Genomic DNA, 56,199 nt, shown 5'->3' on the forward strand with positions numbered 1-56,199 from the left:
GGGCTGCATCAACCACGCCCTGCTCACGGTCGAGGCCATCGCCGCCCGCGGCCTCCCCCTCGCCGGCTGGGTTGCCAACCAGGTGGCCCCGGCCATGCTGCGCTTCGACGAAAATCTCGCCGCCCTCACGGCACGCCTGCCGGCGCCGCTGCTGGGCGTCACGCCCTTCCAGGCAGATGGCGACGCGGCCGGGGCGGCTGGCGGGCTGCGCCTGCCGGGCTGAACCCCGACCCGCCCGCTGTCAGCCCGCCGCCGGCCTGGGCAGGCTCAGCGTCGCGCGCAGGCCACCCGCCGGGCGATTCTCCAGGCGGATCGTTCCGCCATGGGCGAGGACGATTTGCCGGACGATCGCCAGCCCCAGGCCAACGCCGCCGGTCTCGCGACTCCTCGACGACTCGCTGCGGTAGAAAGGTTCCAGCACCTTCTCCAGCATGTCCCCGGGCAGCCCGGGGCCCTCGTCATCGACGACGATGGTCACCCGGGCCGGCTCATCGACCAAGGCCACGGACGCCTTCCCGCCGTATTTCAGGGCATTCTCGATGAGGTTGCCGATGGCCCGCCGCAGGGCCTGGGGGCGCCCGCTCAGCCTGACGCAGGCCGGCGCCTGAAGCGGGATCTCCCGCCCCAGCTCGGCCCAGTCGTCCACCAGGCTCTCCAGCATGGCCACCATGTCGATCGGATGGACCGGCTCGTCGGCCGTGCGCCCGCGCAGGAACTCCAGCGCCGAGGTCAACATCTGCTGCATGTCGTCGAGGTCGCGCAGGTAGCGTTCGCGCAGGCCGGCGTCGGCCAGCATTTCACTGCGCAGGCGCAGGCGGGTGACGGGCGTCTTGAGGTCGTGGGACACCGCAGCCAGAAATCGCTCCCGCTCCTCGATGTGCTGCCGGATGCGCCGCTGCATCGAGTTGAAGGCCCGGGCCGCCTCCTGCACTTCGCTCGGCCCATCCTCGGGCAGGGGCGGCTGCTTGAGGTCGTCACCGAGCCGGTTGGCCGCCGTGGCCAGCCGGGTCAGCGGCTTGACGGTGATGCGTGCGACGTACCAGATCAGCACGCTCACCACCGTCAGCATCACCGCCAGATTGAGGAACAGGTGGAACGGCCAGTCGAAGATCTCCTTCGGCGCGCCGCCCTCGACGCGCAACCAGCCCCCCGAGCCGAGCCCGACGCACACGTCGAAGGCGAAGCCCCCCACGTGGGGCAAGGCGACCGGCCGGACCTCGACCTCCGGGCCCAGGCTTGCGGCCAGCCGATCGAGGAACGCCTGCCCCGCCGCGGGCACCGCGTCGAGCGGCGGCCCGCAGTCCGCGACCGCGACCCGCAGGCGCCCGGTGCCGAGGCGTTCCGCAAGGCGCGGCCTGTCCTCGATGGGGGTGCTGTCGATGGCCCGGTGGATGGCCGCCACACGCTGCGCGAACTCCTGGCTGATCGCCGCCCCGAGGGTGCGCTGGCGCTCGGTCATGTGCATCGCCACGCCGATCAGCTGCGCCACCAGGAGCCCGCCCGTCATCAGCAGCGCCAGGCGTCCGAACAGGGTGCGGGGCAGCAGGCTCAACGCTCGACATCCACCAGGGCGGCCAGCACGTAGCCTTCGCCACGCACCGTCTTGATGAGCGCCGGCTCCCGGCTGTCGTCCATCAGCCGCCGGCGCAGGCGGCCGACCAGCACGTCGATGCTGCGGTCGAACAGGATCGCCTCGCGCTTGTTGGCCAGCTCGAGCAGCTGGTCGCGGGGCAGGACGCGCTGGGGATGCTCGAGGAACACCCGCAGCAGGCGGTACTCGGCCCCCGACAAGGGGACGACCAGCCCGTCCGGCGCGGTGGCGTTGCGGGTGGCCACGTCCAGGCGCCAGCCCGCAAAGCGGAACCCCCGCGCATCGCCGATCTCCATGTTGGCCGGCAGCGACTGGGCCCGTCGCAGGATGGTCTTGATGCGCGCCAGCAGCTCCCGCGGGCTGAAGGGCTTGGCCAGGTAGTCGTCGGCGCCCATCTCGAGGCCGATGATGCGGTCCACCTCGTCGCCCCTGGCCGTCAGCATCAGCACCGGCAGGTTGCTGGAGCGGGCCCGCAAGTCGCGGCACAGGGACAGCCCGTCCTCGCCGGGCAGCATCAGGTCGAGGATGACGAGATCGATGCAGTGGGTTTCCAGGACGCGGCGCATCGCCTTGCCGTCGCCGACGGCGCTGACCCGGAACCCGGCCTGGCTGAGGTATTCCGACAACAGGTTGCGGATCTCCCGGTCGTCATCGACGACGAGCAGATGTTCGGTGGGCGCGCTCATGGGGCGATCATAAACCGGCAGGCGGCGGCCGATAGGCCCCATGCACGGGTGCGCGGCGGACTCACGGGATCTCCCTTCCCTCGCCGGCCTCTTCTTCGGTGCGCCCGTCGCGGATCTGGTAGATCCGCCTGAAAGTGGGGATGATCTTCTCGTCGTGGGTCACCACCACGATGGCGGCCCCGTAGCGGCCGGCCATGTCGTTGAGGATGCGCATCACGGCCAGGGCCCGGGTCGAGTCGAGGGGCGCGGTCGGCTCGTCCGCCAGGATCACCGGCGGCTGGTTGACCAGCGACCGGGCGATGGCCACGCGCTGCTGCTCGCCCCCCGACAACATCGACACCCGGACGCCCATCCGGTGCCCCACGTCGAGGGCCTCGATCAGCCGGCGGGCCCGCTCCCGCGCCTCCCCGTCCGGCACCCCCGCCAGCATCGGCAGCAGGGCGACATTGTCGACCACGTCCAGAAACGGGATCAGGTAAGGCGCCTGGAAGATGAAGCCGATCCGGTCGCGGCGGAGCGCCCGCAGGTCGTCGATCTGCCAGCCGCCGGCCGTCCCGTCGAAGATGCGCTCGCCGCCCAGCTCGATCTGCCCTCCAGTGGGCTCGATCACCGCGCCCAGGCACTTGAGCAGGGTGCTCTTGCCCGAGCCGCTGGGGCCGACCAGGCCGACCACCTCGCCGCGCCGGATGCACATGTCCACGCCGCGCAGGGCCGGCACCGCCGTCGGCCCGCTGCCGTAGGTCTTGGTCAGTCCGCTGAGGCGGATCGCCACGTCGTGACTGGATGCCGCAGGGTGCATGCTCAGCCTCCGATGGCGTCAGCGGGATCGACGCGCAGGGCGGCGCGGATCGCCAGCACGCTGGCCAGCGCGCACACCACGAGGGTCAGGGCCAGCCCCCGCACCGCGTCACCGGTCTCCAGCAGCACATGGCGCGGAAAGAACGGCGCCCACAGGGTGGCGGCCGACTTGCCGACGACGAAGCCGATCACCCCAAGCGCCAGCGCCTGCTGCAGGATCATCGCGGCGATGCTGCGGTCGCGGGCGCCGATCAACTTGAGCACGGCGATCTCCCGCTGCTTGTTGAGGGTCATGGTGTAGATGATGAAGGCCACGATGGCCGCGCTGACGATCGCCAGGATCACCAGAAACATGCCGATCTGGCGGGCCGAGGTGGCGATCAGCTTGGCCACCAGGATCTCCTCCATGTCGGCGCGGGTCCACGCGGTGAGGTGCTTCCAGCGGCCGATGTCGGCCTTCACTTCGGCAGCCGGATAGCCGGGTGCCACGCGCACCAGCACCGCATTCACGTTGCGGCTGACGGTCTGGCTGGCCAGCAGCGCATCGAGCAGGCCCGGCACCCCGGGCCGGTTGAGCTCCGGGTTGGCGCGCGTCCGGGCCCGCTCGGCGAGCAGGCTGTCGTTGTCCTTGAGAAACTGTACCTCCTGGGCGTCCTTCAGCGGAATGAACAGCATCGGGTCGCCGGACGACGAGGTGGCACGCCGCACCAGCCCGACCACGGTGTAGTCGTGACGCCGGATGCGCACCGTCTCGCCGAGCTGCAGGCCGGCCTTCTCGTCGGCGACCGCCTCGTAGTGGCTGCGGATCAGCGGGCGCCCGGCGACGATCCGGGCCGGCTCCCCCAGCGCCCCCGGCTCGACGCCGGCCAGCATCACCCGCAGGTCCTGCCCCGCGGCCTGCACCTGCATGGTCAGATAGGCCACGTTGGCCACCTCGGCTACGCCGGGCAGGGCCGCCAGGGTGCGATAGACGTCGTCGCGGATCGACGACGGCTCCGCCCACGGCCCCAGGGTGTCCTTCTGGACCACCCACAGGTCGGCCCCCGAGGCGTCGATGACGGCGTTGCCGTCGGCCACCATCCCCCGGTACACGCCAGCCATGGTCAGGGTCACGCCGATCAGCAGGCCCAGGCCGATCCCGGTGAACAGGAAGCGCCCCAGGTGATGGCCGATGTCGCGGGAGGCCAGGTTGATCATGCGGGCGCTCCGCCGGCGCGATCCGCCCGCACCCGGTCGCCATCGGAAAGGGGCTTCGGCGTGCGGACGATCACCGTGTCGCCCGCCTCCAGGCCGTCGGACACCTCGACGCCCTGCTCGGTCCGCAGGCCGACGCGCAGCGGCCGGAAGCGCGCCCGCCCCTCTGCCACCACGAACACGCCGACCTGCCCCATCTGGCGGACCAGCGCGGCCGGCGGCACCGCCAGCACGGCCGGGCGCGCCGGCAGCTGCAGCGTCACCTCCGCCATTTCGTTGAGGGTCAGACCGGCCGGCGGCGCATCGAAGGCCACCATCGCCACCCGCTCCTCGGTCACCGCGTCCGACATCTGCTCGACCCGCGCGACCTTGCCGGCAAAGTGTTCCCCCGGGCGGCTGCGCAGGGTGATGGCGGCGCCCAGGCCCGGCGCCAGCCCGGCCGAACGCCCCTGGTCGATGCGCACGCGCAGCCACAGCGCGTCGGCTTCGGTCATCCGCAGCACGGCCTGCCCGGCGAGCACCGTGCTGCCGGCCTCGAAGTCGCGGGACACGATCCGCCCCCCGACCGGCGCGATCAGGCGGGTATTGGCCAGCTGCCGCTCCAGCGCGCGGGTTTCGGACAGCAGCCGCTCCCCGTCGGCGCGGGCCGCGGCAACGCCGGCCCGGCTGCCCTGCAGGCCGGCCTCGGCCGCCCGCGACTCGTGCCCCCGGGCGCGCTCGGCCTCGGCGCTCACGAAGCCGCTCTGCCGCAAGGCCTGGTAGCGCCGGGCGTTGGCGGCCGCCGTCGCGAGGCGGCTCTCGGCCTCGCGGCCCTGGGCCTCGGCCGCCGCCAGCCCGGCGCGGGCGCGGGCCAGCCCATGGCGGCTGGCGGTAAGCCGCTCCTCCAGGTCGACCGGGTCCATCTCGGCGAGCAACTGCCCGGCGCGCACGGTATCCCCCTGCTCGACATGCACCCGGACCACCCGGCCCGCCGCGGTGGGGCCGACCAGGACGGTGCGCCTCGACTCGACGACCCCGATCCCGAACAGGGTCGGGTGCAGCGCCTGCCGCGCGATCACCACGGTGCGCACCTCCGGCACCGGGGCCAGGGGGCTGCTGCGCAAGGCCAGCAGGCCGGCACCGAGCACCACCAAGGCCACCACCACCTTGCGCAGCCGCGCCGACAGGACAGGCCGCTTCATCTCAGTCTCCGGCCGGGCCGAACCCGATCGGCGGGACGACCGGCGGCGGCGGGGTGTGGCGGAAATCGTGCATCATGGGCTACCCGAGAGATCGATCACGCGATTGTCGGCACGTCCCCCTCATCTGTCGCCCACAACCCGGTAACGTACTGTGTCAGCCGGCCACTTGTCATCGAAGCTCACCAAATCGCGCCCGGCGCCTGAAAGACGCCACACAATGCACCAGGCTGGTGCCGCCAGGCTTTCGCCTGCATCAACACAAGCCTTTGAATCGAGAATGTTTTTGGTCTTGCGTCAGATCAAGCCGTGAACCCCGAAAATCCCCCATCGTGTGACAATTTGACGCAGGCTGCGTGATGGGGCCGGCCTGAGCCTGGCCCGCGGGTTTTGCCATCAAAATCACCGGGCATCACTCAAGATGTCGATTTCAATCCCGTTCATGCTGAGATTGGGACACGTCCCGTCAGGTGCCCGTTCGCCATGGATTCCATTGATCTACCATGAAGCACCGTCCGAGAAACTCACCGTCGAATGGCGACACCTCCGATACCGGACGCTCCGCCCTCTGGCGCACTGCGTCGCACGGGGCCCGCGGGCTGATGCGGGCCATCGGGCTGGCGTTGCCCGGAGGGTGCGGACGCACGCGGCCTGACCCCCGCGTCCACGGCCACCGGCGCGCCTCCGGCGGGTTCCAGCCGGTACGCCTCATTCGCGCCCTGCTGGCCGCCGCCGTGCTGCTTGCCGGCGGGCCGCCGCTGGCCGGCGCCGGCGCTACGTCGCCCGGGCAGGTCGCAACACAGCCCGATGCAGCGCCCCAACACCAGAAGCTCCGGAGCGTGCTCATCCTGTCTGGGGTACAGCCGGGCCTGCCGGTGCCGGATGCCATGGTCGCCAACGCGGTGGCCGCCCTTAAAAACAAGGGCATCAGCGTCAACAACATCTACGCCGAGCACCTCGACATCGCCCGGCATGGCGACCCCGCCAGCCGTTCCGCGCTGGCGGCCATGCTGCGCCAGAAGCTGTCCGGGGTCGACATCGGCCTGGTGATCGTCCCCAACATCGCCTCCCCGGCGGTGATGGATTTTCTGGCCCGCGAAGGCCACGACATCCTGCCAGCCGACACGCCGGTGATGACGATCCTGCCCGAGAAATCGAACAGCACCTGGGCACGGGAGCGGCCACACCTCATGAACGTGCCCGCACGGCCCGACGTGGCCGGCACGCTGCGCCATGGGCTCGACCTGTTTCCACGAACCCGTCACCTGCTGGTGGTGACCGACACCGGCAGCGGCAGGAATCGCCCGTGGCCCAGGCCGCGGAGGCCCTCAAGGGCCTGGGGCGGCATCTCGACGTCGAACACACCGCCGCGCTGACCTACACCGAGCTGCTGCAGCGGGTGTCATCCCTGCCCCCCGACAGCCTCATCCTGCTGAGCACCTTTTATCAGGACCGCACCGGCCGCAGCTTCATCCCCGCCGAAGTGGCCGCCGAAGTGGCCCGGCGCGCCAACGCGCCGGTGCTGGTGTTGTATGAAGCACATGTCCAGCACGGCCTGCTGGGCGGGTCGGTGCTGATCCCCAACCGGATCGGGCAGCGCATCGGCGAGATCGGTTTCGAGGTGCTGAGCGACGCGCGCCGCTTTGGCGCGGGGGCCGACGCGCCGATCATCCCGCCGCAGCCGATGTTCGACTGGATGGCGCTGCAACGCTGGGGCGCCGACCCCGACCGGCTGCCCGCCGAAACGATCTTCCTCAACCGCCCCCGCACGCTCTGGAACGACTACCGTCCGACCGTCATCGCGGGCGCGTCGGCGCTGTTCACGCTGGCGGCCCTGTCCATCGCCCTGGCCGCCCAGCTTCGCCGCCGCCGCCTCGCCGAGCGGCTGGCCACCGACATGAGCCGGCAGGCCTTCGAGGCCGGCGAACGGCTCAACACCATCCTCGACACCGTAGAGGCCTACATCTACATCAAGGGCACCGACCACCGCTACCAGTACGCCAACCGCAAGACCTGCGAACTGTTCGGCCGCCCGCTCGACGGAATCGTCGGCCACGAGGATCGCGAGTTCTTCGGCGACACCATCGCCCCCAAGGTGCATGCGGACGATGAACGGGTGCTCCGGAACGGCGAGCGGGTCGTCACCGAGGAATGCCGCCCGGGGCCGGACGGCCGCCCCGCCTACGACCTTTCCATCAAGATCCCGCTGCGCGATGCCGACGGCCGCATCTACGCCCTGTGCGGCATCTCCACCGACATCACCACCCTCAAGCAGGCCCAGCTGGAGCTCGAACGCTACCAGCAGCACCTGCAGCAGATGGTCGATGAGCGCACCGCCGAGCTGGAGGCCGCCACCGCCGCGCTGCGGGCCGCCAGCACCGAGCAGCAGGCCATCTTCGATGCCGCCACCGCCGGCCTGCTGGCGGTGAAGGAGCGGGTGATCCTGCGCTGCAACCGCACCCTCGAGCAGATGTTCGGCTACGGCCCCGGCGAGCTCACCGGCCAGAGCGTACGCATCTTCTATCCCGACGACGCCAGCTTTGCCACGCTCGTCGACGAGTTCAACCCGGCCATGACCGACGTCGGCCACTACCTCGGCGAGCGCGAGCTGGTCCGCAAGGACGGCTCCCGCTTCTGGGCGCGCCTGTCGGCCCGCGGGCTGCAGCCCGGCAACCTGGGCGCCGGCTACTACGGCATGGTCCAGGACATCACCACCGAGCGCGAGCTGATCGAGAGCCTGCGCCACGCCCGGGATCTGGCCGAACAGGCCACCCGCGCCAAATCCGACTTCCTGGCCAACATGAGCCACGAGATCCGCACACCGATGAACGCGGTGCTGGGCCTGACGCACCTGGCGCTGCGCGCCCACCCGGCGCCCCAGCAGCGCGACTACCTGCAGAAGATCCAGCTCTCCGGCCAGCACCTGCTCGGCATCATCAACGACATCCTTGATTTCTCGAAGATCGAGTCGGGCAAGCTCGAGCTCGAGCTGGTGGACTTCGACCTCGAGCGCCTGCTCGGCGACCTGGCCCAGCTCGTCGCCGAGCCGGTTGCCCGCAAGGGGCTCGAGCTCATCCTCGACGTCGCCCCGGACGTGCGCTGCGGGCTCAAGGGCGACGCGCTGCGGATCAAGCAGATCCTGCTCAACTTCGTCAGCAACGCGGTGAAGTTCACCGAACACGGCGAGATCACCATCCATGTCGGCACCGAAACGTCAGGCAGCGACATCCTCCTGCGCTGCGCGGTGAGCGACACCGGGATCGGCATCAACGGGCAGCAGAAGGCCCAGCTGTTCCAGAGCTTCCAGCAGGCCGACAGCTCGATCACCCGCAAGTACGGCGGCACCGGCCTCGGGCTGGCCATCTCGCGGCGGCTGGCCGAGCTGATGGGCGGCGAGGTCGGCGTCGACAGCACGCCGGGCGTGGGCTCGACCTTCTGGTTCACCGCCCGGGTCGCGCCGGGCCAGGCCCGCGCGGCGCCGCCCCCATCCCTGCACGAGATGCGCGGCAAGCGGGTGCTGGTGGTCGATGACAACCGGACCGCCCGCGAGGTGCTGCTGGCCATGCTGAACGGCATGGGCTTCACCACCACCGAAGCCGAATCCGGCGAGGCCGCCCTCGCCAGCCTCGAGGCGATGGCGGCCGCCGGCACGCCCTGCGACCTCGTGGTGCTCGACTGGCAGATGCCGGGCATGGACGGCATCGCCACCGCCCGGGCGATCGAGCGCAGCCTGCACGGGCCGCTTCCGGCGCTGCTGATGGTGACCGCCTACGGCCGCGAGGGCCTCGCCGATTACGCCAACGACACGGCGATCCGGGAGGTGATGGTCAAGCCCGTCAGCCCCTCGACCCTGCTCGAGGCGATCCTGCGCGTTTACCACCGGGGTGACGACAACCCGCCCACCCTGGCCCCCCAGCCCGGCCTCGAGCCATCCGAGCTCGGCGGGCTGGACGGGCTCCGCGCCCTGCTGGTCGAGGACAACGAGATCAACCAGGAGGTCGCCGGCGAGCTGCTGCGGCAGGCCGGGCTGAACGTGAGCATCGCCGGCAACGGCGCCATCGCCCTCGACATGCTGCGGGCCGGCCACTACGACATCATCCTGATGGACATGCAGATGCCGGTGATGGACGGCATCGAAGCCACCCGCCGCATCCGCCAGCTGCCCGGCTTCGAGCGCCTGCCCATCCTCGCCATGACCGCCAACGCGATGGCCGGCGACCGCGAGCTGTGCTTCGCCGCCGGCATGAACGACCACATCGCCAAGCCGATCGACCCCGACGACCTGTGGGCCAAGCTGCACCGCTGGCTGAAGCCGGGCACCATCATCGCCGGCCGGGCCCCACAGGCAGCCGACGGACACACCCTGCCGGCCATCTGGTACACCCTGGACGGCCTCGACGCAACCACCGGCCTCGCCAACGCCCTCGGTCGTCCCGAACTCTACCTGTCCCTGCTGCGGCGCTTCGCAAACAACCAGCACGACTGCGTGGACCGCATCCGCACCCACCTTGCCCAGGGCGACAAGGCCGCGGCCCTCCTGCTCGCCCACACCCTCAAGGGCACCGCGGCGCAGATTGGCGACGACACCATCCGCACGCTCGCCGAGCGGCTCGAACAGGCGATCGACCGGGGCCAGCCCGAAACCACCCTCGCCCCCATCGAGGCCGAACTCGCCGCCGCCCTCACCCAGCGGCTCGACACCCTGGCCCGCCACCTGCCACCCGCTCCGGAGGAGCCTGCCCCGGCCACGGTGGACGGCGCCACCCTGCGCGAGCTCTGCGCCCGCCTGATACAGGCCCTCAACGACGACGACTTCAGCTGCCGCCGGCTGTTCGACGAAAACACCACCCTGCTGCAGGCGGCGCTGGGCAAGGACTTCGACCGGATCGCCACCGCCATCCACAACTACGACGCCGAAGCCGCCCTCGAAAGCCTCAGGCAGGCCATGGGCTCGAACGGGATCGAGTGAGCCCCCCGCCCGCTCAGGCCCGCTGCTGGCGCAGCTGCTCGAACAGGCACACCCCCGCCGCGACCCCCACGTTGAGGGACTCCATGCCGCCGGGCATCGGAATCCTCACCCGCCGGGTCGCCAGCGCGGCGACCGCGGGCGACAGACCCTGACCTTCCGAACCGAACAGCCAGGCCACCGGGCCGCGCAGGTCGAGGGCGTAGAGATCGACACAGTCGCGCAGGTCGGTGGCGAGGATCTCGCCCTCGAACGCCTTCAGGGCCTGGGCGGCGTCGACGTTCTCGTGGATGCGCAGGCTGAAATGAGCCCCCATCGCGGCACGCAGCACGCGGGGCGCCCAGGCCTGGGCACAGCCGGGGGTGAGGAGCACGTCGGGCACGCCGACCGCGGCCGCGGTGCGCAGGATGGTGCCCAGATTGCCCGGGTCCTGCACGCCGTCGAGCAGCACGCAGCTGCCCGGGAGGGGCCCGGCTGCGGGCCCCGCGGGGGGCTGCGCCACCACGGCGAGCACGCCGCTCGGCGAATCGACGGGACTGACGTGGGCGAACAGGCGGTCGGGCAGCTCGACGAGGCTGCGCGGATCGCAGCGGGCGAGCAGCGCGGCGATCTCGGGCTGCGCCCGGCCGCTCTCGCTCGCCACCACCAGGCGGGGCAGCCAGCCACGCTCAAGTGCCACCGTCAGCAGGTGGGCACCATCGAGCAGGGTTTCGCCGGCGCTGCGCCGTTCCCGCGCCGAGGTGGCGAGGGCGTGGAGCTGTTTGACGGTGGGGTTGTCGCGGGAGCTGATGAGTTTCATGGGGAGCAGGAGCCCGTATCGAGGCGCTTCATCTGGCGGCCGGAAGCGCTTGCCGCTGGAGCCGGCGCGGGGTCAGAACGCCAGGCCGAGGGTCGCCAGCACGACGACAAAGGCGCCGAGCAGCAGGTTGGTGGCGACCCGCTGGCGGATCTGACCCAGGGCCTGGGCACCCTGGGCCCAGCTCTCGGCGGCCACCGCCCGCTGAAATGCCTGCCAGGGTCCGAACCAGATGCTCGCGAAGATCGCCGCCATCACCAGGCCGATGCCCGCCATCCCATGCCAGGCCAGCGGCGCCTGGGCAAAGCCCACCGCCAGCAGCATCGCGAAACCGGAGCCGATGATGGCCGCCAGCGCCAGCCACACGATGGGGAAGAAACGCGACAGCACCCCATGCCACAGGGCCAGCCGCTGGGGCGGCGGCAGCGCCAGGGAGGCCGGGCGCAGGCAGAGATGGGCGAAGCTCATGCCGCCCACCCATACGATGACGCCGGCCAGATGCACGCAGAGCGTGAGGTGATGCAGGGTCATCGGAGATCCTCGTCGGTCCACAGGGGCGGATTGGCGATGATGGCGCGCACCGGGCCGAAGCTGGTGCGGTAGATCTCGCAGGCACCGTGGACCTTGAGGGCCGCCAGATGGGCCGCGGTGGGGTAGCCCTTGTGGCCGGCGAGGCCATACTGGGGGTAGCGCCGGTCGAACTCAACGAGCAACGCGTCGCGGGCGGTCTTGGCCAGGATGGAGGCGGCCGAGATCTCGGGCACCAGCGCGTCGCCCTTCACCACCGCCTCGCAGGGCAGCTCGATCCGGGGGCAGCGGTTGCCATCCACCTTCACGTGAGTCGGCTGCGGCGTGAGGCCGGCCACCGCGCGCTGCATCGCCAGCATCGAGGCGTGCAGGATGTTGAGACGGTCGATCTCGGCCACGCTGGCTTCGGCAATGCACCAGGCCAGCGCCTTCTCGCGGATCTCGGCAGCGAGGGCGTTGCGGCGCTTCTCGCTGAGCTTCTTGGAGTCGGCGAGGCCGGCGATGGGCCGGGCCGGGTCGAGGATCACCGCGGCGGCCACCACCGGCCCGCACAGGGGGCCGCGGCCGGCTTCGTCGACACCGCACAGCAGGCTCATCGGGAGCGCCCCTGCAGGTAAGGCAGGATCGCCGCGGCGGCCTTGGCGGCGGTGTCCTGGCGCAGCTGGAGATGCATGTCGGTGAACACTTTCGTAAGGTCGGCCACGCGGGCCGGGTCGGCCAGCCAGCCGTCGAGGGCATCGGCCAGGGCCTGGGGCGTGGCGGCGTCCTGCAGCACCTCGGGTACCACCTCGCGGCCGGCCAGCACGTTGGGCAGGCCGACCCAGGGCAGGTAGGCCAGACGCCGCATCAGGCGATAGGACCACTTGCCGATCTTGTAGGTGATGACCATCGGGCGCTTGAGCAGCGCGGCTTCGAGGGTGGCGGTGCCGCTCGCCACCAGCACCACGTCGGCGGCAATCATTGCCTCGACGGCGTGGCCGAAGAGGATGCGGATCGGCACGTCCACGTGGGCATGACGGCGCAGGGCCTCCTCGAACAGCAGGCGGGTCTCGCGGGTGGCCAGCGGCACCAGGAAGCGGGCGCCGGGGTGGCGTTCGTGGAGCAGCGCGGCGGTGGCGATATAGGTGTCGGCGAGGTTGCGCACCTCGGACTGCCGGCTGCCCGGCAGGAAGGCGAACACCGGGCCGCCCGGGGAGATCTGCAAGGTCTCGCGCATGGCCTCGCGGTTGGGCGCGAGGGGAAAGACATCGGCCAGCGGGTGCCCCACGTAGCTCACCGGCACGCCCGCCGCCCGGTACAGCTCGGGCTCGAAGGGAAACAGGCACAGCATGTGGCTCACCGCGCGGGCGATGCCCTTCAGACGCCCCTTGCGCCAGGCCCAGATCGACGGGCTGACGAAGTGGATCGCCGGGATGCCGCGATCCTTGAGGCGCTTCTCGAGCCACAGGCTGAAGTCGGGGGCATCGACGCCGATGAAGGCGGCCGGCGGATCTTTCTTGAGCAGGTCGAGCAGGCTGCTGCGGATGCCCGACAGCTCACGGTAGTTTTTGAGGGCATCGACGTAGCCATGCACGGCGAGCTTCTCGGCGGGCCAGAGGGCCTTGAAGCCGACCGCCTGCATCTTGGGGCCGCCGATACCGAAGAACTCGGCATCCGGCAGGTGGCGCTGGAGCGCCTTGATCAGGTGGCTGGCGAGGAGGTCGCTGGACGCCTCGCCAGCCACCATGGCGATGCGCAGGGCCATGGATCAGCGGACGATGCCACGCCCTGAATCGGCGATGAAGTCGGAGAACAGCTGCAGCTCGGGCACCTCCCGGGCCGCCTCGGCGATCTGCGCGCGGGCCTCGGCCAGCGGCAGGCCGCTGCGGTAGAGGGTTTTATAGGCGCGCTTGATGGCCATGATGCCTTCGCTGGTGTAGCCCCGGCGCTTGAGGCCCTCGCTGTTGATGCCGTGGGGCGCAGCCGGGTTGCCGGACACGGTGACGAAGGGCGGCAGATCCTGCAGCAGCACGGTACCGACCCCGCAGAAGCTGTGGGCCCCGACACGGACGAACTGATGCACGCCGGTGAAACCGCCGAGGATCGCCCAGTCGCCCACGCTGACATGGCCGGCCAGGGTGGCGTTGTTGGCGAAGATCGTGTTGTTGCCGACCATGCAGTCATGGGCCACATGCACGTAGGCCATGATCCAGTTGTCGTTGCCGACACGGGTCAGGCCGCCGTCCTGGACGGTGCCGGTGCTGAAGCTGCAGAACTCGCGGATGGTGTTGCCGTCGCCGATCTCGAGCCGGGTGGGCTCGGCGGCGTATTTCTTGTCCTGGGGCTCGGAGCCGATGGAGCAGAACTGGAAGATCCGGTTGTTACGGCCGATGCGGGTATGCCCTTCGACGACCACGTGGGGGCCGATGCGGGTGCCCTCCCCGATCTCCACGTGCTCACCGATCACCGAATAGGCGCCGATCTCGACGCCCTCGGCGATCCGCGCGCCCGGATGGACGATGGCGGTCGGGTGGATGCTCATCGCTTGATCGCGCACATGAATTCGGCTTCGGTGGCGAGTTCGCCATCGACGCGGGCCACGGCCTTGAACTTCCAGATGTTGCGCATCTTGCGGACGATCTCGGCTTCCATCACGAGCTGGTCGCCCGGCACCACGGGGCGCTTGAAGCGCACGTTGTCGACGGACGCAAAGTAAACGGTGGAGTCGTCGTCGGGCACCGAGCCGTCGGTCTTGAAGGCCAGCACGGCGGCGGTCTGGGCCATCGCCTCGATGATCAGCACGCCCGGCATCACCGGGTTGTGGGGAAAATGGCCGGGGAAGAAGGGCTCGTTGACGGTGACGTTCTTGAGGCCGACCACGCGCTTGCCGATCTCGAGCTCGGTGATCCGGTCGACCAGCAGGAAGGGGTAGCGGTGGGGGATGTACTGCTTGATTTCGTTGATGTCGATGATGGCGCTCATGATGTCTTGTCCTGTTCGGCGAGCTTCTTCTCGAGCTCGCGCACGCGCTCTGCCATCGCGTCGAGGCGACGCAGATGCGAAAAATTCTTCACCCAGTCCGCATGCGGCTGCAGCGGAATCATGGCCGTGTAGACCCCGGGCCTGTCGATGGATTTGGTGACGTTGGTATCGGCGGAGATCACGATGTCGTCGCCGACCTCCAGGTGGCCCGAGAAGCCGGCCTTGCCGCCGACCTGCACCCGCTTGCCGACGGTGGTGCTGCCCGCCAGGCCGGCCATCGCCGCCATGATGGTGTCTTCACCGACGCGGCAGTTATGGGCGACGTGGATGAGGTTGTCGAGCTTCACGCCGTTGCCGATCACGGTGTCTTCGAGGGCACCCCGATCAACCGTGGTGTTGGCGCCGATCTCGACATCGTCGCCGATGACGACGCCGCCAATCTGCGGGATCTTGACCCAATGCTTGTCCGCGTCGCGGGCGAAGCCGAGGCCGTCGGCCCCGATCACCGCGCCGGAGTGCAGGATCGCGCGGGCGCCGATCGTGCAGCCGTCGTAGACCTTGACCCCCGCGTGCAGCAGCGAGCCGGCGCCGATGGTGACGCCGTCACCGATCAGGCAGCCGGCGCCGATCACGCAGCCCTCGCCGATCCGGCAATCCGCACCGATCACCGCATTGGGCCCCACCGCCACCGAGGCCGGCAGCTCGGAGCCGACCACCGCGCTGGGGTGGACGCCCGCCGGCACGGCCTTGGGCGGGTTGAACAGCTGCGCCGCCCGGGCGAAGTAGAGGTAGGGGTCGGGGGTGAGGATGCGCGGACGATCGGTGAAATCCGCCGCCTTGGCGGGCAGGATGAAAGCCGACGCGCGGCTCGCCTCGAGGGCGGCCCGGTACTTGGGGCTCACCAGGAAGGCGAGCTCGCCCTCCCCTGCCCTGTCGAGGGACGCGATCTGGCGCACCACCACGGACGGATCGCCGAGCAGCTCGCCGCCGAGCCGGCCGACCAGCTCGCCAAGAGTCAAATCCATTGCCGACCGCCCTTACTTGGCTTCGGAGAGAGCCTTGATCACCTTGTCGGTGATGTCGATGCGCGGGCTGGCGTAAACGGCTTCCTGGAAGATGATGTCGTACTTTTCGGTCTCGGCGATCTGGCGGATCGTCTTGTTGGCGCGGTCGAGCACGCCGGCCAGCTCTTCGTTGCGGCGCTGGTTCAGGTCTTCGCGGAACTCGCGCTGCTTGCGCTGGAAGTCGCGGTTGAGGTCGTTGAACTCGCGCTCCTTGTTGCGGCGCTCGCCCTCGGCCATCGTCATGCCGTTCTTCTCGAGGGACTCCTGCATGCCCTGCAGCTGCTTGGCCAGGCGCTGCAGCTCCTGATCGCGCTTCTCGAATTCCTTCTCGAGCTTCTGCTGCGCCTTCTTGGCCGGCGGGGCTTCCTTCATCACGCGGTCGGAGTTCACGAACCCGACCTTGACCTCGGCGGCCGCCGTCTGCGCAAACGCGGCCAGCACCAGGGCCGCCAGCGTGGATTGAACAATAGCTTTCACTCAAACCTCCATCAACATCATTGCCGCAGCGATCAGAAAACCGTGCCGAGCTGGAACTGGAATTTCTGGGTCTTGTCGCCGTCCTTCTTCTTGAGGGCCTGACCCAGGCTGAACTTCAGCGGGCCGACCGGCGAACTCCAGGAGAATGCCAAGCCCGCACTGTAACGCAAATCCGAGGCCTGGACCTTGTCGTCGGGGCCCCACACATAGCCCGCGTCGGCGAACACGGACAGGCGCATGGACTTCTCCTTGCCCTGGCCCGGCATCGGGAAGTAGTACTCGGCGTTGGCCACCGCACGGCGGTTGCCGCCCAGCGCGCGGGAGTAGTTGTTGGCGTCGAGGTAGCGCGGGCCCAGGGTGCTCTGCTGGTAGCCCCGCACCGAGCCGATGCCGCCGGCGTAGAAGTTCTTGTAGAACGGCAGTTCCTTGCCGTCGTAGCCGTGGGCGTAACCGACGTCGCCGTTGAGCATCAGCGCATGGCCGCCACCAAAGGGGAACCAGTGCTGGTGCTGGTAGCTGGCCCGCGCGTAGCGCAGGTCGAGCACCGGGGTGGCAACCTCCAGCGAAGCGCGCTGGTACACACCCGAGGTCGGGTACAGGAAGCTGTCGCGGCGATCGCGGGCCCAGCCGGCGGTGGCCACCAGGCTGCGGGCGGTGTCGCCGAAGCTGTTAACGAAACTGATGTACGGCGCCGGGCTGGTGTCGTAGACGCTGATCTTGGTCTGGTCGATGGCCAGGCCGAAGTTGATCCGGTCGTCCTCGGCGATCGGATAGCCGAAGCGCACCCCGGCGCCGATCGACGACGACTTGTAGGTTGCCACCGACAGGGAGGTGGGGTCGACGTTGCGCTGATAGACGTCCCAGCCGATGCTGACCCCGTCCACCGTCCAGTAGGGGTTGGTGAACGACAGCGCGATCGTGCGGTTGATCCTGCCGGTGTTCATCTGCAGGGTCATCGCGTTGCCGGTGCCGAACAGGTTCTGCTGGGAGATCGACGCGGACAGGATGACCTTTTCGGCGCTGGAGAAGCCGGCGCCGAGCATCAGGTTGCCGGTGGCGCGCTCCTTGACCGTGAAGTTGGCGTCCACCTGGTCGGTGGAGCCCGGCACCGCGGGAGTCTCGATGGAGACGTCCTCGAAATACCCGAGGCGGTCGAGGCGCACCTTGGAGCGGTTGATCGCCGCGCCGTCGTACCAGGCGCCTTCCATCTGGCGCATCTCGCGGCGCAGCACCTCGTCGCGGGTGCGGGCGTTGCCGGCGAAGTTGATCTTGCGAACATACACGCGCCGGCCCGGGTCGACGAAGAAGGTGAAGGCGACCTCGCGCTTGACCTTGTCCACCTCAGGGGCCGCGTTGACGTTGGCGAAGGCGTAGCCTTCGTTGCCGAGGCGGTCGGTGAGCGCCTTGGTGCTCGCGGTGATGCTGTCCCGCGAGAAGGTGTCGCCCGCCTTGACCTTGAGCAGCGGCTGCAGCTCGGCCTCAGGGACCGCCATCGTGCCGGCCAGCTTGACGTCGGAAATGGAGTACTTCTCGCCCTCAGTGATGCTGAGGGTGATGTAGATGTCCTTCTTGTCGGGCGTGATCGACACCTGGGTGGAATCGATGCTGAAATCCAGGTAGCCGCGGTTGAGATAGTACGAGCGCAGCGCCTCGATGTCGGCCGACAGCTTCTGCTTGGAGTATTGGTCGCTCTTGGAGTACCAGGTCATCCAGCCCGGAGTGGTGAGGGTGAAGAGCTCGAGCAGCTCCTTCTCCTTGAACACCTTATTGCCGATGATGCTGATCTGCCGGATCTTGGCGGCGTCGCCTTCGATCACGTTGAAGTTCACGCCGACGCGGTTGCGCTCCAGGGGCGTGACGGTAGTGGTGATCTGCACGCCGTAGAGGCCCTTGGCCAGGTACTGGCGCTTGAGCTCCTGCTCGGCCCGCTCGAGAACGGCACGGTCGAAGATGCGGGACTCGGCGAGGCCGACCTCCTTGAGGCCCTTCTTGAGGGCGTCCTTCTCGAACTCCTTGATGCCGACGAAGTCGATCTGGGAGATGGCCGGACGCTCATCGACGAGCACGACGATCACGTCGTTCTCGACCTCGAGGCGCACATCCTTGAAGAAGCCCGTGGCAAACAGCGCCTTGATGGCCTGGGCAGCCTTGTCTTCGGAGAAACGTTCACCGACCTTCACGGGAAGATAGCTGAACACCGTACCGGCTTCGGTACGCTGGATCCCTTCGACACGGATATCTTTGACGACGAATGGCTCGAAGGCCAGGGCGGGGGATGCGAACAAGGCCGCGATCACCCCGGAGAGGAGCTTGGATTTCATCCGATTTCAGCTGGCAACCAGGCGGTTGATGTCGTTGTAGAAGGCAAAGGCCATCAGCGCAGCCAGCAGGGCCATGCCGATCTGCTGGCCGATCTCCATAGCACGCTCGGAGACAGGGCCGCCCTTAATGATTTCAATCAGATAATACAGCAAGTGCCCGCCGTCGAGCACCGGCACCGGCATCAGGTTGAGGACGCCGAGGCTGATGCTGATGAGGGCCAGGAACTTGATGTAATGGGCCCAGCCCATCCGGGCCGACTGGCCCGCGAAATCGGCGATGGTCACCGGGCCGCTGAGGTTCTTGACCGAAACCTCGCCGACGATCATGCGCCCCATCATCGAGACGCTCATCGCCGCGGTGTCCCAGGTCTGGCCGAGCCCCTTCGACAGGGCCTCGGCGACCCCGTAGCGCACCGTGACGAACATCTGCTCGCGCTGGGCGTCGGCATCGGCGAGCGCCGCGCCGATGCGGCCGATGCTGCGCCCATTGTCGTCTACCGCCGACGGGACGACCTGAAACACCTGCGTCTGCCCGTCCCGCAGCACCTCGAAATCCAGCTTCCGGCCGGGCGCATCCCGGACGATCGCCACCAGCTCGCTCCACTGGGCGATGGCGCTGTCGCCGATCCGCAGCACCCGGTCGCCGGCCCGGAGGCCCGCCACCTCGGCGGCACCGTCGGGGCTCAGCTTGCCCAGCACCGCCGGCAGGCGCGGCCGTTCGAGATTGAGGCCCAGCTGGGCCGTGACGTCACGCTCCGCCTGGTCAACGACGACGCCCGCCAGGTCCAGCTTGTGGAAGACGATCTCGTGGTTGGAGTTGATGGTCTCGACCGTCACGGCCTCCTTGTCGAGGGCCAGGTTGAGCAGCTTCCAGCGGAACGACTGCCAGGTGTCGACCGGCTCGCCATTGACCGCACGCACCAGCTCGCCGCCGCGGAAGCCGGCCTGGGCGGCGGGCGTCGCTGCCTCGGGCTCGCCGAGGCGCGGGCGAAGCTCTTCGACGCCGCCTGTGTACAGCCCCCAGTAGAGGGCGATCGCCAGGACGAAGTTGGCCAGCGGGCCGGCCGCCACCACCGCGATGCGCCGCCAGACGCTCTGGCGATTGAAGGCGCGATGGAGTTCGTGGGCCGCCACCGGCGCCTCGCGCTCGTCGAGCATCTTCACGTAGCCGCCGAGGGGAAAGGCCGACAACACCCACTCGGTCTGATCGGCGCCGGCCTTGCGGACGAGCAGCGGCCTGCCGAAGCCGAGGGAGAAGCGCAGCACCTTGACCCCGCACAGGCGCGCGACGAGGTAGTGGCCAAACTCGTGCACCACGATCAGGATGCCGAGGGCCAGGATGAACGGCAGGAGGTAATCGAGGAGATTCATGCCCTTCAACGGAGCGAGCGGCGAATGTAGTCGGCGGCAAACGCCCGCGACCGGCGGTCGGCATCCAGCACGATGTCGAGGGAGTCCGCCGCGCAGGGCGCAATGGCGTCGAGGGTAGCGGCGATCACCGCGGGGATGCGGTCGAAGCCGAGCGCGCCATCGAGGAAGCAGCCCACCGCCACTTCGTTGGCGGCGTTGAGCACCGCCGGCGCCACGCCCTCCTCGGCGAGTGCGCGGTAGGCCAGCGCGAGGCAGGGAAAACGCTCCAGATCCGGCCGCTCGAAATTGAGCTGGCCGACGGAAAACAGGTCGAGGGGCCTGACCCCGGCATCCACCCGCTCCGGGAAGGCCATCGCGTGGGCGATCGGCGTACGCATGTCGGGGTTGCCGAGCTGGGCGATGACCGAACCGTCCACGTAGGACACCATCGAGTGGATCACGCTCTCGGGGTGGATCACCACCTCGATGCGCTCGGCGGGCGCGCCAAACAGCCAGTGGGCCTCGATGACCTCCAGGCCCTTGTTCATCATCGTCGCCGAGTCGACGGAGATCTTGCGGCCCATCACCCAGTTGGGATGGGCGCAGGCCATCTCGGGCGTCACCGCGGCCAGCTCATCCAGCGGCTTGCGACGGAACGGGCCGCCCGATGCGGTGAGCAGGATGCGCGTCACCTCGACGCCGTCCACCCCGCCGCGGAAACCCGCCGGCAGCGCCTGGAAGATCGCGTTGTGCTCGCTGTCGATGGGCAGCAGGGTCGCGCCGTTGGCGGCGACCTCGCGCATGAACAGGGCACCGGACATCACCAGCGCCTCCTTGTTGGCGAGCAGCACGCGCTTGCCGCTGCGCGCCGCCGCCAGGGTCGGCACCAGCCCCGCCGCGCCGACGATGGCCGCCATGACCATGTCGACCTCCGGGGCGGAGGCGACATCGGCCAGCGCCGCCGGCCCGACCAGCACTTCGGTGCAGCAGCCCGCCTGGTCCAGCAGCGCCTGCAGGCGCTGGGCGTCCTCGGCCCGGTCGAGCACCGCGTAGGCGGGGCGATGGGCACAGCACTGCTCGAAGAGCTTGTCCACCTGACGATGGGCAGTCAGGGCGAACACCCCGTAACGATCGGGGTGGCGCGCGACGACGTCGAGGGTGCTGACACCGATGGACCCGGTCGCGCCGAGCACCGTGAGAAGTTTCTTGCGTTGGCTCATGTGCTTTGCTGCGGAGTTTTACTGCGCGATCCAGAGGACGACGAGGGCGGCCAGCGGCAACGTGGATGTCAGGCTGTCGATGCGGTCGAGGATCCCCCCGTGGCCGGGCAGCAGTGTGCCGCTGTCCTTGACACCCGCCTGCCGTTTGACCAGGGATTCGAAGAGGTCGCCGATGATGCTGACCGCTGTGAACGCCACCAGCCCGACGAGGGCGAGCACCAGCTTGCCGGGCTCGGCCACCGGATAGCCGATGTAGGACAGGCAGGCCAGGCCGTAGGCGCACACGCCGGCAACCGCCCCGTAGGCGCCTTCCCAGCTCTTGCCCGGGCTGATGGACGGCGCCAGCTTGCGGCGGCCGAAAGCCCGTCCGGTGAAGTAGGCCGCGATGTCGGCCACCCACACCGCCGCCATCACGCCGAGCAGCAGCCAGGGGCTCAGCAGGCGCAGGTGGGCGATGGCCAGGCTGGGCGGCACCAGCAGCACGAAGCCGACCAGCGCCGCCGCGCCGGCGCCGGGCAGCTTCCAGCGCGAACGCAGCCAGAACGGCACACAGCAGATCCAGAACAACGCCGACAACCCGTAGATCGGCGCCAGCGCAAAGGGCGCCACCACGCCGGGCAGATGCAGCCCCCCCACCAGCCCGCCGGCGAGACAGATCAGGCCCAGCAGCCCGGCGTAGAGACGCCGCCGCCCGGTGCCGAACCCCACCATGGCACCCCACTCAAGGGCTGCCCCGAAACAGACGAGGGAGGCAAACAGAAGCCAGCCGAGGGCCGGCAACAGGAACAGCGCAGCCAGGAGACCCGCGAGAAGGATCAGCGCGGTGATGACCCGCGCCTTAAGCATGGCCGGGCGCGGAAGGGTCGGTGCTGGTGGCGGCGAGCACCTGCTCGCTGGTCCGACCGTAGCGGCGTTCGCGCCCCTGATAGGAGGCGATCGCCTCCTTCAGCTCGGCTTCGCCGAACTCGGGCCACAGCTTGTCGGTGAAATACAGCTCGGAATAGGCCAGCTGCCACAGCATGAAGTTGCTGATGCGCTTCTCGCCGCCGGTGCGGATGAAGAGGTCGGGCTCGGGGCCGAAACTGAGCGCGAGATGGGCCGACAGGTCGTCTTCGCTGAAACCGTCCCGGGCCTCGGGCCGCGCCGCGAGCATCTTCTCGACGGCCTGCATGATGTCCCAGCGGCCGCCGTAGTTGGCGCAGATGGTGAGGTTCATGGCCGTGTTGCCGGCGGTCAGCGCCTCGGATTCACGGACCATGTCCACCAGCGGCTTGTCGAAACGGCTGAGGTCGCCGACCACCCGCAGACGGATGTTGTTGCGGTGGATGCGCTCGATCTCGCCCTTCAGGGACTTGATGAAGAGCTGCATCAGGAAGGACACCTCGTCCTTCGGACGCCGCCAGTTCTCGGAACTGAAAGCAAACAGGGTGAGGTACTCGACCTTGTTGTCCAGGCAGGTGCGGACCACCTCGCGCACGGAATCGACGCCCTTGGCATGGCCGGCCACCCGCGGCATCAGGCGCTTGCGGGCCCAGCGGCCGTTGCCGTCCATGATGATTGCGATGTGCCGGGGAACCTGCACAGTCTCGGGAACAGCCCGCGTGGAGCTGATGAACGGCAGTCGCACCATGATTTTTCCGCCTGCAGGGAACCGGGAAGACAGATCTGGACCGGAAGGTCAGATCTGCATCAGTTCTTGTTCTTTCTGTGCGAGAACCTTGTCGATCTCGACGATGGCCTTGTCGGTCAGCTTCTGCACGTCGTCCTGGGCGCGGCGCTCCTCGTCTTCGGAGATCGTCTTGGCCTTGAGGGCGTCCTTGAGGTGGGCGTTGGCGTCGCGACGCAGGTTACGCACGGCGACCTTGGCACCTTCGCCTTCGTGCTTGACGACCTTGATGAGTTCCTTGCGGCGCTCTTCGGTCAGCGCGGGCATCGGGACGCGGATGATCTCGCCCTGGGAGGCAGGGTTGAGGCCGAGGTCGGAGTCGCGGATGGCCTTCTCGACCTTGCCGATCATCGGCTTTTCCCACGGCTGGACGCCGATGGTGCGGGCATCGATCAGGGTGATGTTGGCGACCTGGGAGATGGGCACCGGGCTGCCGTAGTACTCGACCATCACGTGATCGAGGATGCCGGTGTGGGCACGGCCGGTGCGGACCTTGGCCAGGTCGGTCTTCAGCGCCTCGATGGAGCGCTGCATCTTGTGTTCGGTAGTTTTCTTGAGCTCGGGGATCATTTCGACATCCTCAGCAGTAAACCAGCGTGCCTTCGTCCTCGCCCATCACGACCCGCTTCAGCGCGCCGCTCTTGAAGAGGCTGAACACGTTGATCGGGAGGCGCTGGTCGCGGCACAGGGCAAACGCGGTAGCGTCCATCACGGCGAGATTGCGGGCGATCGCCTCGTCGAAGGAGATCCGCTGGAAACGGGTCGCGGACGGGTCCTTCTTCGGATCGGCGGTGTAGATGCCGTCCACCTTGGTGGCCTTCAGGACGATGTCGGCGCCGATCTCGGCACCCCGCAGCGCAGCCGCGGTGTCGGTCGTGAAGAAGGGGTTGCCGGTGCCGGCACCGAAGACGACCACGCGCCCTTCTTCGAGGTAGCGGATCGCCTTGCCGCGGATGTACGGCTCGACCACCTGGTCGATCCGCAATGCGGACTGGACGCGGGCGTTGACCCCGGCGGCGCGGAAGGCGTCCGCAAGGGCCATCGCGTTCATCACGGTGGCCAGCATCCCCATGTAGTCGGCGGTGGCGCGGTCCATGCCGGACGCCGCCCCCGCCATGCCACGGAAGATGTTCCCGCCGCCAATCACCACCCCCACTTCGACACCGATGCGGGTGACGTCGAGCACATCGCGGACGATACCGGCGACGACATCCTGGTTGATGCCATAGGCGTCATCGCCCATCAGGGCTTCACCGGAGAGCTTGAGGAGAATGCGTTTGTAGGCGGGCTGGCTCATCGTTATGGGACCTTCTTACTTCTGGGCAGCCGCGGCAGCGGCCTGGGCAGCGACTTCAGCGGCGAAGTCGGTCACCTTCTTCTCGATGCCTTCACCCACGATGTACAGGGTGAAACCGGCCACGGAAGCGCCCTTGGCCTTCAGCAGCTGGGCAACGGTCTGCTTGCCGTCCTCGGCCTTGACGAAGACCTGGTCGAGCAGGGTGACGTCCTTCAGGAACTTCTGGACGGTGCCTTCGGCGATCTTCTCGAGCATGGCTTCCGGCTTGCCGGCTTCGCGGGCCTTCTCGATGGCGATGCGGCGCTCGACGTCGAGCAGCTCGGCGGGCACGCCGGAGGCGTCGAGGGACTTCGGCTTGGAAGCGGCGATGTGCATCGCCAGATCCTTGGCCAGGGCTTCGTCGCCGCCGACCACGTCGATCAGCACGCCGATCTTGGAGCCGCCGTGGATGTAGCTGGCCGCGGCACCCTTGGCTTCAGTGCGAACGAAGCGGCGAATGGACATGTTCTCGCCGATCTTGCCGACGAGGGCCTTGCGGACCTCTTCAACGGTCTGGCCGTCGATCTCGAGGGCAGACAGGGCTTCGACGTCGGCCGGGTTCTTGGTGGCGACGAGTTCGGCAACGTTCTTGACGAGGGCCAGGAAGTCGTCGTTCTTGGCGACGAAGTCGGTCTCGCAGTTGACTTCGACCATCGCGCCCAGCTTGGCGTCGGCGGAGATGTAGATGCCGACGATGCCTTCGGCGGTCACGCGGGCGGCAGCCTTGGAGGCCTTGTTGCCCAGCTTGACGCGCAGGATTTCTTCGGCCTTGGCCATGTCGCCAGCGGCTTCGGACAGGGCCTTCTTGCACTCCATCATGGGTGCGTCGGTTTTCTCGCGCAGCTCCTTGACCATGCTTGCGGTGATTTCCGCCATGCTTGCTCCTAGATATCTAATGAATGGTATTCAGTCGGATACTGAATGGGCGCCCGAGGCGCCCATTCAGGGGAATCAGGCCTGCTCTTCGGCGCCGTCGTCGACTTCGACGAACTCGTCGGAACCGGCGGCAACGATTTCCTGGATCACGGCGTTCTTGCCTTCCAGCACGGCATCGGCGACGCCACGGGCGTACAGGCGGATGGCGCGGGAGGAGTCGTCGTTACCCGGGATCACGAAATCGACGCCTTCGGGCGAGTGGTTGGTATCGACCACGGCCACGACGGGGATGCCCAGCTTGTTGGCTTCGGTGATGGCGATCTTGTGGTAGCCGACGTCGATGACGAACAGGGCGTCCGGCAGGCCGCCGAGCTCCTTGATGCCGCCGAGGCTCTTCTGCAGCTTCTCTAGCTCACGGGAGGCCATCAGGGCTTCCTTCTTGGAGAGGCGCTCGACGGAGCCGTCCTCGACCATGGCTTCCATGTCCTTCAGGCGCTTGATCGAGACCTTCACGGTCTTGAAGTTGGTCAGCATGCCGCCGAGCCAGCGCTCGTCGACGAAGGGCATGCCGGCGCGGCTCGCTTCTTCAGCGATGATCTCGCGGGCCTGGCGCTTGGTACCGACGAACAGGATGGTGCCGCGATTGGCAGCCAGCTTGCGCACGAAATCCATCGCCTCGTTGTACTTGACGAGGGTCTTTTCGAGGTTGACGATATGGATCTTGTTGCGCTGACCGAAGATGAACGGGGCCATCTTCGGGTTCCAGAAACGGGTTTGATGGCCGAAGTGGACGCCCGCTTCGAGCATTTGACGCATGGTGACAGACATTGCTTGACTCCAAGTACTGAGGTTTGACCGCCGTCCGGTCTGCGCCTCCGCCCAATGCGGAGGAACGCTATGCCGCAGCCGACCTGCCCCGCAAAGGGCGCCGGAAGCCTGAAGAGCTTTCCTGGCCGGCCGCCGGACCCCAATGGGCCGGACGTGTGTATTTTTGCCCGGCAACATGCCAGACAAGCCCGTGATTGTAGCAGCATCCCATGATCCGCCTCAAGACCGGCGGCAAATGGCATCGGGCGGCCACCGGACGCGGGCGGGCCGATTGCCCGGCGGGGCGGCTTGAGCTAGCCTAGGCGTTCCAAAGCCCCCAACAGAAATACAGTATCCATGAGCGTCACCATCAAAACGCCCGAAGAAATCGAAAAAATGCGTGTCGCGGGCCGGCTCGCCTCGGAAGTCCTGGACTACATCGAGCCCTTCATCAAGCCCGGCATCAGCACCGGCGAACTCGACAAACTCTGCCACGACTACATGGTCGATGTGCAGGGCTGCATCCCGGCACCCCTCAATTACTGCCCGCCCGGCTACACGCCCTACCCCAAGTCGATCTGCACCTCGGTCAATCACCAGGTCTGCCACGGCGTGCCCAGCGAAAAGGTGCTGCTCAAGAAGGGCGACATCGTCAACCTCGACATCACCGTCATCAAGGACGGCTACCACGGCGACACCAGCCGCATGTTCACGGTCGGCGGCGACACCAGCATCCGCGCGAAGCGCCTGTGCCAGATCACCTACGAGTGCATGTGGCTGGGCATCGCCCAGGTCAGGCCCGGCGCCCACCTGGGCGACATCGGCCACGCCATCCAGAAGCACGCCGAGGGCAACGGCTTCTCGGTGGTGCGCGAGTTCTGCGGCCACGGCATCGGCGCCAACTTCCACGAAGACCCCCAGGTGCTGCACTACGGCAAGCCCGGCACCGGCATCGAACTCAAGCCCGGCATGATCTTCACGATCGAGCCGATGATCAACGCCGGCAAGGCCGCGATCTCCGAGCTGCCCGACGGCTGGACCATCGTCACCCGCGACCGCAGCCTGTCGGCCCAGTGGGAGCACATGGTGCTCGTCACCGAGACCGGGGTCGAAGTGCTGACCCTCTCCGCCGGCAGCCCGGCGCGCCCGGACATCGTCGCCAAGCTCCTGCCCTGAGCACTCCCCATGCCCGACAGCCCCACCCCGGACGCCAGCCGCGAACTGATCAACCGCTGCAAGGCGCGCCTCAAGAGCGGCAGCGAGGCGCTCCGCAGCGCCTATGAAGCCCACCCCCGCACCGAGCCCATCCTGAAGGGGCGCTCGCGCCTGGTCGATGGCGTGCTCCTCGAGATCTGGCAATCCTTCGGCCTGCCGCCGTCGGCCGCGCTGGTGGCGGTGGGCGGCTACGGGCGCGAGGAGCTCTTCCCGTGCTCCGACGTGGACCTCCTGTTCCTCCTCGAGGAGGCCCCCGACGAGGACACCTGCGAGCGCCTGACCCAGATGATCGGGCTGTTCTGGGACATCGGGCTGGACATCGGGCACAGCGTGCGGACCATCGCCGAATGCATCGACGAGGCCGGCCGCGACATCACGGTGCTCACCAACCTCCTCGAAGCGCGCCTCGTCGGTGGCAACGCGCGGCTGTTCGCCCTCTTCGAGACCACGCTGCGCAGCCAGGTGAATCCGGGCCAGTTCTTCAAGGCCAAGCGCCTGGAGCAGGACCAGCGCCACACCCGCCACGACGACACGCCCTACTCCCTCGAGCCCAACTGCAAGGAGAGCCCCGGCGGCCTGCGCGACCTGCAGCTGATCGGCTGGATCAGCCGCGCCGCCGGCTTTGGCACCCACTGGCGCGACCTCGCCCGGCGCCACCTGATCACCCCCTACGAAGCCACCGAGCTGCGCGAGCTCGAACGCTTCCTGCAGCATGTGCGGATACGCCTGCATCACCTCACCGGCCGCCGCGAGGACCGCCTGCTCTTCGACCACCAGGAGCGGCTCGCCCGCCTGTTCGGCTGCGAGGGCACCGACGTCCGCCGGGCGTCGGAAGTCTTCATGCAGGAGTACTACCGCACGGCCAAGAAGGTCACCCAGCTCAACGCCATCCTGATGCTCAACTTCGGGGTGGCCTTCTTCCCCGACCGGCACCCGGTGGCGATCAACATCAACGAGCGCTTCCAGTGCGTGCGCGAGCTCCTCGACGTACGTGACGAGGGCGTCTTCGTCCGCCACCCCGGCGCGCTGCTCGAATGCTTCCTGCTCCTGCAGCAGCGCTCCGAACTGAAGGGCATGACCGCCCGCACCCTGCGGGCCCTGTGGCACGGCCGCAAGCTGATCAACGCCGACTTCCGCCGCGACCCGGCCAACCGGGCGATGTTCCTGCGCCTGCTGCAGCAGAAGCGCGGCGTGATCCAGGAAATGCGGCGGATGAACAAGTACGGCATCCTGAGCTATTACCTGCCCGCCTGGCGGCGCATCGTCGGCCAGATGCAGCACGACCTGTTCCATGTGTACACCGTGGATCAGCACATCATGCAGGTGCTGCGCAACGTGCGCCGCCTGATGGTCGCCGAGCACGCCCACGAATACCCGATGATGACGCGCCTCGCCACCAGCTTCGAGAAGCCGTGGCTGATCTACATCGCGGCGCTGTTCCACGACATCGCCAAGGGGCGCGGGGGCGACCACTCCCGACTCGGCATGAAGGACGCGCGCGACTTCTGCGTCGCCCACGGCCTCGACGAAACCGACACCGAGCTGGTCGAATGGCTGGTCGGCCAGCACCTGTCGATGTCCAACGTCGCCCAGAAGCAGGACCTCTCCGACCTCGAGGTCATCCAGCGTTTCGCCGCCCTGGTCAAGACCGAGCGGCGGCTCACCGCGCTGTACATCCTGACCCACGCCGACATCCGCGGCACCAGCCCCAAGGTGTGGAACGGCTGGAAGGGCAAGCTCCTCGAAGACCTGTTCCTGGCCACCCAGCGCCTGCTGCGCGGCGCCACCCCGCAACAGGCCCTGGGCACCCCCGTCCGCCAGGACGAGGCCCGCAACCTGCTGCGCTACTACGGCCTGCGCCCGGGCACCGAAGACGCCCTGTGGGCCCAGTTCGACACTGTTTACTTCATGCGCCACGACCCCGAGGAGATCGCCTGGCACACGCGCATGCTGTATTACCGCGTCGAAACCGAGGAGCCGGTGGTCAAGGCCCGCCCGAGCCAGAGCAGCGAGGGCCTGCAGGTGATGGTGTACATGCGCGACAGCGGCGACCTCTTCATGCGGCTGTGCGGCTTCTTTGCCCGGCTCGGCTTCACCATCGCCGACGCCAAGATCCACACCACCCGCAACGGCTACGCCCTCGACAGCTTCGTGCTGCTCGACCCGGGCCAGGAGATACACTACCGCGATCTCATCAACCTGCTCGAACACGATCTCGCCGAACGCCTCAAGAGCGACTCCCCGGCCGACCGTCCGGCCGGCGGGCGGCTGCCCCGCGAGGTCAAGCACTTCCCGATCACCCCGACGGTGAACATCCGCCCCGACGAACGCGGGCAGCACTACATCATGTCGGTCACCGCCGCCGACCGCCCCGGGCTGCTGTTCGGCATCGCCGAGACGCTGGTGCGCCACGGCATCAACCTGCACACGGCCAAGATCGCCACCCTCGGGGCACGCATCGAGGATACCTTCCTGATCAGCGGGCCCGGCCTCGGCCACGACTCGGACGTCGTCCGGATCGAAACCGAGCTGCTCGAAAAGCTGGCGATCTGAACGCCACCGCCGGCGCCCTGGGGTGCCGGCCGGCGGCTCAGTCGTCCGCCGCCACCAAACCGTCCGGAAACAGCACCTCGGTGAAGCCGAAGCGCGAGAAATCCCGCACCCGCATGGGGTAGAGGACGCCGTCCAGGTGGTCGCACTCATGCTGCACCACGCGGGCATGAAAGCCCGTGGCGATGCGGTCGATGGGCTGGCCGGCGGCGTCGAAGCCGGTGTAGCGCAGGCGCGTCCAGCGCGGCACCCAGCCCCGCAGGCCGGGCACCGACAGGCAGCCCTCCCAGCCGCCCGCCTCCTCCGCGCCGAGGGGCGTGAGCTGCGGATTGATCAGCACCGTGTCGGGCACCGCCGCCGCGTCCGGGTAGCGCGGGTTCGCGCCGCCACCGAAGATCACCACCCGCAGATCGACGCCGATCTGCGGCGCCGCCAGCCCCGCCCCCGACAGCGCCGCCATGGTGTCGCGCATGTCGGCCAGCAGCCCCGCCAGCTCGGGCGTGCCGAAGGCCTCCACCGGCCGGGCGCGCCGCAGCAGGCGCGGGTCGCCCATGCGCAGGACGTCGCGGATCATACGGTGCACAGATGCTCGAGCACCTTGCGGACACGCCCCATCGCCTCGTGGAGCACGGTCTCGATGCTGTCGAAGCAGATCCGCTGGGAGCTGTCGGCGCGGCCGGCGGCGTAGTTGGCCACCACGTTGATCGCCGCGTAAGGGATGCCCAGCTCGCGGGCCAGGGCGGCCTCGGGCATGCCGGTCATCCCCACCACGTCGGCGCCATCCCGCGCCAGGCGGTTGATCTCGGCGGCCGTCTCGAGGCGCGGACCCTGGGTCGCGGCATACACCGCGCCGTCGAAGACCTTCTCGCCAGCCGCCGCACCGGCCGCCAGGATGCGCCGGCGCACCGCCGCGTCGTAGGGCTCGGTGAAGTCGATATGCACCACGGGCTCGTCCAGCCCCTCGTGGAAGGTGCTCTTGCGGCCCCAGGTGTAGTCGATGATCTGGTCGGGCACCACCAGCGTGCCGGGGCACAGGTCGGCGCGGATACCCCCCACCGACGCCACCGAGATGATGACCTCCGCCCTGGCCTCCTTCAGCGCCCACAGGTTGGCCTGGTAGTTGACCTGATGGGGCGGGATGGTGTGGCCGTAGCCGTGGCGGGCCAGGAAGACCACCGGCTGCTCGCACAGGCGCCCGAAGGTCAGCGCCCCGGACGGCTCGCCATAGGGAGTGCGAACCACCTCCCGGCGCACCACGTTGAGGTTCGCCAGTTGCGTCAAACCACTACCGCCAATAATCGCCAGCATGCCGGGCTGCTCCTAGAAAGCCGAATCGGGCCGGAATCTTAGCACGCGACACCCGTGACGCCGGTGATGCTGCATTGCGAAAAGACGTGCTAAAATTTTGGGTTTACAAGCACTTTCCGGTATCCAACCCCATGTCCCGCGCCATCCGCAACATTGCAATCATCGCCCACGTCGACCACGGCAAGACCACCCTCGTCGACCAGCTCCTGCGCCAGTCCGGCACCTTCCGTGAAAACCAGCAGGTCAGCGAACGCATCATGGACTCGGGGGATATCGAAAAAGAACGCGGCATCACCATCCTGTCCAAGAACTGCGCGATCCAGTACGGCGACACCCACATCAACATCGTCGACACCCCGGGCCACGCCGACTTCGGCGGCGAGGTCGAGCGCGTGCTCTCCATGGTCGACAGCGTGCTGCTGCTGGTTGACTCGGTCGAAGGCCCGATGCCCCAGACCCGCTTCGTGACCCGCAAGGCCCTGGCCCTCGGCCTCAAGCCGATCGTCGTGATCAACAAGATCGACCGTCCGGGCGCCCGCCCCGACTGGGTCATCAACCACACCTTCGACCTCTTCGACAAGCTCGGCGCCACCGACGAGCAGCTCGACTTCCCGATCATCTACGCCTCCGGCCTCAACGGCTTCGCGATGGAAAACCTCGACGACGAGCGCACCGACATGCGCCCGCTGTTCGAAGCCATCCTCAAGCACGTGCCGGCCCCCGAAGTCGACGCCGACGGCCCGCTGCAGATGCAGGTCTGCTCCCTCGACTACTCCACCTACATGGGCCAGATCGGCATCGGCCGCATCAAGCGCGGCCGCATCAAGCCCAACCAGGAAGTCGTGGTCATGTACGGCGACGAGAACCGCGGCAAGGGCAAGGTCAGCCAGATCCTCACCTTCAAGGGCCTGGAGCGCAGCCCCGCCGAAGTCGCCGAGGCCGGCGACATCGTGCTGGTGGCCGGCATCCAGCAGGTCAACATCGGCGTCACCCTGTGCGACCCCGACTGCCTCGAGGGCATGACCCCGATCGCCGTCGACGAACCCACGCTCACCATGAACTTCATGGTCAACTCCTCGCCGCTGGCCGGCCGCGAAGGCAAGTTCGTCACCAGCCGCCAGATCCGCGAGCGCCTCGAAAAAGAGCTGCTCAAGAACGTCGCCCTGCGCGTCAACTTCACCAGCGACTCCGACACCTTCGAGGTCTCCGGCCGTGGCGAACTGCACCTCACCATCCTCCTCGAGAACATGCGCCGCGAAGGCTACGAGCTGGCCGTCGGCCGCCCGCGCGTGGTGTTCAAGGAGATCGACGGTGTCAAGTGCGAGCCCTACGAGATGCTCACCGTCGACGTCGAAGAAGAACACCAGGGCGGCGTGATGGAAGAGCTCGGCCGCCGCCGTGGCGAACTCCAGGACATGCAGCCGGACGGCAAGGGCCGCGTGCGCCTCGAATACCGCATCCCGGCCCGCGGCCTGATCGGCTTCCAGGGCGAGTTCCTCACCATGACCCGCGGCACCGGCCTCGCCAGCCACGTGTTCGACGACTACGGCCCGATGGCCGGCCAGATGGCCGAGCGCCGCAACGGCGTGCTGATCTCCCAGAACGACGGCGAGGCCGTGGCCTACGCCCTGTGGAACCTGCAGGACCGCGGCCGCATGTTCGTGAGCCCGGGCGACGCGCTGTACGAAGGCATGATCATCGGCATCCACACCCGCGACAACGACCTGGTGGTGAACCCGATCAAGGGCAAGCAGCTGACCAACGTGCGTGCCTCCGGCACCGACGAAGCCGTGCGCCTGATCAACCCGATCCAGCTGACCCTCGAATCCGCCATCGAGTTCATCGCCGACGACGAGATCGTCGAGATCACCCCCAAGAACATCCGCCTGCGCAAGCGCTTCCTCAAGGAGCACGAGCGCAAGCGCGCGTCCCGCGAAGAGGCATGATCGCTACCCGCCGGGGTTCACGCCCCGGGTAGCCAATAAAAAGCGCGGCTCGAAGGCCGCGCTTTTTTTGTGCCGTCAGCGGCGGGGCTGTCCCCCGCCGGCCGCAGAGAGGCCCCGCCCTCAGCTGCGGGAAGCCAGGTAGGCGGCGAACTCGGCGCTCACCTCGGGATGCTTCAGCGCGAGTTCGACGGTGGCCTGCAGGTAGCCCAGCTTGGAGCCGCAGTCGTAGCGGGTGCCCTTGAACTGATAGGCCAGCACCGCCTCTTCCTTGAGGAGCGAGGCGATCGCGTCGGTGAGCTGCAGCTCGCCGCCGGCGCCCGGCTTGAGCTGGCGCAGATGCTCGAAGATGCGCCCGGTCAGGATGTAGCGCCCCACCACCGCCTGGGTGGACGGCGCCTCCTCGGGCTTCGGCTTCTCGACGATGCCGGTGACGCGCTGGATGTCGCCCACGTCGCGCTCCGTGCTGACGATGCCGTACTGGCGCGTCTGGGCCAGCGGCACATTCATCACGCCGAGCACCGAGCAGCGGTTGTAGTTGTACACGTCCACCATCTGCTTCATCACCGGCGAGGCGCCCTCGCCGTCGAGCAGATCGTCGGCGAGCAGCACCGCGAAAGGCTCGTCGCCCACCACCGGCGCCGCGCACAGCACCGCGTGGCCGAGGCCGAGGGCCTCCGCCTGGCGGATGTAGATGCAGTTGACGTGGGACGGCACGGTGTCGCGGACGATCTTCAGCAGCTCAGTCTTGCCGCGGTTCTCGAGCTCGGTCTCGAGCTCGTAGGCCTTGTCGAAGTGGTCCTCGATGGCGCGCTTCGAGCGGCCGGTGATGAAGACCAGGTCGGTCACCCCCGCCGCCACCGCCTCCTCGACCGCGTACTGGATCAGGGGCTTGTCCACGATGGGCATCATCTCCTTGGGGCTGGCCTTGGTGGCCGGCAGGAAACGGCTGCCGAGACCCGCCACCGGGAAGACCGCCTTCGTCACTTTCTTCATCGTCACTCTCCGAATAATTCCGCCTGCCCAGCCGGGCCCTGCGCCGGCCCCAACAGGGCGCGCAGGGCGTCTTCGTCCAGCACCGCGACGCCCAGCTGCTGCGCCTTGTCGAGCTTGCTGCCGGCATCCGCGCCGGCCACCACGTAATCCGTCTTCTTCGACACCGACCCGGCCACCTTGCCGCCGGCCGCCTCGATCATCGCCGCCGCCTCGTCGCGGCGCAGGGTCGGCAGCGTGCCGGTGAGCACGAAGGTCTTGCCGGCAAAGCGCCCGTCCACCGGGCGGGCCGCACCCTCCCCCTCGGCCCAGCGCATCTCCCGCCGCAGCGCGGCGATCACGTCGCGGTTATGGGGCTCGGCAAAGAACTCGCTGATGCACTTCGCTACCACCGGGCCCACGTCGGGCACCTGCAGCAGGGCTGCCTCGTCGGCCGCCAGCAGGGCATCGAGATTGCCGAAGTGACGGGCCAGATCCTTGGCGGTCGTCTCGCCGACGTTGCGGATGCCCAGCGCGAAGATGAAGCGGGCCAGGGTCGTGTCACGGCTCTTCCCGATGGCCGCGAGCAGGTTGGCGGCGGATTTCTCGCCCATCCGCTCGAGGCCCGCGAGGGAAACCGCGTTGATGCGCCCGGCATCATACAGGTCGGCCGGTGTGCGGACCATGCCTCCCGTCACGAGCTGCGTTACGATTTGTTCCCCGAGCCCGTCGATGTCCACCGCCCGGCGCCCGGCGAAGTGCAGCAGGGCCTGCCGGCACTGGGCCGGGCAGAACAGGCCGCCGGTGCAGCGGGCCACCGCCTCGTCCTCGCCGCGCACCACGTGGGAGCCGCATTCGGGGCACTTGTGGTCGATGGAGGCCAGCAGATCGAAGCGCGGCAGTTCGCCGTCGCGCCGCTCGGGGATGGCCCCGACCACCTCGGGAATCACGTCGCCGGCCCGGCGCACCACCACCCAGTCGCCGATGCGCACATCCTTGCGGTCGATCTCGCCCTGGTTGTGGAGCGTGGCGTTGGTGACCGTGACCCCGCCGACGAACACCGGCTCCAGACGCGCCACCGGGGTGATCGCCCCGGTGCGGCCCACCTGCACGTCGATGCCCAGCAGGCGGGTCGCCACCTCCTGGGCCGGATACTTGTGGGCCACCGCCCAGCGCGGCTCACGGGAGACAAAGCCGAGTTCCTGCTGGCGGATCAGCGAATCCACCTTATAAACAACGCCGTCGATGTCGAAGGGCAGGCTGGGCCGCAGCGCCGCCATCTCGGTGTGGAAGCGCGCAAGGCCCTCCGGCCCGACGGAAGTGCAGCGGTGCTCGCACACCGGCAGGCCGCAGGCAGCCAGCGCATCGAGGATGCCGCTGTGGGTGTCGGGCATCGGCCAGCCCTGCACCTCACCGAGCCCGTAGGCGTAAAAGGACAGCGGGCGCCGCGCGGTGATGCCCGGGTCGAGCTGACGCAGGCTGCCGGCCGCCGCATTGCGGGGGTTGACGAACACCTTCTGGCCCTCCGCCGCCTGGGCCGCGTTGAGGCGCTCGAAGTCGTCGCGGCGCATGTAAATCTCGCCGCGCACCTCGAGCACCGGCGGCGCCTCGCCCTGGAGGCGCAGCGGGATCTGCCGCACGGTGCGCACGTTGCGGGTCACGTCCTCGCCGGTACTACCGTCGCCGCGGGTCGCCGCCAGCACCAGCAGGCCGTCTTCGTAGCGCAGGTTGATGGCGAGGCCGTCGAATTTGAGCTCGGCCGCATAGACCAGCGGCGGGGCCTCGTCGTCGAGGCCCAGTGCCCGGCGCACGCGGGCGTCGAAGGCGATCGCGCCCTGCTCGGTGGTGTCGGTCTCGGTGCGGATCGACAGCATCTGCACCCGGTGGGCCACCGGCAGCAGCTCGGGAGACGGCGCGCCGCCGACCCGCTGGGTGGGCGAGTCGGGGCTCAGGAGCTCGGGATGGGCGAGCTCCAGGGCCTGGAGCTCGCGGAACAGGCGGTCGTACTCGGCGTCGGGGACGGTCGGCGCGTCGAGGACGTAATAGGCGTGGTCATGGGCCTGCAGCTCCGCGCGCAGGGCGTCCACCCGCGCACGGAGTTCCGGACTGGCAGCCATCGGCCGGCCCGATCAGGCGAAGAGGCGCAGGGCCAGCGGCGAACCGGCCGGGATGCCGTGCTCGGCCATCTGGCCCTGGAACTGTTCGATCTGGCTGCGGATCATGCCCGCCGCCTTGTCGCCGAGGGGCGAGCGGTTGTCGTCCACCACCACGCCGCCGAGGGCGTCGGCGACATGCTGGGCGAGCTTCATCATGCGCTCGAAGGCGCGCACGCCGTCGGCCACGCGGGGCACGTCGAGGATGAGGGTGACGCCCTGGGTCGTCATGCTGCGCATCCCCTCGGCAGTGAACAGCACCGGCTCGAGGTTGGAGAAGACAAACTCGGTCGCCCCCTTGTCGTCGCGGGCATGGAAGCTGCCGTCGCCCAGCAGCTCCAGCCCGGCGGTCTGCAGCAGGCCGCTCAGCTTGGCGCCGGGAAGGGCCCGGTCGCGGGCCAGCACGTTGACGCCGATCTGGATGTCGACGCCGGCGCAGAACTGGTCGAGGGCCGCGCCGCGGGCCACCGCCTCGGCCCGGGCCGGCAGCAGCGGGATCGCCATGAAGGCATCGCAGACCCGCTGCAGCCCCGCCGCCAGCTGGGCCAGCTCGCCCTCGGACGCCGCGCCGCGGCGGTCGACCAGCTGAAGCGCAGCGCACAGCCAGTGGTAGCGGGAAGCGCCGTGGGGGTTGAGGGGCTCCCAGCGGTTGTCGGTGTCGGAAAAGCCGAACCAGCGCAGGGGCTTGCCGATGCCGTCGAGGTGCTGGGCGGCGGCATGGCAGAACTGGCCGGCCACCACGGACTCGATGGACTCGATGCGCACCACCCAGTCGGCGCGCTCGTCCACCTCGGGCGGCAGCAGCGGGACCCGGCGGGCGCTGGCGTCGCGGAGCTCCTGCTCGGAGGGCGCGGGGCGCGGCGGCGCCTCGCCGGCGATCACCGGCTCCAGGCGATCGGCGCCCGGCGCGGCCGGCTCACCGACCACCGGCTCCTGCAGGCCCACGTTGGCGAGGGCCTCGGCGGCCTTGCGCTGCTTGCGCTCCTGCCACTTGTTCAACGCAAAGATACCGACGACGACCACGCCGCCGGCACCGATCAAACCCATCTGCAACTCACTGATCGACATCGCTGTTCCTTGTTTACTGCGTCAGGCTGCGACCGTCTCGGCCAGACGCAGCGCTTCTTCGATATCCACTTCCACCACCCGCGACACCCCTTGCTCCTGCATCGTCACCCCCACCAGCTGCTGCGCGATCTCCATGGTGATCTTGCTGTGGCTGATGAAGATGAACTGGGTCTGCGACGACATGCGCTTGACCATCTGGCAGTAACGCTCGGTGTTGGAGTCGTCGAGCGGGGCATCCACCTCATCCAGCATGCAGAAGGGCGCCGGATTGAGCTGGAACATCGAGAACACCAGCGCAATCGCGGTCAGGGCCTTTTCGCCGCCCGAGAGCAGCTGGATGGAACTGTTCTTCTTGCCCGGCGGCTGGGCGACGATGGAGATGCCCGCATCGAGGATCTCGTCGCCGGTCAGGACCAGCCGCGCTTCACCGCCGCCGAACAGCATGGGAAACAGGCTGCCGAAGTGGTGATTGACGGTATTGTACGTCTCCTGCAACTGTTCCCGCGTTTCCCTGTCGATGCGCCGGATCGCGTCCTCGAGGGTCTCGATGGCGCCGAGCAGGTCTTCGGCCTGGACGTCCAGGTAGGTCTTGCGCTCGGAGGCGCTGCGCAGCTCGTCGAGGGCGGCGAGGTTGACCGCCCCCAGCTCGGCGATCTCCCGCCCGAGACGGGCAAGTTCGCGCTGCAGCGAGCCTTCCTTGAGGTCGGCGGTGAGCAGCGGCAGCAGGCGGGCCTCGTCGGCCTGGGCCTCCTCGAGGCGGGCGGCGTGCTGCCCCTCGGCCAGCTCGGCGGCCTGCACGCGCAGGCGCAGGTCGGCGACGCGCTCCCGCTGGGGCGCCGCGGCGTGCTCGGTGCGCTGGCGGTCTTCCTCGAGGCCGCGCAGCAGCGCATTGGCGCCCTCCAGGGTGTTGCGGCTCTCGGCCAGCGCGGCCTCGCGGGCGGCGCGCAGCGCGACGGCTTCCTGCAGCGCGTTCGCCACCGAGACCTCGTCGATCTCCAGCAGCGTCTCGCGGCGCTCGGTGAGCTCGTCGGCGATGCGCTCCAGCTGCTCGCCGGCCAGCGCCCGGTTGCGGGCGATATCGCCGAGCTTGCTGGCGCATTCCCGCTCGGAATGACGGGCCTCCTGCAGCTCACGGGCCAGGGCCTGTTCAAGGGCGCGGGTCTCCCGCAGGCTGCTCTCGCGCTCGCGGCGGACGGCCTCGGCGGCGTCGAGCCGGCCGCGCTGCAGCTCGGCCATCTCGCGGGCCCGTTCGAGCTCGGTCTCGGAGCGCATCAGGCGGTCGCGTTCGGCCTGTTCGCCGTGGGCGATCTCGTCGAGGTCGCGCTCGATCTGGCCACAGCGCTCCTCGAAGCGCATCCGCGCCTGGTTGAGCTTGAGCACCTCGACCTGCTCGGAATGGACCCGCGCCTGCAGCGCCTGGGCGTCGCGGCGCAGGCCGCTGAGGCTGTCCTGCACCTGGGCCGCCACGGCCTCGGCCTCGGCCACCGCCTCGTGGGCCAGGGCGGCGGCTTCCTGAGCGCGCTCGACGTCGGCGGCCAGCTGGTCGATCTCGCGCTGGCGCTCGATGACGCCGTGGGTGCGGGAGTCGGGGGCGTAATGGACCAGCGCGTGGCGGCTGAGCAGCCGCCCCTCCCGGGAGACCAGCGTGACGCCCGGCGGCAGCTCGGCGCGGCGGGCCAGCCAGGCGCCCAGATCATCGGCCACGAAGACCCGCGCCAGCCAGCCGGCCAGCACGCCGGCAAGCGCCGCATCGTCGGTGCCGATCCGGGCCAGCAGGGGCTGGGTGCCGGCGGGCGCCTCGCAGGCGTCGGCGTCGGCCGGCAGGCCCGCCAGCAAAAAGGCGAAGGCGCCGGGTACCTTGTCGCCCAGTGCCGCCAGCGCGGCCTGGCCGTCGTCGGCGGGCAGCGCGGCGAGGCGTTCGCGCAGCACGGCCTCGAGGGCCAGCTCCCAGCCGGCCTCCACGCGGACGCGCTGCCACAGGGGCTTGAGGGCATCCAGGCGGTGGCGCTTGAGCCAGTCGCCCAGCTGGCCCTGGACCTGCACCTTGTTCTGCAGCTGCACCAGGGCGTCGCGGCGGGCCTTGAGTTCGGTGGCCTGGCGCTGGGCCTGACGTTCGGCGTCGACGGCCTGCCGGAGGGCCTGCTGGGCCGCGGGCAGGCGGGCCTGGGCGTCGGCGATGTCGCCCTGCTGGCGCTCCAGGGTGTCCTCGGCCTCGGCCAGCGCCGCCTCGCGCTCGGCCAGCAGGCGCAGGTCGGGGGCCTGTACCGAGGCCTGCTCCTGCTGCAGGCGGGCGCGGCGCTGGGCCAGCGCGTCGAGGCTGCGCTGGCCGGCCTGGCGGTGGGTCTCCTCGACGCGGATCTGCTGCTCGGCCTGGTTGAGCTCGCGGCGCACCGCGGCGGCGGTGGCGTCGGCGCCGCGCAGGGCCTCCTCGGCCTCGGGCAGGCGGTCGGCGGCCTCCAGATGGCGGGCCTCGGCCTGCTCGGCGCGCAGCGCAGCGTTTTCCTGCAGGGCCTCCCAGCGCTCGGCCTCGGCAGCGAGGTTGTCGAGCTGGCTGCGCCACTGGGCGTCGTCCCGCTCCAGCTGGGCGAGGCGGCTCTCCAGCAGGCGCCGGCTGTCGCGCAGGCGGGCCAGCTCGCCCTCCAGGCGGGTGAGCTCGGAGCTCACCGCGTAAAGGGCGCCCTGGGCCTGCTGCACGCCCTCGTTGGCGGAGAACTGGGCCTCGCGGGCGGTCTCGAGGCGGCCTTCGAGCTCCTGCAGGTGGGCCGAGTCGGCCTCGATGCGGCGGGTCGCGTCGGCCAGCTCCTCGGCGAGGCGGGTGCGCTCGGCCCGGGCCTCGTTGCGCTTCATCAGCCACAGCAGGTTCTGGCGCTCGGAGAGGGTGGCGTTGAGGGTGCGGAACTTCTCGGCCACCGCGGCCTGGACTTCGAGGCGGCCGATCTGCTGGCCGAGCTCGTTGCGGATGTCCTCGAGGCGGGTGAGGTTGTCGCGGGCGTCGGATAACCGGCCCTCGGTCTCCTTGCGGCGCTCCCGGTACTTGGTGACGCCGGCGGCCTCCTCCAGGAAGCCGCGCACCTCTTCGGGCCGCGCCTCGATGATCCGCGAGATCATCCCCTGCTCGATGATCGCGTAGGCCCGCGGCCCGAGGCCGGTGCCGAGGAACAGGTCGATCACGTCCTTGCGGCGGACCTGGATACCATTGATGTAATAGGTGGACTCGCCGCTGCGGTCGAGCACGCGCTTCACCGCCACCTCGGCGTAGGGCTTCCACTGACCGGCGGCCTTGCCCTCGGCGTTGTCGAAGACCAGCTCGACGCTGGCCCGCGAGACCGGCTTGCGGGTGGTCGAGCCGTTGAAGATCACGTCCTGCATCGAGCCGCCGCGCAGGGCCGAGGCCCGCGACTCGCCGAGCACCCAGCGCACCGCGTCGATGATGTTGGACTTGCCGCAGCCGTTCGGCCCCACCACGCCCACCAGATTGCCCGGCATGAGCACGGTCGTCGGGTCGACGAAGGTCTTGAAACCGGCAAGTTTTAGTTTGGCGAGACGCACGGAAGTCCGATGAAATGCGCTGAATCTGTGGGTTGGAACCAGGTTTTGCCGGCGGGTGGGCAAGCAAATATGCTGCACCGCCGCATAAACCGCGGTCGCTATAATACCATCCGGCCGAAACGTGGCCAGCGGGCGCTTGAACGACCCGGCCGGGCGCACCGGGCACCGCCTCCGCGCGGCCCCCGCCCGCGGCACCTTCTTCATGCCCCCAGCGGGCCGAATACAGGAACTCCCCCCAACGTGAATCCGCACCTCGACGAACTCCAGCCCTACCCCTTCGAAAAGCTGCGCAAGCTCTTCGACGGCCTCACCCCGCCGGCCGAGCTGGCGCCGATCCGCCTGTCCATCGGCGAGCCCCAGCACGCCACCCCGGCCTTCATCCGCCAGAGCCTGATCGACAACCTGGGCGGCCTCGCCAACTACCCGACCACCCAGGGCTCCGACGCCCTGCGCCAGTCCATTTCCAGCTGGCTCGAGCGCCGCTTCAAGCTGCCCAAGGTCAATGCCGCGACCCAGGTGCTGCCGGTCAATGGCTCCCGCGAGGCCCTGTTCGCCTTCGCCCAGTGCGTGATCGACGGCGCCCGGCCCGACGCGCTGGTGCTGTGCCCCAACCCGTTCTACCAGATCTACGAGGGCGCGGCCTACCTGGCCGGCGCCAAGCCGTATTTCGTCAACAACCTGCCGGGCAACGATTTCGCGTCCGACTTCGCGGCGGTGCCCGAGTCGGTGTGGCAGCGCGTCCAGCTGGTCTTCGTGTGCTCCCCGGGCAACCCCACCGGCAAGCTGCTGTCGCTGGCCGAATGGCAGACGCTGTTCGAGCTGTCCGACCGCCACGGCTTCATCATCGCCGCCGACGAGTGCTATTCCGAGATCTACTTCGACGACGCCCACCTGCCCGTCGGCGGCCTCGAGGCGGCCCACCGCCTCGGCCGCAGCGACTTCCGCAACGTGGTGATGTTCTCCAGCCTCTCGAAGCGCTCCAACGTGCCGGGGATGCGCTCCGGCTTCGTCGCCGGCGACGCCGAGGTGCTCAAGCGCTTCCTGCTCTACCGCACCTACCACGGCTGCGCCATGAGCCCCGCCGTGCAGGCCGCCTCCGCCGCCGCCTGGAACGACGAAGCCCACGTCATCGAGAACCGCCGCCTCTACCGCGAGAAATTCGCCCAGGTCACCCCGATGCTCGCCGAGCACCTGCAGGTGAGCCTGCCCGACGCCAGCTTCTACCTGTGGGCGAGGGTCGATCACCTGGGCCTTTCCGACACCGAGTTCGCCCGCCGGCTGCAGGCTGAATATAATGTGACGGTTCTGCCCGGCAGCTTCCTCGCCCGCGAGGCCCACGGGGTCAACCCGGGTGCCGGCTTCGTGCGCATCGCGCTGGTCGCCGACCTGGCAGAGTGCGTCGAGGCGGCCCGCCGCATCGCCGCCTTCGCCCAACAACTTTCGAATAATCCATGAGCGTACTCGTCCATATCATGCCCCATCACGAACACCCCTTTGCCGCCATCATCGAAGACCTGTGGGAGCGCCGCGCCGAGCTGTCCCCCACCACCGCGACGAGCGAGCAGCTGCGCGCCATCGAGCACATCATTGACGACCTCGACCAGGGCAAGCTGCGCGTCGCCGAGAAGATCAACGGCGAGTGGGTCACCCACCAGTGGATCAAGAAGGCCGTGCTGCTGTACTTCCGCACCCACGACAACAAGGTGCTGTCCGGCGGCGACACCCGCTACTACGACAAGGTCCCGACCAAGTTCGACAACTACACCGAGCACGACTTCCAGCACGGCGGCTTCCGTGTGGTGCCCAACGCCGTCGCGCGCAAGGGCAGCTTCATCAGCAAGGGCGTGGTGCTGATGCCCTCCTACGTGAACATCGGCGCCTATGTCGGTGAAGGCACGATGGTCGACACCTGGGCCACCGTCGGCTCCTGCGCCCAGATCGGCAAGAACGTGCACCTTTCCGGCGGCGTGGGCATCGGCGGCGTGCTCGAACCGCTGCAGGCCAACCCGACCATCATCGGCGACAACTGCTTCATCGGCGCCCGCTCCGAGGTCGTCGAGGGCGTCATCGTCGAGGACAACTGCGTGATCTCGATGGGCGTCTACATCGGCCAGAGCACCAAGATCTACGACCGCGCCACCGGCGAAGTCATGTACGGCCGCGTCCCCGAAGGCTCGGTGGTCGTCAGCGGCAACCTGCCCTCCGCCGACGGCAAGTACAGCCTCTACTGCGCCGTGATCGTCAAGAAGGTTGACGCCCAGACCCGCGCCAAGACCAGCATCAACGAGCTGCTGCGCGACTGACCCCACTCCCGGGCCGCCCGCGGGCGGCCCCTGTTCGATTGCGGCCCGCCCGATGATCATCGACAAGCTATTCGCCCTGATGGCCGAAAAGAAGGCCTCGGACATCTTCATCACGGTCGGCACGCCGATCCACATCAAGATCGACGGCAACACGCTGCCGATCAACCAGCAGGCCATGGATCCGACGATGATCCACCGCATGGCCTACGAAATGATGACGCCGGAGCAGGTGGAACGCTTCGAGAGCACCCGGGAGATGAATCTCTCCTTCGGGCGCCGCGACATGGGCAACTTCCGGGTCAACATCTTCTGGCAGCGCAACAGCATCGCCATCGTCGTGCGCTACATCGCCGGCGACATCCCCAAGCTCGAACACCTCGGCCTGCCGCCGGTGCTCTCCGACGTCATCATGGAGAAGCGCGGGCTGGTGCTGGTCGTCGGGGCCACCGGCTCCGGCAAGTCCACCACCATCGCCTCGATGCTCGACTACCGCAACGAGCACCGCTCCGGCCACATCCTGACCATCGAAGACCCGATCGAATATCTGTTCAAGCACAAGATGTCGATCGTGAACCAGCGCGAGATCGGCTCCGACACCACCGACTGGCACAACGCCCTCACCAACGCGATGCGCCAGGCGCCCGACTGCATCCTGATCGGCGAGATCCGCGACCGCGAGACCATGGCCGCCGCCCTCGCCTACGCGCAGACGGGCCACCTGTGCCTCGCCACGCTGCACGCCAACAACGCCTACCACGCCCTCAACCGGATCTTCAGCTTCTTCCCGACCGACGGGCGCACCCTGCTGTCCCTCGACCTGGCCGCCACGCTCAAGTGCATCATCTCCCAGCGCCTCGTCAAGCGCCCCGACGGCGGGCGCATCCCGGCCGTCGAGATCCTGCTCAACTCGCGCCAGGTGACCGAGCTCATCGAGCGCGGCGAGATCTCCGGCATCCGCGAAGCCATGGAGCAGAGCCTGGCCCAGGGCTCGCGCACCTTCGAGCAGGATCTGTTCCGCCTCTACAAGGACAAGATCATCACCCTCGAAGAGGCCCTCGCCAACTCCGACTCGCCCACCAACCTGTCGTGGCTGATCAACAACGCCCAGTTCGGCAACGGCGGCGCCGACAAGGCCGCCAAACCGGCCAGCGGCATCGACTTCGAGACCACCAACCCGGACGGCTCCTCGTTCAGCGAGTTCACCCTCCAGCTCGACAACGACTGACCCGGGCCACGCCCCGCAGCGCCCGGCCGCGCCGCCCACGCTCGCGCCGCCCGGGCCTGCCGACGACCGACCTTCCCCCATGACCACGCCCACCCTCGACCTCACCCGCACCCTCATCGCCCGCCCCTCGGTGACCCCCGAAGACGCCGGCTGCCTCGAACTCATCGCCGCCCGCCTGGCGCCCCTCGGCTTCGTCTGCGAACGCATCGACGGCGGCGGCGTCAGCAACCTGTGGGCCCGCCGGGGCACCGCCGCGCCGGTGGTGGTGTTTGCCGGCCACACCGACGTCGTGCCCACCGGCCCCCTCGACGCCTGGCACTCCCACCCCTTCGAGCCCACCGAGCGCGACGGCATGCTCTTCGGCCGCGGCGCCGCCGACATGAAATCCTCCCTGGCCGCCTTCGTGACCGCCATCGAGGCCTTCGTCGCGGCCCACCCCGACCACGCCGGCTCCATCGCCCTGCTGCTCACCTCCGACGAAGAAGGCGACGCCACCCACGGCACCACCCTGGTGGTCGAGACCCTCAAGGCCCGCGGCGAGACCCTCGACTACTGCATCGTCGGCGAGCCCACCTCCTCGGCCACCCTCGGCGACACCATCAAGAACGGCCGCCGCGGCAGCCTGTCGGGCAAGCTCACCGTGAAGGGCGTGCAGGGCCACATCGCCTACCCCCAGCTCGCCAGGAACCCCATCCACCTCGCCGCCCCAGCCCTGGCCGAACTCGCCGCCGAGGTGTGGGACGCGGGCAACGAATACTTCCCGCCCACCTCGTGGCAGATGTCCAACATCAAGGCCGGCACCGGCGCCACCAACGTCATCCCGGGCACGCTGGAAGTCATGTTCAACTTCCGCTTCGCCACGGTGCACACCGCCGAGGCCCTCAAGGCCCGCGTGCATGCGATCCTCGACCGCCACGGCCTCGACTACGACCTCGCCTGGACCCTCGGCGGCAAGCCCTTCCTGACCCCCCGCGGCACCCTCGTCGCGGCCCTCGAAGGGGCGATCCGCGACACCCTGGCGATCACCCCCGAGCTGTCCACCACTGGCGGCACCTCCGACGGCCGCTTCATCGCCGAGATCTGCCCCCAGGTCGCCGAGTTCGGCCCGGTGAACGCCACCATCCACAAGCTCAACGAGTGCATCGCCGTCGACGCCATCGAGCCCCTCTCGGCCATCTACCGGCGCACCCTCGAAAACCTGCTCACCGCATCGGACAAGGCATGACCCACGATCACGATACCGCCCACGACGACGACCACGATCACGAACACGAGCACGGCCCGCTGGCCGAGCTCGTCACCGTGCGCGACTGGCTGCGCTACGCCGTCACCCGCTTCAACCGCGCCGGCTGCTTCTACGGCCACGGCCTGCAGGACGCCTACGACGAGGCCGTCTACCTCATCCTGCACACCCTGGCGCTGCCCCTCGACCGCCTGGAGCCCTTCCTCGATGCCTGCATCCCCGGCGACGAGCGCGAGGACATCCTCGAGGTCATCGAGAAGCGCGCCGTCGACCGCCTGCCCGCCGCCTACATCACCGGCGAGGCCTGGCTGGGCGAGTTCCGCTTCGAGGTGGACAAGCGGGTCATCATCCCCCGCTCCTACTTCGCCGAGCTGCTCCACGACGGCTTCAGCCCGTGGGTTCAGGACCCCGAAGCCGTCACCGCGGCGATGGACATGTGCACCGGCTCCGGCTGCCTGGCGATCCTGATGGCCTTCGCCTTCCCCAACGCCGAGATCGTCGCCGTGGACATCTCCCAGGACGCCCTCGACGTGGCCGCCGCCAACATCGCCGCCTACGGCCTCGAAGACCGCATCCGCCTCGTCAAGTCGGACGGCTTCGCCCAGGTGCCCGAGCAACGCTTCGACTTCATCCTCAGCAACCCGCCCTACGTCACCCGCGAGGCGATGGAGGCCCTGCCGGCCGAATACCTCCACGAGCCCGGCCTCGCCCTCGGCTCCGGCGAGGACGGCCTCGACCTGGTGCGCAAGCTGCTGGCCGACGCCCCCCGCTACCTCGCCCCCGAGGGCCTGCTGGCCATCGAGGTCGGGCACAACCGGGAGATCGTCGAGGAGGCCTTCCCGACCCTGTCGCCCACATGGTTATCGGCCCCCAGCGGCGACGACAAGATTTTTATCCTCGAAGCGGGTCAATTGTTGTAAAACAGGGGGGCTGGTGAGGATTCGGTCAACCCCACCAGCCCCCGATGCTGCCTATGATCTTGCATGGCTCGAAATTACTGTTTTCAGCATTTAAAACAGGTTTCGATAAAAATGACAAAGGCAAGGTCAAGGAGCACCTATGGCGACCGACCGTCCCATCCTCCTCGTCGAGGACAACCCCGACGACGAAGCGCTGACGCTTCGCGCGTTCAGCAAAAACAAGATCGCTAACCAGGTGGTGGTGGCCCGCGACGGTGTCGAAGCCCTCGACTACCTGTTCTGCACCGGCCAGTATGCCAGCCGCGACAGCCTCATCATGCCGGCCTTCGTGCTGCTGGATCTCAAGCTCCCGCGCATCGACGGGCTGGAGGTGCTGCGGCGCATCCGCGCGGACGAACGCACCGCCCTGCTCCCCGTGGTCGTGCTGACCACCTCCAAGGAACATCAGGACATCTTCGAGGCCTACCGCCTCGGCGCCAACAGCTACATCCGCAAACCGGTGGATTTCGAGCGCTTCCTGCAGGCCGTCGGCCAGCTCGGGCTGTACTGGCTGTCCCTCAACGAACCCTCCGACCCCACCGCGCGCTGAACGCCGCCCAGCCGGCCGGGAGCGCCTCCACCGGGCGCCCGGGCCGGCGGCTTGCCGGGCTATCGGGTCAGCGGATCTCCGGGCGAGGGGGTCGCCAAGCTAACGGACGAGGCCCGCGGCCCGCCCCACCAGGCGTTCCAGCAACGCATCGGCGGCGCGACGGCCAGCGGTCGAACCCGCGGTGGGACGCCACGCCAGGCGCAGCTGGCCGGGGGCCTCGCGGGTCTGCTGGATGGTGATGGAGAGCGGGCACAGGGCGATCTGGGCGGGGTCTTCCGCCAGCAGCTGCCAGGCGATCCGGCTGCTGCAGAACTGCACGATCTCGGCCCGCAAAAAAGGCGACACGGCCGCCGGGCCGGCGGCAAGCGCCGTCCGCTGCAGCATGTCGTTGAAGGGGATGATGGCGCTCACCACCAGCCCCTCCTCTTCGATACTGTCGACCAGCGCCTCCCGCAGCGCCTGGAAATCTCCCACCGCCACCACCCGCTCGGCGATGTCGGCGGCGGCCCGCGCCGGGCCGCCCACCGGCGACAGCGCCAGCGTGCAAGCCCACAGCAGGATGGAAGCCCACCGGCGCGCCCCAGCGGGCGCCCCGGTGCTCGGCGGGAGCCGGCTTCCGGACATCACCGGTCAGAAGAAGATCAGGCCGCCCAGGGAGACGGTGCGGTTCTTGTTGTCGAAGTTGCTGTCCGCCACGTTGGTGATCTTCTCGTTGTTGAACTCGCCCACGAGGGTAATGAACTTGTTCAGCGAATGATAGACGCCGAGGGTCACCGCCCGGTTGGTGATCTGGTTCGAGGTACCCGCGCCGGTCAGCGCAAAGCCGTCCTTGTCCTTGTTGGCGCCGTAGTTGATGCCGAACTTGGTGGCGCCCATCTTGTAGGTGCCCTGCAGGAAGTAGCCCTGGGAGTCGGTCTTGTTGCCGGCCCCGTTGCTGCCGTCGAAGAACTGGGCGCCCACGGTGGATAGGCCCAGGCCCTTGCCCTGGAAGGCATAGGCCACCGCCTCGAAGTTGCCCAACGCCACCTTGCCGCCCAGCTCCATGCCGGTGGCCGAGAACGACTTGGTGGCGCAGGTGCCGCTCGAACAGCTGGTGCTCTGGGTCACCAGACCGCCCCACACCTTGCCGGGCATGCCGCCCTTCCAGTCGTAGTCCACCTTGGCCTGGAAGCCCGGCGTCTTGGTCTCGTCGCCGGCGAAGCGGCTCGGCTGGAAGATCCCCGCCGCCGCCTGCAGCCCGCCCACCGACGGCGTGGTGTAGGTGATCTGCGGCTGGAAGCCGGTGTACATGTAGCCGTGGCCGATCATGCCGAAGGTGGTGTTGTACGGGATGCTCGCGTTGCTGGTGCCGCCGACGCCCAACAGGGTCATGTCGGACAGGATGATGTTCTGGCCGAAGAGCCCGATGTCGCGGCCGAACTTGAGGGTGCCCCAGTCGTTGTTGCCGAACTGGAAGTACACGTTGCGGGTGTCGATCTGGCTGTAGGGGTTGGCCGGGGTGCCGGAGTTCGGGTTGGGGTTGCCGATCGGCAGGCCGACCACGTCGGAGTTGTTGTTGATGCCCGGCGCGAAGCTGATGTGGGCCTTGATGTCCAGGCCCTGGGTGTGGGTGGTCGCGACGAAGTTGATCCAGCCCGGCAGCAGGCCGTTGGAGAGCGCGCTGTTGGTGGTCGAGGTCTCGGCGCCGGTGGCCCGGTTGATCGACTTGGCCTCGCGGGCCACGTAGAAGCCGTTGATCGTGCCGTTGATGTCCAGGGTGACGTCGTTCTGGGTGAAGCTCACGGCGTGGCTGGCGGTGCTCCCGCAGGCCAGCAGTGCAAGGACCAGCGGACGAAGGGACGGGGTTTTGTGCATGACGTGTCTCCAGATGTTTTTAGATGTCTTCCGCCCACCGCTCGCGGCGGGCCGAACCTCCCCGGCCACGGTCAAGGTGGCCTGGAAACATCCGGAGTGCGAAGGACGTGCCAGCCCGGCCACCCTCTGCCAGCCACCACACCGGATCGCGGAAAGCCGCGCCGGCACTGGCTTTCAGGGCATGGCTCCAAAATTGAGCAAGCCCCCGTTGAGCAATCTTCAGTTCATTTTCTGTACAGCTGCTGCGGCGCTGGTCTGTAATGAAACACCCTCTGCCCGCTGGCCGACGCGACGCAGGCAGGCAGCCACCACGGGGCATGGACACAAAGCAACAAGCCCTTGGGCTTGACCCCAAGGGCTTGCGATGAAGGCAGCAGCCACCGGCAGCGCCGGGGCGGGAACGCCCCCGGGGCCTGAGCGAGCACGAGCGCTCAGAAACTGTAGCGCGCGCTTGCCCCCGCCAGCCAGTTGCGCCCCGGCGCCCCCTCGTAGAAGCGGCCGTTGGTATCGCCGACGATCACCGAGCCGGCGTACTGGCGGTCGAACAGGTTGTCGATCCGCACGAAGCCATTGAGGCGCAGCGGCCCCATGCGCCGCTCGACGCCGGCCCGCAGGTTGGCGGCCACGTAGCCGGGGGCCGCCTGCAGGGTGTTGCTGTCCTCCACGAAGACCTCGCTGCGGGCGACGCCCTCCACCGCCGCGTGGAAACCGCTGGCCGGGTGGCGCCACACCAGCTCGCCGAACAGGCTGTGGGCCGCCACCCCGGGCAGGCGGCGGCCGGCGGCCACGGTGGCGGGCTGGGCGTTGCCGGTGGCCGGGTTGTAGATGCGCGTCGCAAACACTTCATCGTAGCGGGCGTCGAGGTAGGTGTAGGCGATACGGCTGCTGAAGTTGCGCGCCCAGCGGCTGTCCAGCGCCACCTCCACACCCTGGCGGGTGGTCTGGCCGGCGTTCTTGTAGCTGGTGCGGCCGCCGCTGCTGGCATCCACCACCAGCTCCTTGTCGGTGTGGATCTCGAAGAGCGCCACGTCCAGGCGGCTGTCGGCGCCCAGCCAGGTCTTCAGGCCCACCTCCAGGTGGGTGCTGGTGGCCGCCGCCAGGCCAAAGTTGAAGCTGCCGCCGCTGCCCGAGTAGAACAGCTCGTTGAGGGTCGGCGTCTCGAAGCCACGGGCAGCGCTGGCGTACAGGTTGGTCACCGGCGAGAGGCGGTACAGCACGCCCACCGACGGCGTGGTCTGCTCGTAGTTGCGGCTGCCGCTGTCGTCGCCATTGAGGCCGCTCACGTAGCGGTCATCCACCGTGAAGCGGACCTGGCTGTGGCGCAGGCCGCCGTTGAGTACCCAGTTGCCGGCGCTCCATTGGGCCTGGGCATACTGGTCGAAGCTGGTCACCCGGTCGGTCTCGGCGCGGCGCAGGGTGCCCTTGACGCCCAGGGTAGCGCCGATGAAGTTCTCGTAGCCGCGGCGGTCGTCCTCGGACACCTCGTAGTCGACGCCGAGGGTCGTCGTCAGCGCCCCGCCGGCCACGTCGAAGCGTCCCGTCCAGCGGGCATTGACGCCCTGGTAGTCGCGGTCGAAGTCGATCACCCCGCCCGAGTGGCGCACGTTGCCCTGCACGCCGGTGGGGATGGCCTGGTACTGGGTCACCGAGCGCTGGCCGGCGTAGGCCGACACCTCGACGCGCTGGTCGCCGAAGCGATGCACGTAGTTGAGGCCGCCCTGCTGCTGCTCGATGGACTTGCGGGTATTGAACTGCAGCGCCACCGGGTCGACGCCGCGCGGGTTGCGCTGGTAGCTGGCCCAGTCGAGGCCCAGCGGGTCCTGGGCCGCCTGGCGGAAGCTGCTCGCCACCAGGGTGAGCTTGCCGTCGTCACTCGGCGCCAGGCTCAGCTTGGCCATCAGCTGGTCGCGCTCGGCGCGGCTGTGGTCGCGGTAGCCCTCGGTGGCGAAGCGCGAGGCGTCGAGCACGTAGCCCACGCCGCCGGTTTTTCCGTCGGCGGCCAGGTCGGCCTTCCAGCTGCCGTAGCTGCCGGCGCTGAAGCCGCCCTCCACGCTCGGCCGGCCCTGGCCGTCGCGGGTGAACAGCTGGATCACCCCGCCCGCCGAGTTGCCATACACCGCCGACATCGGCCCGCGCATCACCTCCAGGCGCTCGGCCCGGTCGAGGTTGAAGGTCGCCGCCTGGCCCTGGCCGTCGGGCATCGAGGCCGGGATACCGTCGGCCACCAGGCGCACGCCGCGCACGCCGAAGGCCGAACGGGCACCGAAGCCGCGGGTCGAGATCTGCAGATCCTGGGCGTAGTTCTGGCGGTTGGCCACGCTGACGCCGGGCACGCCGACGAGGGCCTCGGAGGCATTGACGCGGGCCTGGTCAGCCTTGATCTGCGCCTCGCCCACCACCGCGATGGCGGCCGGCAGGTCGAAGGCGCGCTCCTCGACGCGGCTGCCGGTAACGACCACCGGGTCCAGCGTCAGCGCATCGTCGGCCCAGCCCAGGCAGGGATAGGTGACGGCCAGCAGCAGGGCGAGGCGGGTCGGACGAAGCAAGGGGGAAGGCTGCTGGCGGTTCATGATGTCTCCTGGAGGCGGTGCCCGCCCCACGGGCCGGCCTGACATCCATTTTCCGCAGCCACCCCGGGCCCCGCGTCCCGACGATCCGGCAATTGGCCTAGCGAAAATCATGAGCCGCCAGCATCCCCCTGCCCCGCCTGCCGGCCCGCGATCACCCTTCGATCAGGCCGTTGCGCAGGGCCACCAGGGTCAGCTCGGCAGCGTTGTTCACCTGCAGCTTCTGCTTGATGTGGTACAGGTGGGTGCCCACCGTGCTGGCGCTGAGGCAGAAGTCTTCCGCCACCTCGTTCACCGAACACCCCACCGCGAGCTTCATGAAAACCGCGAGCTCCTTGGCGGTCAGCGTCTCCACCGGGCTGGCCGAACCCGACAACTGGGCCAGCGCCACCACCTGGGCCAGGGCCGGGTCGAGGTAGCGGCGGTCGCGGGCCACCTCGCCCACCGCGCGCAGGAACTCGTCGGGCGAGGCGCGCTTGCACAGGTAGCCGCGGGCGCCGAGGCGCATCGCCCGTACCGGTACGATGGCGTCCTCGTGGGCCGACAGCATCAGCACCCGGGCCTTCGGCGCCACGCCGAGCAGGCGCTCCAGCGCCGCCAGGCCGCCGATGCCGGGCATCGACACATCCATCACCAGCACGTCCGGGTCGTGCTCGGCGTACAGGCGGATGGCCGCCTCGCCCCGGTCGGCCTCGGCCACCACCTCGGCCCCCACCCCTTCGAGCAGCAGGCGGAAGCCGAGCCGCACCACCGCGTGGTCGTCGGCCAGCAGGATGCGTCGGCCCTTCAGTTCATCGCTCATCGAGAGACTCCTCGTAAATTTTCGAAGGCATCGCCGGCAGGCGGGCCGCGATGCCAAAGCCCCCGGCCGGCAGCGGGCCGGCACGGAACTCGCCGCCGAGGCCGGTAATGCGCTCGGCCATCCCGGCCAGGCCGAACCCGCAGCCGGGCTGGGCCGAGGGCTGGCCACCGCCGCAGCCGTCATCCTCCAGCGCGAGGCGCAGCCAGGCCCCCTCACGGACCAGGGCAAAGGCCACCCGGCCGGCGTGGGCGTGGCGCAGCACGTTGGTCAGGCCCTCCTGCACGGTGCGCAGCACCGCCGCCGCAGCCTCCGCCGCCACCGGCTCCTCGCCCAGCTCGATGCAGGCCTCCAGGGCGATGCCGTCGTGGCGGGCGCGCCAGCCGGCGAACACCTGCTCCAGCCCCTCGCCGAGGCCGGCCGCCGGCGGGCGCAGGCGCTGCAGGATGCGCCGCACGCCCTGCTGCATCTCGCCGGTCACCGCCACGATGCCCTGGGCCGGCACGTGCAGTGCCGATTCGGCCGGTGCGCGCTGCACGATGGCGCCGGCCAGCGCGCGCACCGCGGTGATGCCCTGGGCCAGCTCGTCGTGGAGCTCGCGGGCGATCTCGCGGCGCTCGGCGGCGAGGTGCGCCTGCAGGCGCTCGGCCAGCTCGCGGCGGGTCTCGAGGCGCACGTTGTCGTCCACCGCCGCCTGCAGGCGGTCGGCCATGCCGTTGAAGGCCCGCGACAGGCGGGCCAGCTCCGGCGCCCCGAAGGCCGGCAGGCGGGTGTCGAAGCGGCCGGCGCCGGTGCGGTCGAGGGCGCCCATCACCTGCTCCAGCGGCGACAACGCCCGGGCCAGCGCGGCCCTCGCCGCGGCGAACAGCGCAACCAGCAGCAGCGCGCCCCAGCCGGCAAAGGCCAGCAGCTCGTCCCAGGCGTCGAGCACCGCGCGGGAGCTGTCCGGGTGCAGGCTGAGCCGCCATTCCCCCAGCGCAAGGTGGCGCACCGGCGGCTCCACGCCCACCAGCGCGGCGAACCAGCCAGGCGCGGCGCGGCCGGCCTTGTACGGCGACGGGGGCGACACATGGCGCAGCGCGCCCGCCCCGTCATGGATCTCCAGCCGGTTGGCGCGCACCCGGCCCACGGCGGCGGCGACGGCCAGCAGCCGCGGCCCCTGCTCGGCGACGGGATGGGCCTCCAGGTCGGTCAGCACCACCTTCAGCCACTGGGCCGACACCCGGGTCGCCGCCTCCACCTCTTCATGGATCGCGTTGCGCGTGCCCTGCAGCCACAGGCCGCCCAGCACCAGCAGCAGGGTGGCGGAGAGCAGACTGAGCACCAGCCCGACGCGGGTGTGCAGGCTGAGGCCGCCGGCCCCCATCCGAGACTTCCAGGCAGCCCAGGCCATGCTCATCTCCCGCCGAAGAGGTAGCGCACGCCCACCCAGGCGGCGCGGGGGGCGCCGGGAGCGACGAAGCTCTCGCGGCGCCAGTTGTCGGGGTTGGCCTGGAAGGCGCCGCCGACGAAGGGGTTCTCGGCCAGCACGCCGGCGCTGGCGTAGCGCCGGTCGAAGACGTTGTTGACCCGCGCGAAGGCCTGCCAGCCGGCGCCCAGGCCCAGCTCGGCGTTGAGGTTGAGGACGGCGTAGCCGCCCACCTTGCCGGCGCCCTCGAAGGTGCGCGTCTCGCCATTCACGTCGGTATAGGTGCCGGCCTGGTGGCGGTTGTTCTCGTTGCCGCGCAGGTACTGGCCCGAGAAGGCCTGCAGGTCGGCGCCCAGACGCAGCTCGTCGGTGGCGCGCCAGGCGAGGCCGAGCTTGAGGCTGTGGGCCGGCAGGCCGGGCAGGCGGTCGCCCTTGCGGACCAGAATCTCGTCGTCCTGGCCATTGGCGGTGCATTCGGGCGCGGTGCCGCGGGTGCTGTTGTTCTCGGCCAGGATGCAGGCCACCGAGCGGAAGCTGGCCTGCAGCCAGGTGTAGCTGGCGTACCAGTCGAAGCGGCGCAGCCGGCCGTCGAGGCCGAGCTCGAGGCCCTGGCGCAGGGTCTTGCCGAAGTTGGTGAAGTAGCCCGCGCTGGTGGAGGTGCCGACGAACAGGATGTCGTCGCTGTTCAGGGTACGGAAGACGCCCGTGTGCCAGCGCGTCTCACCGCCCAGGGTGCCGCGCAGGCCGGCCTCCACGGTGCGCGCCACCACCTGCTTGAGGTAGGGATCGGCGGCCATCGAGTTGGGCAGCGAGCAGGGGTTGGCCGGGTCGGCGCAGCCCAGCTCGATGGGCGTCGGCACCCGGCTGCCCTGGCTGAAGCCGGCATAGGCATTCAACGCCGGGTTGATCTGCCAGGCGAGGCCGAGGGCCGGGTTGAGCTTGCGGTACTTGTGGTCGCCGTAGAGGTTGGGCGGCGTGGGGTTCAGCTCGTCGTGGGTGGTGACGCGGCTCATGTTGTAGCGCGCCGAGCCGGTGAGGTGCAGCGCCGGGGTGATCGACCAGGTGTCGGTCACGAAGATGCTGGTGGTGCGGGTGGCGCCGCCGAGGCGGTTCTCCTCCTCCGCGTCGCCCAGGTTGCCGATACCGCGGCTGGCGTCGATATCGCCCAGCGCCCGGGTCTGGGCGAAGCGCACCTGGGCGTAGTCCCAGCCGCCACCCACCGCCAGCTGGTGGCGGGCGGTGGTGAGGTTCCACTGCAGCGCCACGCCGGTGCCGCGCTGGGTGCTGTGGGTGCGGTTGTGAGCGCCGCTGGGCTGGGTGGGGTCGGCCTCGTAGTCGTCGTTCATGTCGCCGTTGAGGGTGCCGGTGCGGGTGCGGCGGTGATACACGCTGCCCGACAGGCTCTGGGCGTCGCCCAGCCACAGCTTGCCGTTGAGGGTGAGCTGGGTGAGGCTGTTGCGGGTCTCGTCCGGGTGGGTGAACACCGCCTCGCGCTCGCGGGCCAGCAGCGACGGCGGTACCACGCCGTTGCCCACCAGCCGGCTGCGGGCGCGGGTCAGGCTGAGGTCGGCCTCGCCGGCACTGTTGCGGAACGACAGCTTGCCGAACAGCTGCTTCACGTCCGACGGCGAGTAGTTGCGCCAGCCGTCCTCGCGGAACCAGTCGCCGGCGATGTAGGCGCCCAGGGTGCCGTCGTTGCCGCCGTATTCGATTTCCGTGTTGCTGCGCCCGAAGCTGCCCCCCGACACCTCCAGCTTGCCGCCCGGGTGCGAGAAACCGCTCTTGGTGCGCATCGCTAGCGCGCCGCCCAGGGTGTTGAGGCCGAAGGCCGGGTTGGAGCCCGGGATCAGGTCGATGCCGGCGATTGCCGAGTTGGGGATCAGGTCCCAGTTCACGGTGTCGCCGAAGGGCTCGTTGACGCGCACCCCGTCCACGTAGATCGACAGCCCCTGGGCGGTGCCGAGCAACGGCGAGGCGGTGAAGCCGCGGTAGTTGAGGTCCATCTGGAAGGGGTTGCCCTGGGTCTCGTTCACCGTCACCGCGGGCACCTGGCGCAGCAGCTGCTCGCCCACGTGCAGGCTCTCGGCTTCCTCCATGCGCTGGGCGCTCAGCGACTGCACGTTGGCGGGCAGATGCTGGCGCGGCACGCCGACGCCAGCCAGCGGCGTGGTGCCGACCACCTCGATGCGCTCGGCGGTCACGACGGTCTGGGCCTGGGCCGGCAAACTTGCGGCAGCGAGGGCGGCCAGGGAGGTGGAGATGGCAGTGGACAGGGCGCTGCGGGCCGGGGCCGCCGTGTGGTTTCTGGTTTTCATGTGGCTTTGCGGAGGCGGTAGGTAATGGGGACGACGACTTCGATCTCGGCCACTTCCAGCGCTTCGGGCAGCGGCGGCAGGCTGCCGTGGCCTTCGAGCAGCGCGACGGCGTCCTGGTCGAGCACATCGAAGCCGCTGGAGCGGTCGACCCGCACGCCGAGCAGCTGGCCTCGGCGCGCCACCCGCAGGCGCAGCCGGACCTCGCCCTCCCAGCCGCGCAGGGCGGCGACGCGGGGGTATTCGTGGCCGCGGGCGAAGAGCTCGGTGAGCTGGCGCCGGTAGCCGTCGAGGGCGTCGGCGGCGGGCCGCGGCGCGGCCGGGCGCGGCGGGGTGACGGAGGGCGCCGCCGGCGCTTCGGCGCCCGGCGGGGCCGCCGCGGCGATCGCGGCAGGGCTGGCGGGCG

Annotated in this window: 47 protein-coding genes (1 of these 47 cut by a window edge); 12 read left to right on the forward strand and 35 right to left on the reverse strand. The window is 69.1% G+C overall.

The features are described 5' to 3' along the window. Positions 1 to 223: the end of a dethiobiotin synthase gene (bioD, locus tag ACE3OU_RS07710; RefSeq protein WP_374240965.1), read on the forward strand. 446 nt of this gene lie to the left of the window's left edge; the window shows 223 of its 669 coding nt (coding positions 447-669); its start codon lies off the left edge, out of view; the stop codon is at positions 221 to 223. 18 nt (positions 224 to 241) lie between these two features. Here the strand turns inward: bioD and ACE3OU_RS07715 are convergent, their stop codons facing one another. The 5 genes from ACE3OU_RS07715 to ACE3OU_RS07735 all read right to left on the reverse strand — a co-directional run bounded on the left by ACE3OU_RS07715 (position 242) and on the right by ACE3OU_RS07735 (position 5,450). After that, a complete protein-coding gene (locus ACE3OU_RS07715) occupies positions 242 to 1,552 on the reverse strand; it encodes an ATP-binding protein (RefSeq protein WP_374240966.1) in 1,311 nt (436 codons plus the stop codon). Next, on the reverse strand, positions 1,549 to 2,277 hold the full coding sequence (locus ACE3OU_RS07720; protein ID WP_374240967.1) for a response regulator: 729 nt from the start codon (positions 2,275 to 2,277) through the stop codon (positions 1,549 to 1,551). Before ACE3OU_RS07720 ends, ACE3OU_RS07715 begins: the two co-directional genes overlap by 4 nt. Positions 2,278 to 2,338: 61 nt before the next feature. After that, complete coding sequence (locus ACE3OU_RS07725) at positions 2,339 to 3,076, reverse strand: ABC transporter ATP-binding protein (RefSeq protein WP_374240968.1); 738 nt, start codon at positions 3,074 to 3,076, stop codon at positions 2,339 to 2,341. A 2-nt stretch (positions 3,077 to 3,078) separates the two neighbouring features. Beyond that, positions 3,079 to 4,272 carry an ABC transporter permease gene (locus ACE3OU_RS07730; RefSeq protein WP_374240969.1) on the reverse strand — a complete coding sequence of 398 codons (1,194 nt, stop codon included), beginning with the start codon at positions 4,270 to 4,272 and terminating at the stop codon, positions 3,079 to 3,081. Further along, the gene (locus tag ACE3OU_RS07735) at positions 4,269 to 5,450 is read right to left on the reverse strand and encodes an efflux RND transporter periplasmic adaptor subunit (protein ID WP_374240970.1); all 1,182 of its coding nucleotides are present in this window, start codon (positions 5,448 to 5,450) and stop codon (positions 4,269 to 4,271) included. The genes ACE3OU_RS07730 and ACE3OU_RS07735 overlap by 4 nt, the downstream gene beginning before the upstream one ends. An 836-nt stretch (positions 5,451 to 6,286) precedes the next feature. Here ACE3OU_RS07735 and ACE3OU_RS07740 point away from each other — a divergent pair. Beyond that, positions 6,287 to 6,823 carry a hypothetical protein gene (locus ACE3OU_RS07740; protein ID WP_374240971.1) on the forward strand — a complete coding sequence of 179 codons (537 nt, stop codon included), beginning with the start codon at positions 6,287 to 6,289 and terminating at the stop codon, positions 6,821 to 6,823. Beyond that, positions 6,754 to 10,416: a response regulator gene (locus ACE3OU_RS07745; protein WP_374240972.1), complete on the forward strand. Its 3,663-nt coding sequence runs from the start codon at positions 6,754 to 6,756 to the stop codon at positions 10,414 to 10,416. The genes ACE3OU_RS07740 and ACE3OU_RS07745 overlap by 70 nt, the downstream gene beginning before the upstream one ends. A 13-nt stretch (positions 10,417 to 10,429) precedes the next feature. On the opposite strand, the gene ACE3OU_RS07750 is transcribed toward ACE3OU_RS07745, so the two are convergent. The 17 genes from ACE3OU_RS07750 to rpsB all read right to left on the reverse strand — a co-directional run bounded on the left by ACE3OU_RS07750 (position 10,430) and on the right by rpsB (position 25,836). Then, positions 10,430 to 11,212 carry a TrmH family RNA methyltransferase gene (locus ACE3OU_RS07750; RefSeq protein ID WP_374240973.1) on the reverse strand — a complete coding sequence of 261 codons (783 nt, stop codon included), beginning with the start codon at positions 11,210 to 11,212 and terminating at the stop codon, positions 10,430 to 10,432. A gap of 72 nt (positions 11,213 to 11,284) precedes the next feature. Further along, complete coding sequence (locus tag ACE3OU_RS07755) at positions 11,285 to 11,740, reverse strand: CopD family protein (RefSeq protein WP_374240974.1); 456 nt, start codon at positions 11,738 to 11,740, stop codon at positions 11,285 to 11,287. Beyond that, the gene (gene rnhB, locus ACE3OU_RS07760; protein WP_374240975.1) at positions 11,737 to 12,333 is read right to left on the reverse strand and encodes a ribonuclease HII; all 597 of its coding nucleotides are present in this window, start codon (positions 12,331 to 12,333) and stop codon (positions 11,737 to 11,739) included. Before rnhB ends, ACE3OU_RS07755 begins: the two co-directional genes overlap by 4 nt. Then, the gene (gene lpxB, locus ACE3OU_RS07765; protein ID WP_374240976.1) at positions 12,330 to 13,481 is read right to left on the reverse strand and encodes a lipid-A-disaccharide synthase; all 1,152 of its coding nucleotides are present in this window, start codon (positions 13,479 to 13,481) and stop codon (positions 12,330 to 12,332) included. The genes rnhB and lpxB overlap by 4 nt, the downstream gene beginning before the upstream one ends. Before the next feature lie 3 nt (positions 13,482 to 13,484). Further along, positions 13,485 to 14,258 carry an acyl-ACP--UDP-N-acetylglucosamine O-acyltransferase gene (lpxA, locus tag ACE3OU_RS07770; protein WP_374240977.1) on the reverse strand — a complete coding sequence of 258 codons (774 nt, stop codon included), beginning with the start codon at positions 14,256 to 14,258 and terminating at the stop codon, positions 13,485 to 13,487. Further along, entirely contained in the window at positions 14,255 to 14,689 is a 435-nt protein-coding gene (gene fabZ, locus ACE3OU_RS07775) for a 3-hydroxyacyl-ACP dehydratase FabZ (RefSeq protein WP_374241011.1), read from the reverse strand. Before fabZ ends, lpxA begins: the two co-directional genes overlap by 4 nt. A 5-nt stretch (positions 14,690 to 14,694) precedes the next feature. Next, positions 14,695 to 15,723, reverse strand: coding sequence for a UDP-3-O-(3-hydroxymyristoyl)glucosamine N-acyltransferase (gene lpxD / locus ACE3OU_RS07780; RefSeq protein WP_374240978.1), 1,029 nt, complete (start codon positions 15,721 to 15,723; stop codon positions 14,695 to 14,697). A 12-nt stretch (positions 15,724 to 15,735) separates the two neighbouring features. Further along, positions 15,736 to 16,230, reverse strand: coding sequence for an OmpH family outer membrane protein (locus tag ACE3OU_RS07785; protein ID WP_374241012.1), 495 nt, complete (start codon positions 16,228 to 16,230; stop codon positions 15,736 to 15,738). 41 nt (positions 16,231 to 16,271) lie between these two features. Further along, complete coding sequence (bamA, locus tag ACE3OU_RS07790; RefSeq protein WP_374240979.1) at positions 16,272 to 18,560, reverse strand: outer membrane protein assembly factor BamA; 2,289 nt, start codon at positions 18,558 to 18,560, stop codon at positions 16,272 to 16,274. Positions 18,561 to 18,566: 6 nt separating this feature from the next. Continuing rightward, a complete protein-coding gene (gene rseP, locus ACE3OU_RS07795) occupies positions 18,567 to 19,931 on the reverse strand; it encodes an RIP metalloprotease RseP (protein ID WP_374240980.1) in 1,365 nt (454 codons plus the stop codon). Between the two features lie 5 nt (positions 19,932 to 19,936). After that, entirely contained in the window at positions 19,937 to 21,130 is a 1,194-nt protein-coding gene (gene ispC / locus ACE3OU_RS07800; protein WP_374240981.1) for a 1-deoxy-D-xylulose-5-phosphate reductoisomerase, read from the reverse strand. A gap of 18 nt (positions 21,131 to 21,148) precedes the next feature. Next, positions 21,149 to 21,976: a phosphatidate cytidylyltransferase gene (locus tag ACE3OU_RS07805; protein ID WP_374240982.1), complete on the reverse strand. Its 828-nt coding sequence runs from the start codon at positions 21,974 to 21,976 to the stop codon at positions 21,149 to 21,151. Then, positions 21,969 to 22,760 (reverse strand): polyprenyl diphosphate synthase, encoded by a 792-nt coding sequence (gene uppS, locus ACE3OU_RS07810; RefSeq protein ID WP_374240983.1) that lies wholly within the window; start codon positions 22,758 to 22,760, stop codon positions 21,969 to 21,971. The genes ACE3OU_RS07805 and uppS overlap by 8 nt, the downstream gene beginning before the upstream one ends. Positions 22,761 to 22,808: 48 nt before the next feature. Further along, positions 22,809 to 23,366, reverse strand: coding sequence for a ribosome recycling factor (gene frr / locus ACE3OU_RS07815; protein WP_374240984.1), 558 nt, complete (start codon positions 23,364 to 23,366; stop codon positions 22,809 to 22,811). 10 nt (positions 23,367 to 23,376) lie between these two features. Beyond that, the gene (gene pyrH, locus ACE3OU_RS07820; protein WP_374240985.1) at positions 23,377 to 24,093 is read right to left on the reverse strand and encodes a UMP kinase; all 717 of its coding nucleotides are present in this window, start codon (positions 24,091 to 24,093) and stop codon (positions 23,377 to 23,379) included. A 15-nt stretch (positions 24,094 to 24,108) separates the two neighbouring features. Beyond that, the gene (gene tsf / locus ACE3OU_RS07825) at positions 24,109 to 25,008 is read right to left on the reverse strand and encodes a translation elongation factor Ts (protein ID WP_374240986.1); all 900 of its coding nucleotides are present in this window, start codon (positions 25,006 to 25,008) and stop codon (positions 24,109 to 24,111) included. 75 nt (positions 25,009 to 25,083) lie between these two features. After that, positions 25,084 to 25,836, reverse strand: coding sequence for a 30S ribosomal protein S2 (gene rpsB / locus ACE3OU_RS07830; protein ID WP_374240987.1), 753 nt, complete (start codon positions 25,834 to 25,836; stop codon positions 25,084 to 25,086). Positions 25,837 to 26,172: 336 nt separating this feature from the next. On the opposite strand from rpsB, the gene map reads away from it, so the two are divergent. Both map and ACE3OU_RS07840 read left to right on the forward strand, forming a co-directional pair. Beyond that, on the forward strand, positions 26,173 to 26,991 hold the full coding sequence (gene map, locus ACE3OU_RS07835; RefSeq protein ID WP_374240988.1) for a type I methionyl aminopeptidase: 819 nt from the start codon (positions 26,173 to 26,175) through the stop codon (positions 26,989 to 26,991). A 9-nt stretch (positions 26,992 to 27,000) separates the two neighbouring features. Then, on the forward strand, positions 27,001 to 29,583 hold the full coding sequence (locus ACE3OU_RS07840) for a [protein-PII] uridylyltransferase (protein ID WP_374240989.1): 2,583 nt from the start codon (positions 27,001 to 27,003) through the stop codon (positions 29,581 to 29,583). A 37-nt stretch (positions 29,584 to 29,620) separates the two neighbouring features. Here ACE3OU_RS07840 and def read toward each other — a convergent pair whose 3' ends face one another. Next, complete coding sequence (gene def / locus ACE3OU_RS07845; RefSeq protein WP_374240990.1) at positions 29,621 to 30,154, reverse strand: peptide deformylase; 534 nt, start codon at positions 30,152 to 30,154, stop codon at positions 29,621 to 29,623. Further along, on the reverse strand, positions 30,151 to 30,888 hold the full coding sequence (locus ACE3OU_RS07850) for an S-methyl-5'-thioinosine phosphorylase (protein WP_374240991.1): 738 nt from the start codon (positions 30,886 to 30,888) through the stop codon (positions 30,151 to 30,153). Before ACE3OU_RS07850 ends, def begins: the two co-directional genes overlap by 4 nt. A gap of 131 nt (positions 30,889 to 31,019) precedes the next feature. On the opposite strand from ACE3OU_RS07850, the gene typA reads away from it, so the two are divergent. Continuing rightward, positions 31,020 to 32,834, forward strand: a complete 1,815-nt coding sequence (gene typA / locus ACE3OU_RS07855; protein ID WP_374240992.1) for a translational GTPase TypA — start codon at positions 31,020 to 31,022, stop codon at positions 32,832 to 32,834. Between the two features lie 120 nt (positions 32,835 to 32,954). Here the strand turns inward: typA and galU are convergent, their stop codons facing one another. The 4 genes from galU to smc are packed head-to-tail and all read right to left on the reverse strand — an operon-like array spanning position 32,955 to position 40,573. Next, a complete protein-coding gene (gene galU, locus ACE3OU_RS07860) occupies positions 32,955 to 33,827 on the reverse strand; it encodes a UTP--glucose-1-phosphate uridylyltransferase GalU (protein ID WP_374240993.1) in 873 nt (290 codons plus the stop codon). 2 nt (positions 33,828 to 33,829) lie between these two features. Then, positions 33,830 to 35,920 (reverse strand): NAD-dependent DNA ligase LigA, encoded by a 2,091-nt coding sequence (gene ligA, locus ACE3OU_RS07865; protein ID WP_374240994.1) that lies wholly within the window; start codon positions 35,918 to 35,920, stop codon positions 33,830 to 33,832. A 12-nt stretch (positions 35,921 to 35,932) separates the two neighbouring features. Then, a complete protein-coding gene (locus ACE3OU_RS07870) occupies positions 35,933 to 37,024 on the reverse strand; it encodes a cell division protein ZipA C-terminal FtsZ-binding domain-containing protein (protein ID WP_374240995.1) in 1,092 nt (363 codons plus the stop codon). 21 nt (positions 37,025 to 37,045) lie between these two features. Next, positions 37,046 to 40,573, reverse strand: a complete 3,528-nt coding sequence (gene smc / locus ACE3OU_RS07875; protein ID WP_374240997.1) for a chromosome segregation protein SMC — start codon at positions 40,571 to 40,573, stop codon at positions 37,046 to 37,048. 240 nt (positions 40,574 to 40,813) lie between these two features. Between smc and dapC the strand changes: the two genes are divergently transcribed. The 6 genes from dapC to ACE3OU_RS07905 all read left to right on the forward strand — a co-directional run bounded on the left by dapC (position 40,814) and on the right by ACE3OU_RS07905 (position 46,853). Continuing rightward, positions 40,814 to 42,028 carry a succinyldiaminopimelate transaminase gene (dapC, locus tag ACE3OU_RS07880; protein ID WP_374240998.1) on the forward strand — a complete coding sequence of 405 codons (1,215 nt, stop codon included), beginning with the start codon at positions 40,814 to 40,816 and terminating at the stop codon, positions 42,026 to 42,028. Continuing rightward, complete coding sequence (dapD, locus tag ACE3OU_RS07885; protein WP_374240999.1) at positions 42,025 to 42,876, forward strand: 2,3,4,5-tetrahydropyridine-2,6-dicarboxylate N-succinyltransferase; 852 nt, start codon at positions 42,025 to 42,027, stop codon at positions 42,874 to 42,876. The genes dapC and dapD overlap by 4 nt, the downstream gene beginning before the upstream one ends. A gap of 52 nt (positions 42,877 to 42,928) precedes the next feature. Continuing rightward, complete coding sequence (locus ACE3OU_RS07890) at positions 42,929 to 44,101, forward strand: PilT/PilU family type 4a pilus ATPase (protein ID WP_374241000.1); 1,173 nt, start codon at positions 42,929 to 42,931, stop codon at positions 44,099 to 44,101. Positions 44,102 to 44,180: 79 nt separating this feature from the next. Continuing rightward, positions 44,181 to 45,326: a succinyl-diaminopimelate desuccinylase gene (gene dapE / locus ACE3OU_RS07895; protein ID WP_374241001.1), complete on the forward strand. Its 1,146-nt coding sequence runs from the start codon at positions 44,181 to 44,183 to the stop codon at positions 45,324 to 45,326. Then, positions 45,323 to 46,264: a 50S ribosomal protein L3 N(5)-glutamine methyltransferase gene (prmB, locus tag ACE3OU_RS07900; protein ID WP_374241002.1), complete on the forward strand. Its 942-nt coding sequence runs from the start codon at positions 45,323 to 45,325 to the stop codon at positions 46,262 to 46,264. Before dapE ends, prmB begins: the two co-directional genes overlap by 4 nt. 139 nt (positions 46,265 to 46,403) lie before the next feature. Continuing rightward, positions 46,404 to 46,853: a response regulator gene (locus tag ACE3OU_RS07905; RefSeq protein ID WP_374241003.1), complete on the forward strand. Its 450-nt coding sequence runs from the start codon at positions 46,404 to 46,406 to the stop codon at positions 46,851 to 46,853. Between the two features lie 99 nt (positions 46,854 to 46,952). Here ACE3OU_RS07905 and ACE3OU_RS07910 read toward each other — a convergent pair whose 3' ends face one another. The 7 genes from ACE3OU_RS07910 to ACE3OU_RS07940 form a co-directional block, all read right to left on the reverse strand. Continuing rightward, a complete protein-coding gene (locus tag ACE3OU_RS07910) occupies positions 46,953 to 47,477 on the reverse strand; it encodes a DUF302 domain-containing protein (RefSeq protein ID WP_374241004.1) in 525 nt (174 codons plus the stop codon). Positions 47,478 to 47,483: 6 nt separating this feature from the next. Further along, positions 47,484 to 48,707 (reverse strand): porin, encoded by a 1,224-nt coding sequence (locus ACE3OU_RS07915; RefSeq protein WP_374241005.1) that lies wholly within the window; start codon positions 48,705 to 48,707, stop codon positions 47,484 to 47,486. Between the two features lie 431 nt (positions 48,708 to 49,138). Further along, positions 49,139 to 51,277, reverse strand: a complete 2,139-nt coding sequence (locus ACE3OU_RS07920; protein WP_374241006.1) for a TonB-dependent receptor family protein — start codon at positions 51,275 to 51,277, stop codon at positions 49,139 to 49,141. A 151-nt stretch (positions 51,278 to 51,428) separates the two neighbouring features. Then, positions 51,429 to 52,076, reverse strand: a complete 648-nt coding sequence (locus ACE3OU_RS07925; protein WP_374241007.1) for a response regulator — start codon at positions 52,074 to 52,076, stop codon at positions 51,429 to 51,431. Then, positions 52,066 to 53,466, reverse strand: coding sequence for a histidine kinase (locus ACE3OU_RS07930; RefSeq protein ID WP_374241008.1), 1,401 nt, complete (start codon positions 53,464 to 53,466; stop codon positions 52,066 to 52,068). Before ACE3OU_RS07930 ends, ACE3OU_RS07925 begins: the two co-directional genes overlap by 11 nt. 2 nt (positions 53,467 to 53,468) lie before the next feature. Continuing rightward, positions 53,469 to 55,796 (reverse strand): TonB-dependent receptor, encoded by a 2,328-nt coding sequence (locus ACE3OU_RS07935; RefSeq protein WP_374241009.1) that lies wholly within the window; start codon positions 55,794 to 55,796, stop codon positions 53,469 to 53,471. Continuing rightward, positions 55,793 to 56,199 (reverse strand): energy transducer TonB (locus ACE3OU_RS07940; RefSeq protein ID WP_374241010.1); only part of this gene is annotated, 407 nt, incomplete at its 5' end. The genes ACE3OU_RS07935 and ACE3OU_RS07940, both read right to left, overlap by 4 nt.

Origin of the sequence: Zoogloea sp. (assembly GCF_041908905.1) — a bacterium.
GTDB lineage: Bacteria > Pseudomonadota > Gammaproteobacteria > Burkholderiales > Rhodocyclaceae > Zoogloea.

What these genes read in the sequence shown, in the direction of transcription:
- ACE3OU_RS07720 (WP_374240967.1), bottom strand. Translation starts at nt 2,277, where the DNA reads ATGAGCGCGCCCACCGAACATCTGCTCGTCGTCGATGACGACCGGGAG.
- ACE3OU_RS07725 (WP_374240968.1), bottom strand. Translation starts at nt 3,076, where the DNA reads ATGCACCCTGCGGCATCCAGTCACGACGTGGCGATCCGCCTCAGCGGA.
- ACE3OU_RS07730 (WP_374240969.1), bottom strand. Translation starts at nt 4,272, where the DNA reads ATGATCAACCTGGCCTCCCGCGACATCGGCCATCACCTGGGGCGCTTC.
- ACE3OU_RS07735 (WP_374240970.1), bottom strand. Translation starts at nt 5,450, where the DNA reads ATGAAGCGGCCTGTCCTGTCGGCGCGGCTGCGCAAGGTGGTGGTGGCC.
- ACE3OU_RS07750 (WP_374240973.1), bottom strand. Translation starts at nt 11,212, where the DNA reads ATGAAACTCATCAGCTCCCGCGACAACCCCACCGTCAAACAGCTCCAC.
- ACE3OU_RS07755 (WP_374240974.1), bottom strand. Translation starts at nt 11,740, where the DNA reads ATGACCCTGCATCACCTCACGCTCTGCGTGCATCTGGCCGGCGTCATC.
- rnhB (WP_374240975.1), bottom strand. Translation starts at nt 12,333, where the DNA reads ATGAGCCTGCTGTGCGGTGTCGACGAAGCCGGCCGCGGCCCCCTGTGC.
- lpxB (WP_374240976.1), bottom strand. Translation starts at nt 13,481, where the DNA reads ATGGCCCTGCGCATCGCCATGGTGGCTGGCGAGGCGTCCAGCGACCTC.
- lpxA (WP_374240977.1), bottom strand. Translation starts at nt 14,258, where the DNA reads ATGAGCATCCACCCGACCGCCATCGTCCATCCGGGCGCGCGGATCGCC.
- lpxD (WP_374240978.1), bottom strand. Translation starts at nt 15,723, where the DNA reads ATGGATTTGACTCTTGGCGAGCTGGTCGGCCGGCTCGGCGGCGAGCTG.
- bamA (WP_374240979.1), bottom strand. Translation starts at nt 18,560, where the DNA reads ATGAAATCCAAGCTCCTCTCCGGGGTGATCGCGGCCTTGTTCGCATCC.
- rseP (WP_374240980.1), bottom strand. Translation starts at nt 19,931, where the DNA reads ATGAATCTCCTCGATTACCTCCTGCCGTTCATCCTGGCCCTCGGCATC.
- ispC (WP_374240981.1), bottom strand. Translation starts at nt 21,130, where the DNA reads ATGAGCCAACGCAAGAAACTTCTCACGGTGCTCGGCGCGACCGGGTCC.
- ACE3OU_RS07805 (WP_374240982.1), bottom strand. Translation starts at nt 21,976, where the DNA reads ATGCTTAAGGCGCGGGTCATCACCGCGCTGATCCTTCTCGCGGGTCTC.
- uppS (WP_374240983.1), bottom strand. Translation starts at nt 22,760, where the DNA reads ATGGTGCGACTGCCGTTCATCAGCTCCACGCGGGCTGTTCCCGAGACT.
- frr (WP_374240984.1), bottom strand. Translation starts at nt 23,366, where the DNA reads ATGATCCCCGAGCTCAAGAAAACTACCGAACACAAGATGCAGCGCTCC.
- pyrH (WP_374240985.1), bottom strand. Translation starts at nt 24,093, where the DNA reads ATGAGCCAGCCCGCCTACAAACGCATTCTCCTCAAGCTCTCCGGTGAA.
- tsf (WP_374240986.1), bottom strand. Translation starts at nt 25,008, where the DNA reads ATGGCGGAAATCACCGCAAGCATGGTCAAGGAGCTGCGCGAGAAAACC.
- rpsB (WP_374240987.1), bottom strand. Translation starts at nt 25,836, where the DNA reads ATGTCTGTCACCATGCGTCAAATGCTCGAAGCGGGCGTCCACTTCGGC.
- map (WP_374240988.1), top strand. Translation starts at nt 26,173, where the DNA reads ATGAGCGTCACCATCAAAACGCCCGAAGAAATCGAAAAAATGCGTGTC.
- ACE3OU_RS07840 (WP_374240989.1), top strand. Translation starts at nt 27,001, where the DNA reads ATGCCCGACAGCCCCACCCCGGACGCCAGCCGCGAACTGATCAACCGC.
- def (WP_374240990.1), bottom strand. Translation starts at nt 30,154, where the DNA reads ATGATCCGCGACGTCCTGCGCATGGGCGACCCGCGCCTGCTGCGGCGC.
- ACE3OU_RS07850 (WP_374240991.1), bottom strand. Translation starts at nt 30,888, where the DNA reads ATGCTGGCGATTATTGGCGGTAGTGGTTTGACGCAACTGGCGAACCTC.
- typA (WP_374240992.1), top strand. Translation starts at nt 31,020, where the DNA reads ATGTCCCGCGCCATCCGCAACATTGCAATCATCGCCCACGTCGACCAC.
- galU (WP_374240993.1), bottom strand. Translation starts at nt 33,827, where the DNA reads ATGAAGAAAGTGACGAAGGCGGTCTTCCCGGTGGCGGGTCTCGGCAGC.
- ligA (WP_374240994.1), bottom strand. Translation starts at nt 35,920, where the DNA reads ATGGCTGCCAGTCCGGAACTCCGTGCGCGGGTGGACGCCCTGCGCGCG.
- ACE3OU_RS07870 (WP_374240995.1), bottom strand. Translation starts at nt 37,024, where the DNA reads ATGTCGATCAGTGAGTTGCAGATGGGTTTGATCGGTGCCGGCGGCGTG.
- dapD (WP_374240999.1), top strand. Translation starts at nt 42,025, where the DNA reads ATGAGCGTACTCGTCCATATCATGCCCCATCACGAACACCCCTTTGCC.
- ACE3OU_RS07890 (WP_374241000.1), top strand. Translation starts at nt 42,929, where the DNA reads ATGATCATCGACAAGCTATTCGCCCTGATGGCCGAAAAGAAGGCCTCG.
- dapE (WP_374241001.1), top strand. Translation starts at nt 44,181, where the DNA reads ATGACCACGCCCACCCTCGACCTCACCCGCACCCTCATCGCCCGCCCC.
- prmB (WP_374241002.1), top strand. Translation starts at nt 45,323, where the DNA reads ATGACCCACGATCACGATACCGCCCACGACGACGACCACGATCACGAA.
- ACE3OU_RS07905 (WP_374241003.1), top strand. Translation starts at nt 46,404, where the DNA reads ATGGCGACCGACCGTCCCATCCTCCTCGTCGAGGACAACCCCGACGAC.
- ACE3OU_RS07910 (WP_374241004.1), bottom strand. Translation starts at nt 47,477, where the DNA reads ATGTCCGGAAGCCGGCTCCCGCCGAGCACCGGGGCGCCCGCTGGGGCG.
- ACE3OU_RS07915 (WP_374241005.1), bottom strand. Translation starts at nt 48,707, where the DNA reads ATGCACAAAACCCCGTCCCTTCGTCCGCTGGTCCTTGCACTGCTGGCC.
- ACE3OU_RS07920 (WP_374241006.1), bottom strand. Translation starts at nt 51,277, where the DNA reads ATGAACCGCCAGCAGCCTTCCCCCTTGCTTCGTCCGACCCGCCTCGCC.
- ACE3OU_RS07925 (WP_374241007.1), bottom strand. Translation starts at nt 52,076, where the DNA reads ATGAGCGATGAACTGAAGGGCCGACGCATCCTGCTGGCCGACGACCAC.
- ACE3OU_RS07930 (WP_374241008.1), bottom strand. Translation starts at nt 53,466, where the DNA reads ATGGCCTGGGCTGCCTGGAAGTCTCGGATGGGGGCCGGCGGCCTCAGC.
- ACE3OU_RS07935 (WP_374241009.1), bottom strand. Translation starts at nt 55,796, where the DNA reads ATGAAAACCAGAAACCACACGGCGGCCCCGGCCCGCAGCGCCCTGTCC.